We start from the raw sequence: 57,671 nt of genomic DNA, 5'->3' as shown, positions 1-57,671 counted from the left end.
CGTAAAAGCAGATGCATCAAGCGGTGCAAGTGTGATGATCAGTGCAGTCTCATCTCTGAATGCGGAAGCCTCTTCAGGCGGAAGTGTTGATGTTTCCAAAAAGGGTGAGCTGAAGAGCATCAACAAACAGGAAAGCAGCGGCGGAAGTGTAAGCGTTCAATAGACAGATTATTTAAATAAATATTAGATAACCCTTTAACTCTAAAGTTAAGGGGTTGTTTTTTTTATTAAGTGTCAATGAGTTAGATCTTTTTTTTTCTGAATCGTAGTTTTACTACAAATTCAAAGATTTATCAGGAGTCTTGCATTGGGTGTGAAGTTTTTTTTCTAACTTTAGTGATATAAATAAAAAAAACACACTCAAAAATCATGAAAAATAAAACCTCCAATTCTGACAGAATTTCGGAGAATCAAATAGTCGGTATCAATCGTGTCATAAAGCTGGATATTGTTGCAGATGGTAAAATCATCAATGGTTTTAAACATTTCCGTTTACATCAAAGTGCAAAAAGACACCACAGTTTTGAACTGATACTGGCTCACGATTCTTTGGGAGAAGTCCAGAACCATAACCTTGAAGAAGCCCAGCAGTTTCTGGGAAAACGACTGACAGTGGCCTTTAAATACAAAGACCCTGAAAACGAAAGTCCAGAAAGATCATTTGTAGGGGTCGTTACCAAAGTAGCATTCAGTCAGGAAAAAATGAGTCTTGGGAATATTGTACTGAAAGGATATAGCCCGACCATTCTGATGGACTCCGCTCCACATACCCAAAGTTTCGGAGGAAGCCAATCTGTAAATACCTCTATTATTGCTGAGAGAACCATTAAAGAAGCGTTAGGAACTGATGGTTTTGACTTCAGGGTTGATACGCAGAACAAAAGCTACATCAACTACAGTTCTCAGTACTGTGAAACCCATTACAACTATCTTTCAAGACTGGCAGAAGCTTATGGAGAGCAATTTTATTATGATGGAGAAGTATTACACTTTGGAAAGCTTCCACTTCATGAAAAGCCTGTTAAACTTGTTTATGGAAGTAATATTACAGATGTTCAGGTAGAGTTAAAAGCAGTTCACACCAAACCCGAATACTTCGGTTACAATGGCAGCAGCCATACAAAAATGCTGGGTTCCGATGATCAGATTAAACACACCGGAAGCTTATCAGCAAAAGCCTATGAACTGAATAATAATATTTTTAAAACCCGTTCACTGACTCCAACACCTGTTAATGCCAATATGTTTCTGGATGTGGATGATTCCCAGAAAAGTGCAAGAGGAAGTAAAGCCGTAGAGGTTTTTACCGTTTCCGGAAACACTACGGTTCCTTTTCTATACATAGGTTGTGTGGCAGATATAGATATGAGAAATCAGGACACTAATGAGACTTCTCATTTCACAACTTTGATGATGACAGAGGTAAATCATGAAGTGGATGGCAGAGGTTATTATAATGGAAGCTTCGAAGCCATAGCTGAAGGAACCGGTTTTATGCCTAAGCCTGATTTCGTAATCCCTAAAGCAGAACCACAGATCGCAACAGTCATTTCCAATATTGACCCTTTGAATCAGGGAAGAATACAGGTGCAATTTGACTGGCAGCTCAATGATACTACTCATTTTATCCGAATGATGAGTCCGGATGCTGGAGGAACAGATGTTATAAGCCAAAACAGAGGATTTGTGGCTGTTCCAGAAATTGGAGACCAGGTGATGGTAGGTTTTGAATACCACAATCCGGATTTTCCTTTCGCAATGGGCGGAATGTTTCACGGAGGTGTTGGATTGGGCGGAGGGGTAGACAATCGTGTGAAATCTTTACAAACAAGAAGCGGACACCGTTTGGTCTTTACAGAGGATGAAAGTATTTTGCTCACAGACAAAAGCGGAAATGAATTAAGGTTTGATACCGAAGGAAGTAACATCAACATCACCGCTCCCGAAACCATTACCATAAAATCAAAGAATCTGAAATTTGATATTGAAGAAAATATTGAAACCAGAGCAGGAAAAAATATGGACACCAATGTGGGAGAGAATATCAAGATTGTTGCCAGGCAGGAGATCAGCCAGGACAGTGGTAAGAAAACCATCATCAATGCCGGAACCAATACTGAAATATCAGCAAAAGCCCATTTAGACCTGTATGGCAAAGAGAAATTCATAGGGTATACAGACGGACAGACGGAATTTGGAGCAAAAGACAGAATGCATGTGTATGGTGCTAATTCATTATTGACTGCTAAAGATAAGATTGAGTATAAAGCTCCTCAGATGAACAAGCTTCCTGAGAATGGGGCGTTTGAGTATACAAAGGAAAAGCAGATTGTGAGTGTTCAATGGATGGATGCGGAGGTAGAAGAAAATCCAGAAGCAGCATTTTTAGGCGATAAACTTAGTATATTAGTTCAAACAAGAAATTTTGAAGAAGGAGAAACGGTTAATATTGATATTGAAGATGATATTGATGGAGAGATTAAGGAAATTTCTTATTCAGGAGCTGTCGATAAAAATGGCTTAGCTATTTTAAAACAGGAAGTTGAAATTAAGCACGAAGGTAAAAACGAAGAATCTGTTTAACTCATATGTAATTAAATCATGGCAAGAACTCTGACAATAAAAAAAATTAATGGAAATACTAAATTTCAACAAACGATTCCAGTAATTACAGGAGGAATAATTGGTGTAAGTAGAGTTTCAGGAATGAGAATTTTAAACGAAATTCAAAATTCTTTTTATAATTATGAAGACATCAAGAAAATTTTTAAATTAGAAGATAATGGTTTAAAGATGCATATCATAACGAGGGCTGATTTAGAGGCAGCAATCCGAGGTCAAAATGCTGATATTCGATCATTAGCGTATGCATATTATCTTGCGATAAATTCTAGTCATTCACATTATGTGGACATGACCTTCACGTATGAAACGTTAAATACCCGTACCATTACTACACTAGGATTACAGCCTAAGACTAAAGGCTTGCAGGCGGACAATGATTATGGTGGAGGTGTGAACACCATTTATCCAGGTGGTGGAACTTTAACAGTTGTAGTTATGGATTCAAAGGCTGATATTGGAGATTTTACATATGCCCCAAATGGAGTACAATATCCTAGACATTCTACACCAGCAGAATTATTGGCTCACGAATTATTAGGACATGGTTATGGAAGAGTAATTGGAAGTTCAACCTATGGTCACGAAGATGCCGTAAGAATGAGTAATTTATATTGGAGAGCGAGAGGCTATTATAATTTTTTTAGAAATGGTTCTTGGCATGGAACTCAAGTATTATTAAGCAGATCATCAGCCAATCTAATTCCTACACATTTTCAAAAGTAAATATTATGAAGAAAAATATAAGCATATTATTTTTAATCCCTTTTGCATTTTTTTGTTGCTCACAAAAGAAAGAGAATATTGCCATTGCGGATAAAATACCTCAAAATGTGCATGAAAAACATATTAAAAAGGAAATTATCAATGACACTCTTACTGTGAAAATTGATAAAGATATACTCTTGAAATGGAATGTTCGCGAAAATGAATTTGTAAAAGATACCAATTTTTACAAATACTCAAAAAACAATCAGGCATTAAAAAAAATAGCAGAAAGTATCCTGTCAGAAAATGATTTGCATGTGAAAATATGTACTAAGAAAACATCAAATTTAAAGACTGGAGATATTGCATTTCTATATTTATGGAAGAATCAAAAAATATATATATTTAAATGCTTGAAAATACAATTTGATGTTATTAATGAAAATTGTAAAATCCCTGAATATTTATTAGACTATATCGAAAAAAACCGTATGACAGTACATAATAAGGTTATTGAATGTAAAAATTAAATTTTAATGCCCCAACACATCACAAATACCACCCAGCTAACATGTGATAAAGGAACCATTCCAACTCCTATCACAGTAACCAGCCAATCCTTTATGAGTATTGAAGGGAAGCTGCAAGCCACAGAAGAAGACAAACAGCCTAATACGAATATTAAACCATTTGGTTTATGCAGTGTTTTGAGATCCTCTTGCACACCATCACCCGTTAAATGGGATAATACCTCTGATTTTGAAATTGAAGGTAAAAAAGAACTGCTGGACAGCTCTACCTGCCAGTGTTCGGTTGGCGGTAAAATTTCTGTAATACAGTCTGCACAGAATTTTGTGAAAGAATAATTTTTTAGAAATCAGGCTTCGTTTTCCTCGTCGCTTTCTTCATCTACTGACGAGGATCCTTCCCAATTCCGGTTATCGAAATTAAGATTGTCAAAAGCCAGTAATTCCTCTTCCCGCTGAAGGATTTCTTTTGTGGTAAATAATAAAATTTCATCATCATCCTTTGCTTTGGCCAGCCTTCTGATAGAGGCTTTGTCGATGGCCATAAACCTTTGTCCCATGCGTCTTGCCGCATATTTTCTCATCCCGGTTTCATGCAGGACATCCACCGCCATATCTACAGCAGTTCCTAAGGTTTCACGGTAAATATTTTCAATGCCGTTGTTCAGATAATTATAGGCGTCAATTCTGTTTTTTGCCCGTACAAAAATCCTTACTTTCGGATAATGTTCACGCACCAGATCTGCAATAAATTTATTGTCGTCCGGGTCATCGAGACATAAGACTAAAATTTCTGCATCATCAATTCCTGCAGCCCTTAAAATGGGAATTCTTGTCGCATCTCCGTAATATACTTTAAAGCCGTAACTTCTCAATAGTTTCACCCGGTCGGAATCCCTGTCCAGAACCGTTGCCGAAATTTTATTAGCCTTTAAAAGACGGCCTACCGTACTTCCGAAATGCCCGAAACCTACGATAATAATTTTCTTCTGGCTTACATCATTATCCAGAATATTAAAATCGTTGTCTTCATCAGGGATTTCTTTAATGAATTTTGATGTAATGAATTTATCGTTGATGATCAGAAGGATAGGCGTAATACACATCGTAATTGCCGTGACCGCCATCATCTGTGCATTAAGCTCAGGTCCCAGCAGGTAAAGATCCGATGCATAATTGATCAGGACAAAAGCAAATTCTCCCACCTGGGAAAGAGCGAAAGCATAAAATAAACTCTGAGGTGTATCAATCTTAAAAAACTTGCCGATAGCGTACAGCACAATAAATTTAACAGCCAGTACCGCAAAAACAGTTGAAAAAATAAATAGAGGATCCTTCTGAATAATATTAAAATTGATCGTTGAGCCTACACTTACAAAAAAAACGGCAAGAAGAAGTCCCTTAAACGGATTGATCTGCGCCTCCAGTTCATGCCGGAACTCACTGTTGGCAAGCATCACTCCCGCAAGGAAAGCTCCAAGCGCAGGTGAAAGTCCTATGCCGGCCATAAGCTCTGATACCCCAATCACAAGGAATAAAGACGAAGCCGTCAACAGTTCCGTCATTCCGGATTTTGAAACATACCGTAAAAAAGGAACAAATACATATCTTCCCAGAAGAATCAATATGGCAACCCCTAAAATCACTGTCCCGGCCTGCAGCCATTCCGGAAGCTTCTGAATCAGGATCTGAATTTCATTATCATGGTGGCTTGCTTTGTAATTAGCAATCAGAGGCAGGATAGCCAAAATAGGAATCACAGCGATATCCTGGAACAGCAGGGTAGAGAATGATGCTTCTCCCGCCATGGTTTTAAAGTTGTTTTTCTCCTGAAGCGTTTGCAGTACAATAGCGGTAGAAGAGAGGGCAAAACACATTGCAATGGCAATAGCTTTGTCTATGCGCCACCCGGCACTCAGAAACACCAGAAAAAGAAGAGAAATGGAAAGCAGCATCTGGGTAAGCCCCAGTCCCACAATTTTCTTCCGCATTTCCCAGAATTTCCGGGGTTCAAGTTCCAGTCCGACCAAAAAAAGCAGCATAATCACGCCAAACTCGCTGGCATGCATAATGTCATTCACATCTTTTCCGGTAAGCCGCAGAACATACGGGCCGATGATAATTCCGCCCAAAATATACCCGATCACAGAACTGAGTCCGAATTTCCTTGCCAGCGGAACCATAATAATGGCTACACCTAAGAAAAGTAATGTATTCATTGCTAAGCTGGACTCCATAGGTTATTGATTGAGTAGTTCTGTAAATTCTTTTTTATGCAAAATAATATCTTTTTTGCTCAGTTTATTCGCCTCATAAACAATCTTGATATGTTTAATATGGGCTTTGAAAACATTTAAAGAGACGATGAGACCACTCACCAGTTCTTCCACGGTGTATTGGTAAGTTCCGTTTTTGGTGAACGATCTTTCCTTGCCTCCCGTGGTGATCAGAATATAAACTTCTTTTCCTTCCAGAGGATTATGTTCGCCTTCCTTCAGCCAATCCCTGTCGAAAACTTCATCAATCCATAATCTTAATAAAGGAGGCATGCCGAACCAGATGAGCGGGAACTGAAAAACAAAACGGTCATAGTTTTTTAATCTTTTCCTTTCCCTGAATGCGGCAATGTGAAAATCCGGATATTCTTCATAGAGATCTCTGAGCGTATAATGCTGGTGGCGAACATAGAAATTGATAAGCTCTACATTGGAATTGGAGTGCTCTAAATAGGGATGTGCAAAAACTACCAGCGTCTTCTTCATAAACCTGTTTTCAGTAAATATAATGAAAAAATTTTGAATAAAAAACGGGTTTTGAGTGGTTTTGTTAATTTTTTAATATGTAAAGTTGAATTTAATATTGAAATAAGACAAAGAAACAGCTCTATTTTAGCATATTAAATAAAAAATCGGGCAATGAGCCCGATTATATTGAATTTTGTTATCTGTATTTACCATCCGCCGGATGCACCGCCGCCACCGAAGCTTCCTCCGCCGCCAAAGCCGCCGAATCCACCTCCGCCGCCACCGGAACTTCCGCCTCCAAAACCGCCTCCTCCGAAGCTGCCCGGGAAAGGAAAGAATCCACCGGGATAATTTCTGCGTCCTCTTCTGGTGATAATCACATCATCGTCATCATTATTGCCGCCACCGCGTCCTCCGCCTCTGTTTCCAAAGATAATAGCGAGTATAATAAAGATGACAAAGGCAATAATCAGGATCTTAAATGCACTTCCGTTTCCTGATGGTGCTGTAGTTTCCGCAGGTTTAAATTTCCCCTGGACAGCCTCCATGATCGCGGAAGTACCACGGTTGATCCCTTCATACCATAATCCCTGTCTGAAATTAGGTGTGACAATATAATCCAGGATCTGTCCTGCCACGGAAGCGGTAAGGTACTGTTCTACGGCCCGTCCCTGCTGGATAGACATGGTTCTGTCTTCGGTAGCAATCAGGAAAACAACACCGTTATCCACCCCTTTTTTTCCGATTCCCCACTTCTCACCGAACATAGTAGCCAGAAAATTCACATCGTCTCCTTTGGTAGAGGAAATAATAATGACTTCAATTTCCGTGGAAGTGGAATCTGCAAATTTGATCAGCTTATTGTTCAGTTCATCTTTTTCCTGCTGGCTGAGCAGGCCTGCTTCATCAAATACCGGATACAGAACCGCCGGTTTTTGCGGAACGGTATATTGTGCTGATACAAGAGTGTACAAGCAGAAGAGTAAGAATGAAAATATTATTTTAAGAGAACGTAATCTCATTAGACAGCTGGTTGGGATTTTTTCCCTCTACAGGAAAATATTTTTTTAATTCAAGACCGGTTTCCAGGATGCCGCTTTTTAAAGCTTTATAATAATTCCCCTTGGCAAATTCAGCGGTAATGTAGTCGTGCAGGTGATCCCAGTACGACTGGTGTACCTTATCGTGAATTCCTATATCACCAATAATGGTAAGGTATTTCTGTTCGAAATTCACATGAAAAAGCACGGCATTTCTATCGGCAGTCTTATTCATACAGAGTTCTTTGAAAACCTCAAATGCAGTCTGCGCATTTTCTGTTTCCGTATTCGAGTCAATGTGTATTCTGATCTCGCCCGTAGAATGTTCTTCCGCCGACTGTATCGCTTCCACCAGGGAAGTGATCTGCTGATTTGTCAGGAAACGGTTCATTATTTAAATACTTCAGGCGCTTTTTCTGCACCGGCTTCAGCCTTGAAGAAAGGTTTTTCTTTAAAGTTGGTGAAATTCGCCAGAATATTATTCGGGAATGTTTTGATCGTTGTATTGTAATCTTTGGCAGCATCATTATAATACACCGTTTCGGTTCTGATGCTGTTTTCAATTGCTGTAAATTCTCTCTGGAAGTTAATGTACTGCTGATCCGCTTTCAAATTAGGATAAGATTCCACTACAGCCATTAATCTGCTTAATGCTCCGGATAATTCGCCCTGTGCAGCCTGGAATTTAGCCAGATCAGCTTCCGTCATGTTCGTAGGGTCAATGTTAATGGAAGTAGCTTTGGAACGTGCTTCCACAACTTTTGTCAGGGTTTCCTGCTCAAATTTTGAATACGATTTCACTGTTCTTTCCAGATTTGGGATCAGGTTGGCTCTTTTCTGATATACAGTCTCTATATTAGACCATTTGGAATTCACATTCTGTTCTTTAGAAACAAAATTGTTGTATCCGTTTTTTCCCCAGAAGAATAGTACACCTACAATGATAAGAAGTGCAATACCGATAGTTCCTGCGCTTAGGCAGCCTTTATTTTTCATAGTTTATTTTTTTTAATTTTTTGTGCTAATCAAATATACAAATTATGTGCTAATTTTGTAAAAAATTATTAGAATGACAACAATAGTGGTGGCAATGGGAGAGAAAAACGAAATCGGTTTTGAAAATAAACTGCTGTGGCATCTTCCCAAAGATCTGAAACACTTTAAAGATATTACTTCCGGACATCCCGTGATTATGGGGAGAAAAACCTATGAAAGCATTGGAAAAGCTTTGCCGAACCGCACCAATATTGTTATTTCCAGAAAGAAAGACTGGTTTGAAGAAGGCATCCTGATTGTAGGTAGCATTAAGGAAGCTGTAAAATTTGCAAAAAAAATAGATGAAGAAGTCTTCATCATCGGGGGCGGAAATATCTACGAACAGACCATGGAGATCGTTGATAAACTGGAGGTGACTCTGGTAAAAGCAGACCTTGAAGCCGATACATTTTTTCCAAAAATCAATGAGAAAATCTGGAAAAAAACGAATGAGATCTGCCATGAAAAAGATGAAAAAAATCAATACGATTTTTGTTTTCAGACGTTTGAAAGGATCAAGAGCGAATAGTTGTGAAAATCTAGCTTCCAACCTCTAGCTTCTAACCTCTAAATTTTCTATCTTTGCACTTCTAAAATTGAATAATGAATAAGTACATAAAAATTGTAATTGCAGCAGTTCTTATCCTTTTAGGACTATACATGATGATTTTTACAAGAAATCTGGGCTGGGGGATCGTTATTTTCCTTCTGGCAGCACTGCCTATTTTACTTTTCTTCAAAAATGAATACATTCTTCTTGCCTTCTGGCAGCTGAGAAAACAGAATATGGAAAAAGCGGCACAATGGTTAACCAGTATCACCAATTACCAGGCGCAGCTTCACAAATCCCAATATGGATATTTCCATTATTTATTGGGACTGACACAAGCTCAGGAACATCCAGCCAAGGTGGAGCCTTTGATGAGAAAAGCTTTGGAATATGGCCTGAACATGAAACATGACCGTGCAATGGCTACCCTGAATCTTGCCGCAGCAGCTATTTCTAAAGGGAGAAAACAGGAAGGACAGAAACTTCTGGAGGAAGCTAAGAGATTAGACAGCGCAGGAATGATGACAGACCAGATCAAAATGATGAAGGACCAGCTGAAAATGCCATCCATGCAGAAGCACATGCACAACCCGAATATGAGACAGAGAGGAAAATTCTTCTAAGAAAAATATACGAAACGACAAAAGCACCTGAATTCGGGTGCTTTTTTTGTATTGAGATTTAAGGTAGAATCAAGATTTTAGATGTCAGATTTTAGACATGAATTATGATGTTTCGGGATGCGCGGTTTCGTGGTCAAAGCCGTCAACCAGTAACCTGTACCTCGCAACTGACAACCCGCAACAGAGCATTACATTTCCGAGTTCTGATCATATCCATAAAATTTAGGCATCTGCCAGTGGTATTTTACGGCAAGCGTTCTGATGGCAACAATCAGTAGAATAGTGAAAATCTGTATGAACGTATAGGAAAGCGGAATAAACTTGGTCATCAGGAGAAATGCAGATCCTCCGACGATACATGCTGTGGCATAGATTTCCTTTCTGAAGATCAGTGGAATCCGGTTGAGCAAAATATCCCGGATAATTCCTCCAAAACAGCCGGTGATGGTTCCCAGGGCAATACAGATCAGCGGATGAATGTCAGCATTCAGCCCTTTCTGAACACCAATTATGGTAAATAATCCCAATCCGAAGCTGTCAAAAATAAAAAGGGTTACTTTAAAATTCTTTTCAATGGACTTGAAAACCATGGCGAAAATACTTGTTCCCAGGATCAGGGCACAGGTTAAAAGGTCATGCATCCAGAAAACAGGAATATCCAGCAGGAGATCCCTTACTGTTCCTCCTCCCACAGAAGTCACGAACGCAATAATCAGTACCCCGAAAGGATCAAGGCGTTTCTGCATAGCCGCAAAACTTCCCGACATCGCGAAGGAAATGGTTCCGAGAACTTCTATGGCAAAATTGAACTGTTCGTGCATAGTTTTTATGAGTAATAGGTAATGGGCAATGAGTAATAAAAATTATGCCATTTAAATTTGGGATAATTTAAACTTATATTTGGTCATGACCTTTACAAGTTCTTCACATTCAGATTTTAATTCAATCATCTTTTCAGGACTGAGATATTCCAGTGCTTCAATGATCTCAAGCCAGAGTTGGGTTTCATCAATTTCTTCCACAACAATGCAGAGTTTAGCAAATTTTTCTTTTTCTGATCTTGCTCTTGAAACAGCTCTGTAATTGGCTGCCACTGAAGTAGAAGACCGGATAATTTGCTTTCTTATAACCGAAAGAGCATCTGAATAAGGTAATGATAAGAGGGATTGGATCACAAGAATAGAAAAGTTTTTAGTTCTTTCCCGAAATACCTGATTATAATCCATAGCCCCAAGATTACTCATTACCTATTACTCATTACTTATCTTTCTACCCTCACCGAGTCCGGAACCAGCAGTTCGTATTCTCCGCCGTGGTTGATGATCTCTCTTACAATGCTGCTGCTGATGAAAGATTTTCCGGATGAGGTTAACAGGAATACGGTTTCCAGTTTTTTGTGGGCCAGGGTTCTGTTGGTATGGGCAATGGCTTTTTCAAATTCGAAATCGGCCGGGTTTCTTAAGCCTCTGATAATGTACTGGGCATTTTTTTCGAAACAGTAATCTACGGTTAATCCTTCAAAATAATCCACTTCTACATTGGGAAATTCTGCGACGGAATTTTGAATGAATTCCATTCTTTTTTCCAGTGGAAACATATATTTTTTCTGGGAATTCTGCCCGATGGCGATAATCAGTTTGTCAAAAAGCGGAGCCGCTCTTTCAATAATATCATAATGTCCCAGGGTAATAGGATCAAAGGATCCGGGGAAAACAGCAATTTTCATGTTTTACGTGTTATGATGAGTTATGGGTTGTGAGGTTCGTGTTTGGGGTTGTGAGATTAGGGGATGTGAGATTCGCGTTTCGGGGTAATATCCACCGGGTTTTTCTTCGATCTCCTATCTTCAAACTTCCCTCTGTAACAACTAACTTCTAACCTCTAATTTCTAACTTCTATTATTATTTATTCAACGCTTTTTCTACTTCGTTTCCGCAAAGGTCTGTAATGGATATTCCATAAATTTTAGCCTGCTGCGGAAGAATGCTGGCTGGGGAGAATCCGGGGTTGGTATTCATTTCAAGCATGTAAGGAATGCCGTCCATCAGGATGAATTCACTTCTTGAAAAACCGCTCATACCAAGGGAGTTATATGCTCTTTTTGAAATTTCTTCCACTCTGATTCTGGTAGCATCATCAATTCTTGCGGGTGTAATTTCTTCTGAAGCACCTTCATATTTAGCCTCATAATCGAAGAATTCATTGGTAGGTACAATTTCTGTAATTCCCAGAACGATGGTTTCGCCTTTATAATCTATAACGCCAACGGAAACTTCCATCCCGTCCAGGAAACTTTCGATCAGGATTTCATCATCTTCTTTGAAAGCGATTTCCGTAGCAGCAAGTAATTCCGATTTTTCCTTCACTTTTGAAATTCCAAGGGAAGAACCGGACTGGTTGGGTTTAACGAAAACCGGAAGCCCAAGACTTTCTACAATTTCATCTGTATTGATGGCTTCTCCTTTTCTTAAATAAATACTTTTAGCAGAAGGAATCCCATATTTGGAAAGTACGGCCAGGGTGTCTTTTTTATTGAAGGTTAAAGCACTCTGGTAGAAATCACATCCTGTATATTTCTGTCCTATGGCATCCCAGTAGGCCTGAAGGATTCCGTTTTCACCGGGAGTTCCGTGGATAATGTTGAAACAGGCATCGAATTTCAGTTGTTCATTATTATCTAATGTGACTGAAAAATCCCCGCGGTTGATTTCATATTTTTTGTCGTTGTCTCCTAAAAAATACCATTCATCTTTAAGGATAACCACTTTATGTACATCATATAGATTTCTGTCCAGAGAATCGTAGATCAACTGACCGCTTTTTAAGGAAACCACATATTCATCTGAATAGCCTCCCATGACAACGGCAACACTTTTTTTGCTCATAACCATTATAGTATCAATTAAGGCAAATTTAATCATTTTATGTAATGCAATAAGGGAAATTCAGAAATTTTAAAATTGAAAATGAATTGTGTTAAATAAAAGGACATTTAAAATTATTAGCTATATTTGCCGTTATAATTAAAGTATTTTTAAGTATGCTTAAATCACTTTTCAATTGGAAAGTTTTACTGAATTTAGTAGTCGCCATCGGTGTTTTTGTGGGGTTGGTGTGGCTTACTTTCCGCTGGCTGGAATATCATACCAATCATGGTCAGGAGATTCCTGTGCCCAATGTTATTAATAAATCCGTTTACGATGCCGTAAAAATATTGGAAGATACAGGGCTGGAATATGAAGTGGACAGTGCAGAATACAATCCTAAATATAAGCCTTTCCAGGTTTTAAAGATGCATCCGATATCCAGTTCCCGTGTAAAGCCGGGATCGCTGGTAAGAATTGTTGTGAACCCTAGAACATGGGCTCCTATTACCGTTCCTGATGTGATCAACAGATATTCAGGACTGGCTTTCCAGAGACTGGACCAGGTGGGGCTGAAGATCAATGACACCATTTATGAACCGAGTATCCAGAAAGATGCTCTTCTGAGAATATTATATAAAGGGAATGCGGTGAACCCGGGATCACGCCTTCCTAGATTCTCCGTGATCGATGTGGTGGTAGGTTCAGGACCTATGAGGAATATCTCTATTCCTAGTGTGGTAGGACTTTCTGTAAAAGAAGCGAGAGCAGTTATTGCAAAAAGTATGTTCGAAGTAGGACTGGTAGAACACGAGGACGGCAGTAAAGACGAATCTGATATTATTTATTATCAGGATCCGGCTTCCGGAGACGTAAGAGACCAGGGAATGCAGATCGACCTTTGGGCGAGTAAGAGAACGCCTGCCGAGCTCAGAGCTAAGGTAGAACAGCTGAACTCTATTTACCGTATGAAAGTAGATACTTCACTGCCTCCGGTACATTATGACGAAGTTCCGGTTCATCAGGAGCCAAGCTTTGATCCGCCGCCAGCAGTACCTGTACCTAAAAAAGAAGTTCCGAAATCTGAACCGGTGAAAACGGAGCAGCCTAAAACCAGTGCCGCTACAGGAGCAAAACCTGCAGGAACCACTGCTGAAAAACCGAAATCCGCTGCAACAGGCAGCCAGGGTTCGGGAACGGGCAGTAAACCTGCTGCCGGAAATACGGCACAGCAGCCGGCTCAAAAGCCAAAGGCTAAAAAAGTAGTAGTAGAATAATAACGGTTTATTATATAAAATATAGGCTTCAACTGCAAAATGTTGGGGCCTTTTGTGTAAAAAAATAAAACAATGGCAGAAGATAACGAGGATTTTTTAGATGAAGAATTATTAGAGTCCGATAGTCTCGGGAATATCGATATTGATGATGAAAATAAAGGATTGTACGAACATCTTAATATCACCGTCGATAAAAACCAGGAGCCGTTAAGAATTGACAAGTTCTTACAGATATACAGACAGAATTCTTCAAGGAATAAAATTTCGCAGACGTGCAGAGCGGGAAATGTAGTGGTAAACGGAACTCCGGTAAAGCAGAATTACCGTGTAAAACCCGGCGACCAGATTTCGGTGCTTCTTGCGCATCCGCCGAGACAGAACGTGATCATTCCTCAGGATATTCCGGTGAATATTATTTATGAAGATGATGATCTTGTGGTTGTGGATAAAGAACCGGGAATGGTGGTGCATCCGGGACACGGAAACTGGGATAAAACGCTGGTGAATGCACTGGCTTTCCATTTTGAAAAGAACGGCGAAAAATCTGATCTGGACAGGGTAGGACTTGTTCACAGAATTGATAAAGACACTTCCGGACTGCTGGTGATCGCAAAAAATGAATATGCACTGAGCTTTTTAGCGAAACAGTTTTTTAACAGAACCACCAAAAGATTATATTGGGCTTTTGTCTGGGGAAATCCTCAGGAAGACGAGGGAAGCATCAGAGGACATATCGGAAGACATCCTAAAAACAGGATGCAGATGTCCGTTTATGAAGACGGAAGCCACGGAAAGCATGCCGTAACCCATTATAAAGTGCTGGAACGCTTCAAATATATGACCTGGGTGGAATGTAAACTTGAAACGGGAAGAACACACCAGATCCGTGCGCATTTCAAACATATCGGGCATACTTTATTTAATGACGAAAGATATGAAGGCCATACGCCGCTTAGAGGAGTGAATCTTCCTAAGTATAAGCAGTTTATAAAAAATGTTTTTGAAATTCTTCCAAGACATGCACTCCATGCTCATACTTTAGGGTTTATACACCCCACTACGAAAAAGGAATTGTATTTTGAGAGCCCAATGCCGAAAGATATGGCGGATGCTGTAAAAAAATGGAGAAATTATTTAGAAAACTAAAAATATATTGAGAATTTTTTTATATTTGTTGAATTGAAATCAAGATTTGTTATGAGAAAACTATATGCTATCGTATGTTTAGCTCTTTTGTCAAATGCATACAAAGCACAAGAATCACTACCATACTATCAGCAATATCTTTTGGATGGTGAATTCCTGTTCAACCCAGCTCAGTACGGAAAGACCGATTACGTGCAGCTTAATGCTAATTACCACAAGCAATTTGACAAGTTTAGCGATTCTCCAAATACGCAGTCTATAGGAATCAACGGGAACATCTTCGACAGAGTAGGAGCAGGGCTTTCTATTTTCAGAGATAGTAACGGGCCTATTTCTGCAGGAGGAATCACGGCAGGAGCGTCATACTTTATTCCACTAAGTAGTGAAGGAGAAAGAAAAGACCAATTCTCTTTTGGTACCAGTGTTTCATTTTATAATATGAACTTCGACTATACTTCAGTGAATGTTGAAGATGGTTACGATCCACTATTGATCGGTAAAGAAGGGAATATTTTTATGGCTTATGCCAACTTCGGTGCGGCAGCTACCTATAGAAATATTTTTGCAGGAGTATCGGTAAACGATATCGCACTAAGCAATGATAAGGCTATCGTAAACGGAATTGAGCCTTCACCAATTAAATTCTTCTTAAACTTAGGATATGACTGGCATTTTGCTGACAATATCTTTGTAACGCCATCCGCGTTAATTAACCTGAATACGAATTCAACAAGAATGATCGACTATAACTTAATGGCGACTTTCTTTAATGATATCAACTCATTCTCTGCCGGGGTAAGCTACAGAACGGTACAGAACAGATTCGACAGCCAGCAGCTACAGGTAGCACCGGTTGTTAAAGTAAGATTTAATAAATTCATGATCGGAGCTACATACAACATCGGAATGTCTGATATCCAGACGTATGGTGGAAACAGCTTCATGATCAGCTTAGGGTATAATTTCGATAACTTTATTAATCATAGAGGATATAGATATTAATCTGATATAATTTAAATAAATTTGAGCTCTGAAATTTTCAGGGCTTTTTTTATGATATATATTCACATTCCATTCTGCAAACAGAAATGCAGCTACTGCAATTTTCACTTTTCCACATCTTTGAATTTTAAAGATGAAATGATCAGTGCCATGAAGACCGAAATAAGGCTGCGAAAAGACGAACTGCAGAACAAAAATTTAAAGTCCCTGTATTTTGGAGGCGGAACCCCGTCTATTCTTTCTGCCGATGAAATCCGTTCTATAATTGATGAAGTGCTGAAGTATTTCAGTTTTGATCACGATATTGAGGTCACTTTAGAAGCTAATCCCGATGATCTGGATAAAAATTTTCTAAAACAGCTTGCTGATTCTCCGGTTAACAGGCTTTCTATCGGAACCCAGAGTTTTTTTGAAGAAGATCTGAAAATGATGAACCGTGCCCATAATGCTTCCGAAGCAGAAAGTTCCATTAAAAGAGCTCAGGATTTTGGATTTGAAAACTTAAGCATAGACCTGATTTACGGTTCGCCAACCTCGAATCTGGAGATCTGGAAAGAGAATTTAAACAAGACGATCGCTTTGGAAGTTCCTCATATTTCATCGTACGCATTGACTGTTGAGCCGAAAACAGCTTTGGAAAACTGGATCTCGAAAGGGAAAATAGCCAGTCCGAAAGAAGAAGAGCAGAATAAAGAATTTTATTACCTGTCGGATTTCCTGAAAGACAACGGATTTGAGCATTACGAAGTCTCCAATTTTGCTAAACCAGGCTTCTATTCAAGACATAATTCGGCCTATTGGAAATACAAAGAGTATCTGGGAATAGGTCCTTCTGCCCATTCTTACAATGGTTTTGATGTCAGAAGCTGGAATGTGGCCAACAATCAGCAGTATATTAAAAAACTTCACAGCGGAATTCTTGCCAAAGAAGAAGAAATCCTGTCTCAGCAAGACCAGTTCAATGAAATGATTATGATTGGCCTCAGGACAATCTGGGGAGTAGATCTCAATAGCCTGAACCAGAAATTCTCCGGCAAAATTCTGGAACATTTTCATCAGGAAATAAAATCCAAAATTGAAGAAGGAATTTTAGTAACTGAAGATAACCATTTGAAAATCCCGGAAAAGCATTGGTTTATGGCGGATGGAATTGCTTCAGATCTGTTTATTGTGTAAATCAATGATCATGCTTCGACTCCGCTCAGCATGACTTTGCTAATACCAGTTGTCATAATGTACGGAATCATTGTCACGTGTCATGCTGAGCGGAGTCGAAGCATGATAGAAATAAAGTGTAAAATCAGGACTCCAGAAATCTAAAAATCTTCGTATTTTTGTATAAAATTTCAGCTCACTTGAAAACTAAAAAGCAAGATTATTCACATCTTTCACAAAGCCAGCCTATCGGTATTTTCGACAGCGGGGTGGGAGGACTTACCGTAGCCAAAGAGATCAAAAGACTTCTTCCTCATGAAGACCTGATTTATTTTGGTGATACCAAGCACCTTCCTTACGGTGAAAAATCGAAGGATGCGATCATCGAATATTCTACCAAGATCACCAATTTCCTGCTTCAGCAGAACTGCAAAGCTATTGTGATTGCCTGCAATACGGCTACAGCAAATGCTTTGAATGAGGTGATGCAGTCTGTAAACGGGAAAGTTCCTGTCATTGATGTAATTAATCCCGTGGCTGAAAAAGTGGCGTATGAGATTCATAACAATGTAGGAGTTATTGCAACAAAAGCAACGGTCAATTCCGGGCTGTACAAAAAAAGCATCAGGAAGCAGAATAAATGGATTAAAGTGGATGAGCTTGCCACACCTTTATTGGTTCCCGCCATTGAAGAAGGATTCAAAAATCACCCGATCACCCATGCGATCATCTATAATTATTTAAGCAACAATAAGCTTAAAAATATTGAAACCCTGATCCTCGGATGTACCCATTATCCCCTGCTGATCGATGAAATCAAACAGTATTACGGAAACAGGGTCCGGGTAATTGATTCCCCGAATATTGTAGCCAACCATCTGAAGATCATCCTGGATAAGTATCATCTGCTGAATGAAAACAATCCAAAACCAAGCTATCATTTCTATCTTTCGGATCTTACGAAAAACTTTGAGAAGATCTCTAAGAAATTCTTCGGAAAGACGATAGATTTAGAACTGAAAGTATTATAATACAAAAAAGCTGTTTCACCCGAAACAGCTTTTATTTTTAGCAGAAATCATTCGTTTTTAGGGTTCTACGATTACCATTTCACTTTTAAGTCTTCTTTTCGGAGTATTTGTCGGATGGTTGTTGTCATTTTCAGCTCTTTCTCCGATAGCAACCGCGAAAAGAGTTTCATAGGAATCGTTTTTCAGGATTCCGTCATATTTTTCCGTTTCAATTCCTTCCATTGGAGTAGAATCGATTCCCATTGCGGCACACGCAGAAAGCAGAACACCCAGCGAAAGATAAACCTGATGTCCCATCCATGAACGGATCGCGGCTTCATCATTGGGTTTTACCATGGTTCTGTAGTAATTGACTGATCCTTCAGGAAGGTTTTCCTCAATTTGTTTTTCAAAATCTTCCGGGTTTTTCAGCACCTGAAATACGATAACATGGCTGCTGTCCAATACTTTTTCTTTGTTAAAGTAAGAAGCTTCCGCCAGCTGTTCCTTCAGTTCAGGCTTGCTCACGAAAATAAAATTCCATGGCTGGCTGTTGATCGAAGAGGGACTTAAATTAAGGATCTCTTTTAATTCTGCAATCTGTTCTGCACTGATTTTTCCTTGAGGGTTATACTTTTTTACCGTATACCTTCTTTTCATTTGTTCTAGAAAGTTCATATTTTTATACTATCATTTTTATAGTAGCAAAATTAATGTAAGTTTATTACCTTTGCAATAACGGTTAAAAATGATAGTATAAAATGTATACAATAGATAACAAAGAATATCCCTGCTGTACCAGCGTAACGATGAAATTTATAGGAGGGAAATGGAAGGCCGTCATTTTATTTCATCTGACGGATGGCCCGAAAAGATACAATGAGCTCAGGAAGCTGATTCCTACCATCACAGAAAGAACGTTAAGCCTGCAGCTGAAACAGCTTGAAGAAGATCATATTATCAACAGGAAAGTATACACGGAAAAACCGCCTCTGATGGTGGATTACACACTGACGGATTTCGGGAAAACACTTTTACCGGTGATAGAAGCGATAACACAGTGGGGTAGGTCGGCGCCGGATCTTTCCATAAAAAAAATAATCAGGAATTAAATTTCCTGATTATCTTCTTTATTCGGTTCGAAAAAACTGAAACTTACATTTCCGTATTTTCGGGTTTCTGTTAAATTCGGGTGTTCAAGCTTCATTCTGCTCTGATGTTCCACGATTAAAACGCCGTTGGATTTAACGAATTTATTGTTTAAAACCAAGGACAGAAGCTCGTAGTATTTCTTCTCTTCCATTTCAAAAGGAGCATCGGAAAATACAATTTCAAAGCTTTTCTTGTTTCTGAATTTTTTAAGCCAGTCAAAAACATCACCTCTCTGAACATTGATCTGCAGAGACATATCAAGTTCTGAAGCCGTAGAGTTGATAAAGCCTGTATGCTTTGGATTCAGTTCAACAGAAGTCACATCCCGGCATCCTCTGGAAGCAAATTCAAATGTGATAGAACCGATGCCTGCAAAAAGATCAAGCACAGAAACAGACTGCATATCGTATTTGTTTTCCAGGATACTGAACAGCGCTTCCTTCGCATAATCCGTGGTAGGCCTTACATCAAAATTCTTTGGAGCGGCTATTTTTTTGGCTTTCCATTTGCCTGAAATTATTCTGAACATATTGATTAGGATTTAGGTAATAGGTTTTAGGGAGTAGGGAAACGCACTAAGGCTAAGCCCTCATTCCTGATTCCTAGTCCCTTTTAATTAAGTATAAAATTTTTATTAGGAACATTGTCAAAAACAATTCTCATATTCTTGACGAATTTCTGAAGTTCCGAAATGAAAGTCTCGTTTTCTGTGGTTTCACCATATGCGTAAAAATTCGTTTCATTGATTCCAAAACCTATTTTACTCAGCGTAAACATCACGAAATAAAGAAAATCTACTTCAGAATTCACATCCAGATTATTGTATAGAATGACCTTCTTGTTATCGATGGCAAAAAATTCACATTGGTTATGATACAGATTGATGTGAATTTCCTTCGTATTCTTATTGTTGATTGAATTTAAGAACTTCTCACCTGAGAAATTAAAATGAACCGGAACTGCCAGTTCCTTTATTTTCTTATAAAAGTTTTTAGGAAACGTATAATAAAACTGCACCCCGAATTTTTTATTCACAGAAAGCATCAGTTCTTCCTTTTCCTTGTCCGCAGGAGCATTGAATGCAATCAGTTCAAAGCCTGCATCGTGCTCTGAAAAACCTTCCGGCATCAGGGTAAAATGGTTCAGTGCAGAAATCACGTGGATCTCTTCAAACCTCTGCTTCAGAAGAACTTCATCAAGTTTGTCCTCAATCAGGTTCTCCGGTGTTTCTTCGGTAACGAAATAAGACTTTTCCTCCAGAATGTTTTTATTCTTCACAATCTGATAGATTAATCCGTCTTTGGTAAAAAGTAAATTAAGTACGTTCATATTTCAATTGATGCAAATTTAGTGAAATTCTATCATAACGGCACCGGATTGATGGTGAAGTATTTCCTTATTATAAAAATCAAGATCTCTCTGGCTTTCCAAAACATCCATAACCATTCTCTGCAGCGTTCCGTCACCAATTCCGTGAACAATTTCCAGTCTCTTTAGATAGTGTTTTCTGCAAAAATCGAGAACCTCCGTTAATTTTGCTTTTTGAATGAAAAGTCTTTCAAAACTATCATAATCACTGGGATTTTTCACCAGATTCTCAAAGTGAAGATCCAGCACCATATGGTTTTTCTGATGCTTTTTTGAAATAACTTTTTGGGGTTCTGCCTTTTTTACCACCCGGATATTTTCATAAAGATCAGCATTTTTAGGAACCAGTTTTTCTTTAGGATACTGATACGTAAAACCGTATTCGTCCTTAAAAACAACAATATTACCATTCACAGAAGTGATCATTCCGCTTAAATCTTCATCTACTACAGAAACTTTGTCCCCGATTTTCATGTATTATGCTCTTCTTTATAATTTAAAATTAATTTTTCGGTCCCAGTTCAATGATTTCCAGATCCTTGATTTCTTCACCTTCCACTACGAAACGCATCATCGTTCTCGTTTTATGCCACCCCTGTTTTCCACAGGCTCCGGGATTCAGATGCAGAAGATTATTTTTTTTGTCAAACATGGCTTTCAAAATATGGGAATGCCCTGAAATAAAGAGCTTGGGAGCTTTTTCAGAAATCTCCTTATTCGTAAGCGGTGTGTATTTTCCCGGATATCCGCCGATATGAATCATCAGAACCTCAAGATCCTCACAGAAAAAACGGTTCACTTCCGGAAACTCAGCCCGGATTTTGGCGTTGTCTATATTTCCGTAAACCCCTTTTAAAGGCTTTATTTTTTCCAGTTCTTCAATTACTTCCATGCTTCCGAAGTCACCGCAATGCCAGATTTCATCGGCCTGACGGGCATATTCTAAAATGCGGTCATCTATATAAGAATGAGAATCGGAAAGAAGAAGGATTTTTGTCATTAAGATCTGAAATTTGTGCAAAGTTAGGAAGATTTTATGTTCTATTAGGAATCAGTTTATTTAAATAACCTGAGTTCGGGATAAGAAGTTAAGATTAAACGACTGGAAGCGGGAAGCTAGAGGCTGGAAGTTATTATTGGACAATAATATTAAATTACTGCCTTTAAATTTGTTGAAGCGGATTCAAAAAATTAATAAAACCGCGGTGCATTGCTGCCTTTGGACTTCAATAACTTCCCTCTTCCGGCTTCTAACTTCCTTACCCTCTTATAAAAACGAAAATGTCTTATCCCGAACTCAGGTTAAATAGACAAAGTTTTTGCGGGAGAATTCGTCATGACCTAATATTTACTAAATTTGAGAAAATTAAAAATAAATGAAGCAGAAATTTTCTCTTTTAGTTTTTCTTGTAGCAGTGGGACTTTTCAATGCCCAGGTTGAAGAAAAGAAATTGGATGAGCTGATCCAGAATACTTTGAAAACCTTTGATGTTCCCGGAATGTCAGTAGGGATCATAAAAGACGGAAAAGTATTGTATTCCAAAGGTTTCGGACAGCGTTCACTGGCCACCAAACAGCCGATGGATGATAACACGCTCGTAGGAATAGCATCCAATTCCAAAGGTTTTACCTGTACTGCCCTGGCCATTTTAGCCGATGAAGGAAAACTGAACTGGGACGATAAAGTTTCAAAATATATCCCTGAATTTCAGATGTATGATCCGTACGTTTCCCAAAATGTAACGATTAAAGATCTTGTGACTCACAGAGCTGGATTAGGCCTTGGACAGGGAGATCTTATGTTTTTTCCTGAAGGCGGGAATCTTACGGTTAATGATATTGTCCACAATGTGAGATATCTGAAGCCGGAAAATCCTTTCAGAATCAAACTGGATTATAACAATATCATGTTCATCGTGGCCGGAGAAGTGATCCACAGGGTTTCCGGATTGAGCTGGGCAGAATTTATTGAGCAGCGAATTATGAAGCCGGTGGGTATGACTTCCAGTTTTGGAAGCTACAACAGGGCAAAAGCAGTAGCCAACAAGATCGATGCGCACGCTCCTGTAGACGGAAAAGCGATCGCCGTTCCTCACGACTGGAATGAAACAGGGAATGCAGCAGGCGGAATTATGAGTAATATTAAGGATATGACGATCTGGGCGGACTGCCTTTTAAATAATTTCACAACGAAAGATGGGAAAAAGCTGGTTTCAGATAAAAATGTACAGCAATTGTGGAGTTTACAGATCCCTGACAGGGTAGCTGCGAAAAATCCTTATGATACCAGTTTTTATGGCTATGGTTTAGGATGGTTTCTGAGCGATGTTAAAGGACATAAGCAGATTCAGCATACCGGAGGATTGATTGGAACGGTTACTCAGTTTACACTGATCCCGGATCTGAAATTAGGAATTGTAGTTTTGACGAACCAGCAGTCGGGAGCGGCTTTCAATACCATCACGAATACTGTAAAAGATTCCTATCTGGGTGTGGAAGACAGAAACTGGCTGAAAACGTATGGGGAAAGAATGTCAAAAGTAAATGTTGATTTCGAGAACCAGAAAAAAGAAGCTTACAAAAAATCCGAAGCTTTTAAGAAAGAAAAAATCCTTCAGCCTAAAGCAGAGCAGTTTGTTGGAAAATACAATGACCAATGGTTTGGAGATGTTGAAATTTCTCAGCAGGGCAGCACATACAGAATCCTTTGCAAAAACTCTCCAAGACTGAAAGGTGAACTTCTCCCTTATTCCAATAATTCATTTATTATCAAATGGGACGACAGAAGCTACGATGCTGATGCCTACATTATTTTTAATTATGATGAAAACGGAAAAGCAGAATCCGCGAAATTAAAACCAATTTCAGACATTACTGATTTCAGCTTTGATTTTGAAGATCTGGATCTGAAGAGAAAGTAAATGGCTAAAGATGCTGAGAAAGCAGATTTATGAATAACAGACAAAAGATATGTTCTTTTAATAATTAATAAAGAATGTCACAATATTCAATAGGAACGAGCTTTAGCCCGTTCTTTTTTTTAACCAATTTCAAAAGGCTTCAGCCAAAACCTAAAAGAAGGATTCCAACACCTGCTGAAACCCTTCTTTTTTAATCAATATTTTTAATCTTAATCAGCCTTAGCCTTAGCCTCAACCTTAGCCTTAATCTTCTATTCCTTAATAAACTTCTTAATAACATCCCCGATCTGAATAATATAAGCTCCCTTTTCCAGACGGCTTACATTAATAGAATCCCGTTCCAATGTTCCGGAAAGTACAAGATTTCCAATCATTCCGAAGATTTTATAATCTTTTGAAGGGGCATTGCGAACATTCAATACATCTTTTGCCGGATTTGGATAAATAGCGGTAGTGTTCTTTTGGTTTTTATAATCTGAAACTGAAAGAGCTGCTAAATCCGCTTTTAATAAAGAACCTGCAAAAAAATCTGTAACGTACATTGTGTTACCACTTACTGTCAGTCCGGAAGGATATTCAAATCCGCTGGAAACAAGACCGCCCGATACAACGGGATTGGCTGCTGTATAATCAAGTTTGGAAACTTTAGCTGCTCCGGCTTCACAGATGAATAATTCTTTCCCATACGAAGTAAGCCCTGACGGATAGCTTAATCCCTGTGCTATGATCTCCGGTGCGTTCGAACTGTTCATATCAAATTTTGAAACCCTGCCCTCAAATCTTTCCGTAAAATAAATAACATTGTTGATGATTTCAAGTTCAAATGGAGACTCTGCAGAAGTTACATCAACCAGTTGAGGAGTAGTTTGAGTTACATCTATTTTAGCGATCTTATTATCTCCTTCAAGAGCCATATACAGATCATTTCCTACGAATTCAAGTCCTAGAGGGCTGCTTATCCCTGATAATACAATTTCCCGGTTTGGATTGGCTGAACTAAGATCAACTTTAGAAAGGCGGTTTCCTCCAAACTCTGAAATATACAGAACATTGTCTTTTAAGGCTAGTCCATACGGTCTGTTAACACCGGTTATTACATCAACCGGAGGAGATGTCGGGTCATCTATATTCACTTTGATCACCTTATCTTCATAGTAAAGGCCAATATACATCGTGTTGCCATCAATAACCATTGGATTGGGTGTGTTCAGATTCTCAATATATACATTCGCAGTGGCCTGTGCGTTTAATTGAGTTCCCGCTAAAAGAAGAACAAAGAGGAATAAATAAAGCTGTCTTTTCATTTTATTTTTATTTAGAATAATTAAATTTTAAACAAAAATACTTTATTAAAAATAAAATTTACGAGGTTGTGACAAAAGTCATGCAGCCAGGAAATGGAGTTTTCTATCATAAAATGCAGAAGTATAAATGAATCCGGATATTTATCACGGACCTAAAATCTTCAAATTCTGAATGACTCGTAGTTGAATACACTACCATATTCAATAGGAACGGGCTTTAGCCCGTTCTTACCAATAAAAATTCAGATTCGGCATTAGCCCAAACCTGTTTAAGATATTTTTGGAAAAGATTATTTTAACAGATTAAGATCCTGCTCGGTACGTGAAAGCTCAACGTTTAAATGCTGCTTTCCAAAGAATTGTTTCAGATCCTGAAGGCGTTTCTGAGGATCATACGGTAAACTAGAATTTAATTTTCGCTGGCAGAGTGAACAGGCCCGCGCAAAGTGAAAATCGGTCTCCGGAAGTGAATTGCTGCCATTCATCACACAATTCGCATTTAAACAGTGGCTGATTCCGAACATATGGCCAATTTCATGAGAACTTACTTTTATCAGCCTTTCAAGACTTTGATTAAAATTCGAATCAGATAGATATCCGTCAGAAAATCTGTAGATGGAAGTTACGCCCACGCCATCTTCATAAGACGCCTGCCCGAAAACATAATTCCATTCAGGTTTTGGAAAAAGATCTTTTTCTGTAATTCCCATTAACACTACGGCATCCTTAGGCTTTCGTTTCATCAGAACACTGTCCAGAACATACCCTGCCAGAATCTGTTCCTGCCCGTCTTTGAAAATTCTTCTTACATTTTTTGGAAAAATGGTATTGGGCAAATCCGGAAGAATTTTGGTTTCCAGCTGGAAAAAACGGCTCAGATATTCCCGGTTCAGTTCTATTTCCTTTCTTTGAAGTTCATTGAATTCTCCTATAGGCTGGAGATAAATAATATTTTTTCCCGGTTTGGGTTTTACTTTTTTTAACTTCTGAAAATCTTCAAAAGTCTGAAATTTTTCGTCGTGGGAATATCTCCAGCCACCGGGTTTAGCTTTTGGAAGCTGAACATCGTTGATAGCAATGGTTTCAATATAAGATTTCTCCTTTTTACGGCACGAAAAAAGGAGTAGGGTGGTGGCGAGTAGAAAAAAGATAACATTATATTTTCCCGGGTTCATAAAAGAACAGAAGCTTTTTCTTGGCACCGTCGAACTCAGACCATGAATTACAGTCGATTTCGAAGCCGGCTACTCCGCAGGTCGGGAAATGAAAAATATCTTCAGAAATAGAATTCGCAAAATTGGAAATTCCGTTATTATGTGAGAAAAGAGCTACAGATCCCACACTGTCATCCAGATCGTAGATTACAGATTCAAAATTCCTTTCTGAAGGATTATACAGTTTATCTTCCGTGGAAACATTAAGCTGATAAGCCTGGTTAAAAATCTTACAGGTATTCAGGGCACGTACTGCCGGGCTGGAAACAAACTGATCAATAGAAATATTATTGCTTTTCATAAATCTGGACATGTTCATAGCATCCTTCAGTCCCTTGTCTGCCAAAGGTCTGTCGAAGTCGTCCGTTTCTTCCGGCCAGTCACTCTTCGCATGTCTTACGAGGATGAGTTTCTTCATATTTTCGTTTTTTGGAAGATTAAAATTATAAAAAAAATAATGGAATAAAACATCATTTCCATAAAAAAACTGCGTTATGAATAAAATCATTAAATTTTACTAAATTTGCACACTTATGGGACAGATCCTTGCAATAGACTATGGAAAGGCACGTTGTGGTATCGCTGCAACGGATGATATGCAGATTATTGCCAGCGGCCTGGACACTGTGGAAACACGGTTTTTGATGGAATTTCTGAAGAAATATTTCACCGAAAATAAAGTGGATGATGTGGTAGTAGGACTTCCTACAGATTTGAAAGGAAATATTTCTGAAGTGGAGACGGATATTTTAAAATTCATTGAAGAATTTCAGAAAGAATTTTCAGGGATTACGGTCCACCGTTTAGATGAAAGATTTACCTCTAAAATGGCTTCTTTTTTTATTTCCCAAAGCGGAAAAAGTAAGAAAAAAAGACAGGAAAAGGGGTTAATAGATAAAGTAAGTGCAACGATTATTTTGCAGAATTTTTTAGAACAAAGAATACGATGATTTTACCGATAAGAGCTTTTGGAGATCCCGTTTTAAGGAAAGTGGGAAAAGAGATAGAAAAAGATTATCCCGGTTTACAGGAACTTATAGATAATATGTTCGAAACGATGTACAGTGCAAACGGTATAGGACTGGCTGCACCTCAGATCGGGCTGGATCTGCGTCTGTTCGTGATTGATGTGACTCCTCTTGCGGAGGACGAAGATTATGAGGATATCAAAGATGAACTGGCTGAGTTTAAGAAAGTTTTCATTAATGCAAAGATTCTTGAAGAATCCGGTGAAGAGTGGAAATTCAATGAAGGATGTCTTTCTATTCCGGATGTACGAGAAGATGTGAAAAGAAAAGGAACGATTCTTATTGAATATTATGACGAAAATTTTGTGAAACATACAGAAACTTTTTCCGATATTAGAGCCCGCGTAATTCAGCATGAATATGATCATATTGAAGGCGTACTGTTTACCGACCATTTAAGCGCTTTGAAGAAAAAGCTTGTTAAAGGTAAACTGACAAAGATTTCTCATGGCGATGTAAGCATCGGCTACAAAATGAGATTTCCAAAATAATTGAATAAAGGATTAAAAAAATAAAATAATACACCGCAAAAGGCTCCGTGCCGATTGCAGAATTTACAAAAAATAAAATTATGCTGTTAGAAAAAATAATTTCAATTTCCGGAAAGCCAGGACTTTTCAAATTAGTTTCTCAATTAAGAAACGGTTTTATCATTGAAGATGTTACTACAAAGAAAAAAGTAAGCATCGGAAACTCCAGTCAGGTGAGTTTACTGGATAATATCGCTATGTTTACGTTTGATAAAGAAGTTCCTTTGTTCGAAGTTTTTGAAAATATTGCTAAGAATAATGAGTATAAAGAAGCTATTTCTCACAAATCTTCAGATGATGTGTTGAAAGATTTTATGACGACTTCTCTTCCAAACTATGATACAGAAAGAGTATACGCTTCAGATATCAAGAAACTGGCTCAGTGGTATAACATCCTTCAGAAAGCAGGATATGTTACGCCTGAAAGCTTCGTAAAAGCAGAACCTGAAACTTTGGATGGTGCACAGGAAGAAGTAAGCCTTGAAAAAGAAGCTCCTAAAAAAGCAGCTCCAAAAGCAGAAAAGCCTGCCGCTCCAAAAGTAAAAGCTACTTCTGCAGCAAAAGCAGCTCCAAAAAGTACACATACTAAGAAAGGATAATTCTTCCTGAATTTAAAATATAAAACCTTGTCAGAAATGATGAGGTTTTTTTGTTGCTATATCTGTCATTGCGAGGAACGAAGTGACGAAGCAATCTCAAAAGAAATCTTGTTAAAAAATCAGATTGCTTCCTAAAAGTTTGCAATGACTTACCTACTCATTCACACACCTAAAGAATAGCTGAAAATCTTTGATTTTCTTGCGTCTTTAAACAGCTTAATGATAAAAAAGTTTTGCGTCCTTGCGAATAAAAACCAAAACCCAATATCAGATGCTATCCATGTCAAGGTTTTAAACCTTGACATGGATTCCTCGAGTACTAAGCAAGCTTCATTTTATTTTTAGCAGAATTTCCAGGTCTTGAACTTTTCTTTGAAGACAAAAGAGCTTAATTAAAGATTTACCCTAAATTTGCACTACTTTGAATTCCCAATTATGAATACCAAACAGGAAAAACTGGAAGCTTTCGGAAGATTACTAGACATTATGGATGATCTCCGTGAAAAATGTCCGTGGGACCAGAAACAGACACTGCAGTCCCTGCGTCATTTGACCCTTGAAGAAACTTATGAACTTTCAGATGCCATCCTGCAGGAAGATTTACAGGAAATCAAAAAAGAGTTGGGTGATGTACTGCTTCACCTGGTTTTTTATGCTAAAATAGGCTCCGAAAAGGAAAGCTTCGATATAGCGGATGTCATTAATTCTTTAAATGAAAAACTGATCTTCCGTCATCCTCATATTTACGGAGGCATAGAAGTGAAAGATGAAGAAGAAGTGAAGCAGAACTGGGAAAAACTGAAACTGAAAGAAGGCAATAAGTCTATTTTGGGCGGTGTCCCGAAAAGCCTTCCAAGCCTTGTAAAAGCTTACAGAATTCAGGATAAAGTAAAAGGCATCGGATTTGAATTCCATGATGCGGAAGATGCATGGAAAAAAGTGGATGAAGAAATCCGGGAATTTCATGAAGAGACGGACTTAGATAAAAAAGAACTTGAACTTGGAGATGTATTTTTCTCCCTGATCAATTATGCAAGGATCTCAGGACTGAATCCGGATTCTGCGTTGGAAAGAACCAATCTGAAATTTATTTCCAGGTTCCAGAAAATGGAAAGGCTGGCGGAAGAATCAGATGTAAAGCTGGCGGATTTGTCTTTGGAGGAGATGGATGTATTGTGGGAGAAGGCAAAACTCATGTCATAAATGAAGGCAGAGCGTCCCGTACACCACAGGTTTCAGTATCTGCTGGAATTTAAAAAGACAGAAAGGAAGTGGCATTTTCCCTTTCTGGCAGCACTTTGTATTGGCAGCTGCCTGTTTATCGGCTATTTCCTCGGAAAACCCAATTACGGAAGTCTGTCGAGTTTGGGAGCGTTGACGATTTTATATTTTACTTCAGCGCCAATCACGCAGCGCATGGTGCATCTGGCGGTTTGTGCGTTCGGGATGGTCTTTTCCTTTACCATCAGTCTGTTTTTCAGCTTTAATGCTTATGCCGCAGGTCTGTCTTTGGGAATTGTCTCTTTTCTGGCCCATTTTATTACCTCGTATTTCAAAGTTCCGCCACCGGGAAATTTTTTCTTTATTATGCTGGCCTCCATGGCAAGCACCTATCAGTTTGATCTGGAAATGATTCCTACACGGGTAGGACTTGTTGCAATGGGAGCGATCTTATCCTGTTCATTGGCTTTTCTGTACTCTGTTTTTATAGAGAAAGGAGAAGTTTTTTCTATTCCCAGAAGGAGAAAATTTAGTAAAAGAAGATATACTAAATTTGTAGAAAGCACCATCATCGGCTTCTTTATGATGCTGACATTAATCGTTGGACATCTGCTGAAATTTGAAAATACCTATTGGATCTCTATCGCAGCCATAGCAATTATACAGGGCCGGAATTTTGAACACGTACGCCAGCGGAATATGCACAGGATCCTCGGAACCTTTATTGGAATAGGTTTTGCATGGCTCATCCTGCTGTTTGATCCTGCCAAAATAGAAATGATCATCATTATTACCGTGCTGCAGTTTATCATAGAATTGCTTATTGTAAGAAATTACGGTTTTGCAGTGGTTTTTATAACCCCATTAACCATTCTTCTGACGGAAACGGGAAGCCTGGTTCATCATAATGTAGAAAATCTGATGCATGCAAGACTTCTGGATACCATTATCGGAAGTTTAATAGGGCTTACGGCCGGTTTTTTTCTGCACCGTCAGCAGATTATTAATAACTTAGAGAAAAATATACGGTACTCGTATTTTCAGTTTAAAAAATTAAAAAAATAGCTATGTTGCGTATTCTTACCTTGTCCGCTTTTCTGTTGTGGAGCTGTAATCCGAAAGCTCAGGATTCCCCTAAAACAGACGATCTGAAAATAGAATTTTCATTACCCAAAAAGCTGAAAGAAGTTTCCGGAATTGTTTTGTCCCAGGATAAAAACACCGTCTGGGCTATAGAAGATCAGGGAAATAAAAATGTGGTATACGGTCTGGATATGCAGGGAAAGCTGGTGACCGATGTTCTGGTGGAAAATGCTGAAAATAATGACTGGGAGGATATTACAAAAGATGCCCAGGGAAATATCTACCTCGGGGATTTTGGAAATAATGACAACATCAGACAGAATCTGGCGATTTTAAAACTGGATTTAAAAGACAGTTTTCAAAAAACGACCAAAGCTGTTCAGACTACAAAATTCCATTATGAAGGGCAGACAGAATTTCCTCCGAAGAAATCAAACTGGCTGTATGATTGTGAGGCTTTTGTAGAGATGAACGGAAATTTCTACCTTTTCACCAAGAACAGAAGCAAAGGTTTTGATGGAACTTTCCTGGTTTTCCAGGTTCCTAATAAAGAAGGGGATTTTGAAGCAAAACTGATTGGAAAATTAAAGCTTGAAGGAAAATACAGCGATGCTGCCATCACTTCTGCTGCCATCAACAGTACCAATGATAAGATTGTTCTGCTTACCCATAAAAATATTCATGTACTTTCAGGATTCGGGGCGGATAATTTCAATACTTCCAAAATTGAAAGAATATCCTTAAACCACAATTCACAGAAGGAAGCGGTCGTTTTTCTTGATGATCAGACCTTGCTGATTGCTGATGAAAAAGACAAAGATACCGGTGGAAATGTATATAGATTTGAATTTAACCCTCAGACAAAATAGCTGAAGGTTAAATCTAAAAATATCTTACGGCGTAAGGTAAGAAATGTGAATATTACCCGCAGATAATCTGAAATTCTGGGTGTATACACATCGTACCCTGAACGTTTCATCCTTATTGAAATAAGTAATGGAGGACAGGTTGTGGTTCACGCCCAGTGTACGCTCGCCATGTCCCGTGGAAATGGAAGCCAATGTGGAGGTAGCCGGAGAAACCCTCTGAATGGAAGACTTCGCTGTTCCTGCCGTATAGCCGTTGCCGTTTAAGCTGAGGTCATACGTGATGTAAGGAACAATATTGTAGTATCCGGGTTTTACTACGGTGAATAATCCTGTCGTTGAATTATACGTAAGATAGGTATTATCCACTTTGTTCGTCACATTGTATACATAGCTTTTTGCGTAGCTGTCATGCGTGCTGATCGGGTTGCTTCCGGTACCGGTATAGCTTCCCGAGCTCGGATTGATGTCCGTTTTATTGCCGACAAATACTACTTTTAAAAAATTCTGGGATTCAATGGTGGTCCAGGATGGTGCATTCCCGTTTCCATTTGACATTAATACTTCTCCGCGGTTTCCGGAGTTTCCTTTCGTCTTTGCGTTGCCACCTACGTTAAGGTCTTTTACCACCTGAAGACTCCCGTTCACATGGAGTGTGTTCTGTGGTGTTGGGGTTTCTATACCCACTTGTGCGTTTACGTTTAAAGACATGACAAATAATGCCATGTATGATAGCGTTTTCTTCATCCAATAGTTTGTTTTGTTGAAATAATTTGAAAACAAATATAGATGGTTTTAAAAACATTGATTTTTTAGCAGATGTACAAACATATTGAACTATGTGTGTATTTGTTTGAAATTCAAAAATATATGATCTGACTTTCCAGATCGTATTTGCTTTATTTGTAGTGATTTATAAATGAAATGAGTCGCCTTTTAAATTTATTTTATAGTAAAAATTGATATAAATCATATAACCACCGGTATATTTTTATACCGGTTTACCACTGATCTTCGTAAAGGTTTTGCTTAAAAAGTCATTCCTACCCCTGCAGAAATTCTGCCACCATCCGAGCCGTAAAAGTAATTCAGTCTTGCGGAGAACATTTCTACAACGCTCATCCAGAAGCCTGCTCCCACGGATTGGTGCCACTTGTCAGAATCTTCATTGTCATTCCACACACGGCCCAGATCATAACCGATCAGAACACCCATATTAGCAGGAACAATATTGTTTCTCACCCTTCCGAAATCCCAGCGGATCTCAGAATTATTGGTAAAGTAAGATTTTCCTGAAAACCTGTCATTTCTGAATGCCCGCATCCCGTTGTTTCCGCCAATGCTTGCTGCCTGGTAGAATTCAAAATTATTGTTGCTGATCCACATTGCATTACTGGAATTGGCAAAAACAAAAACACCTCTTTTGTCAAGCTTATGATCAATGGTTAATGTTCCGTTCAGGGTGAAGAAATTCCTTTCCGTATTGGACGTATTCGTTTTCCAGTCGGCATTCACAAGGAATTCAAGTCCTAAAGTAGGGAAGGCATTGTTATCTAAATTCTTAAAACTGAATGTATAATTGGCTCCCGCAAACTGCTGGCTGTTGAAAACTTCCGGCCGCACATCCGGAGACTGGTCTACGAAGCGGTCTCCTTTGCGCTGAACCTTATTGCTCTCAAAGGTCAGCTGGAACTGATGCTGAAGATTCATCCAGCTTTTTTTAGAGATCGAAGGCGCAAAATTGAACTTAGAGATCCTTGCTCTGTTGTATTCTCTTTCCGTCTCTTCCTTATCGTAGTAACTTTCGTTGGAAAGCCCGAAAAAGTTTTTTGCAAACTTAGGAGTCGTGTAAGCCGCATCAAGGTTAAAGTCCCATCCGCCGATTGCCTTTTTGAAAATACCTTTGTACGCAACGTTAAACCCTGCCGTAGCCGTATAGAAATTAGCTTTCAGGCTGTGTTTCTGCGTATAAGGATCGCGGATGAAATTATTTACCGTGTAATTCGCCAGAACGCCTATGATCACTCCGTCGTCTGGATTGTAATCAGCATTCGGATAGCCTGCAAAGAAGTTATATTTCGGATGTTTGTAATTGTAGGTATTCACATCATAATCATCAGAAATATTTTTTGTTGCCGAACCGTTGTAGGTATTTTTCTGGGATTTAAAATCATAAATCTTTACACTTTTTCCGTCAGCAATATTGTAAACATCATGGTTGTACCCCCCGATGAGCCTGATGCTCATCTTAGGTCTTCCTTCTCCCGAAACCTCATAAATATCATCATCTTCAAGACCGTAGATCCAAAGTTCTTTTGTTTTCGAATCCTCGTAGTTTTTCTCAAAAACAAGCTCAGGGTTTTCTTTGTTTTTATCTAATTTATATTGCTTTACATTCACGGATTTCCCCGTCTTTGTAATCACGAATTTATCCGGATTCACCGTACCTGCCAGAGATACCTTTTCTTGAAGTACATCATAATACTTCGCTGCGTAATCCTGTAGTTTTGTTTTTCTTACTTTTAATTTTCTCTGAATATCAGCTAACGTTTCATCTTTCACTTCTTTCGGAAGATTGGTGAACGCATCGTCAATATCAGCATCCGTAAGATGTTCCTGGATATACTGAGCCTGTGCGATCCATTCTTCCTGAGTAGCGCCTTTTAAAAAGACAAGATCCAGCGGATACGGCTCCATATTCATCCATTTTACATTTTTGATGTCTTCTTTAAACGTTTTCATGTGGCGGATGGCCGGAACATTCATAATAATTCTGAAAGCAGCCCCGTCGTATTTACTGAAGGCCTGATCTCTGTCCTTGGGAATAGGTTTATAGATAACCTTGTCGCCATCCTCGTATTCTGCCCATTTCCACTGGTCGGAATGCCTGTCCCAGTCGCCGATCAGCATATCAAAGATCCTGGCTCTGATATAAGATTCACGGTCTACGGAATATTTATAGTTTTTGGAAAAATTTTTCAGGACATCATCTGTAGACACAATATCTTTTGCGTTGTCCAGCGAAGCCAGCGTTTTAGGATCAGAAGAAAAACGTTCCTCGATCATGTACATTTCATCCCCGTAATTTTCATTGTACTCTCCTAAAGCATATTGCTTTGGAATGTAATATAATTTGGGATTGCTATGGAAAATATTCAGTTTATCAGCCATATTTCCCACGGAGAATGGTGTAAACGGATGATTCGTTGTATAAAAATCCAGAAGGAATTTTTCAGGGAAGGTATTGTTCAGCTCATTACCGAACGTACTTTTCTTGAAAGCCATATTGTTCAGGAAACGGACGGCACTTTTTTTCACCCCGCGCATCACAAATTCCTGTCCGTCTGCCGCTTTCAGCCTTAAACTGTTCGACTGGTTACCGCCACCTTCTCTGAACGGCGTAAACCCACCGTTTAAAGTAGCAAGGTCTGCTGTAGGCGCATCAATAGGGATTCCGTAGTATCTTCTGTAATGCTCACCCCAAAGCCAGCGGTATACAGGTCCTTTTTTCGTAAGCTCCACCGGATAAATACTTGATGTGACATTCCCCGGAAAAGATTTTGGATAATTGTTCACAAATGCATCCGGCTTTGAGATCACCGAAATATGGGTAAGCTTTTTCAGGCTGTTGTCTTTCGTGGAGAAATATTCAACGTCTGTGCTTTGGTCTTTTCTGAGGTTAAGAACGGCAAAACCGCTGCCTCCGTATGAAAAGTCACTTTTTTCCACAATCGTGGAAGGATCAATTTTTGAACCTGCGCCACTTACGATCTGCCTGATATTCCGGTCTTCATGATACTGCAGATTATGATCATGTCCAGAAACAAAAATAATATTCTCTTTATCCTGAACGATACTTTTTAAACGGTTGGCCAGATCAGCATAGTGTTGGTTATTAATGTCTTCCAGACTTGCTCCGGAAGAACTTCTCAGGATATTCACCACGCTGGCAACCACCGGAACCGGGATTTTGCTTTTCAGCGGGTAAAGATGTGCCTTCGCAGAGTTGAAACCTGCATGGGTTCCGCTGCTGATCACCGGATGATGGAGCGCAACAATAATTCTTTTATCCTGGTTTTTAGTAACAAGATCTTTGAATTCTGTGAAAAAATCTTCGCGGGTTTTGATCGTACAGTTTTTATTCACGCCGGGATATTGATCCCAGTTGACGAGTGCCCATTCGGTATCAATCACGATAAGCTTGATGTCTTTCGATAAATTAATATCATCAATTCCGCAGGAATTTTTAGGCAGAAAAGCTTTTTTATCGTTGAAATAGGCTTTCACAAGGTCTTCCTGAGCTTTTAACCCGTCCAGGCCGTTATTCCAGTCATGATTTCCCGGAATGACCAGTGTTTTCCCTTTAAAATTTTTGGTAACCGAAAGCTGGTTTTCGAGCTTTTGTTTGGCCGCTGTGTAATCCTTATCTGATTCCTTTGGCAGTCCGTTGGGATAAATATTATCACCCAGGAAGATCAGCATAGAATTGCTGTCTGCAGAATCCAGTTTGTTTTTGAGTAAATTTAAAGTATTCTGTGCCTGTGGCTCATCTGAATTTCCGGCATCTCCGATCAGAAAAACTTTGAAATCGTTTTCAGATTTTATGTCGGAATTTTGTACTTCAAATAAGTTTTTTCCCTTTTTTACGTTATATGTTGCGCAGGAATACAGAACTCCGGCAGACAATACGGTCCGAAAGGCAATAGAAGTATTTTTTAAATGAGTTTTAAAGGATAAATTCATAAATTTACATTAACAAAAATTCAGGAATGGGCATTTTACACAAAGCTAAAGATTATGTCGAAAACTTATTCAAAGATAAGTTATCTTCTGTATATTTTTATCATAATTTTATTCATACGACTTACACGGTCAATAAGGCCGAGGAGATCATCAGAAATACGCCTGTTTCCAAGGAAGATCAGGAGAAAGTGTTGCTGGCGCTGTGGTTCCATGATACAGGATATATAGAATGTGCCCAGAATCATGAAGAAGAAGGCGTGGCCATCCTTACTGCTTTTCTGAAGCAGGAAAACTTTCCTGAAACTTATATTGAGGACGTTTCCAAACTGATCCTTGCTACAAAAATTACCTACGAACCGCAGAACCTTCTGGAAAAGATTGTAAAGGATGCAGACTGCAGTCATTTTGCCAGCCACGATTATAATGATATTTCGGATGCGCTGAGAAAAGAATGGGAACTTACCAATGTACGATGCTTTTCCAATGAAGAATGGAATGCCGGAAATCTGGATATGCTGAAAAACAGACATCATTATTACACGGATTATGCAAAGGAAAACTGGGAGCCTCTGAAAAACGAAAATATCAGAAAAATAGAAAAAAAATTGGACAAAGACGAGGAAAAGAAAAAGGACAAAAAAGAAAGCTCAGAGACTAAAAAGGAGCCTAAAGATCCTAAATCTGACCGGAGTGTAGATACTTTATTCAGAGTAACGCTGAACAATCATACCCGGTTGAGCGATATTGCGGACAGCAAAGCGAATATTCTGCTTTCTGTAAATGCAATTATTATTTCGGTATGCCTTTCCGTACTGGTTCCAAAGCTGGATACGCCTAAAAATGCACACCTGATCATTCCGAGTTTTGTATTGCTGCTTTCAAGTGTTCTGACCATCATATTTGCGATTTTATCCACCAAACCGAATGTGACCAAAACCCACTTCACGGCTCAGGATATTGCAGACCGAAAGGTGAACCTTCTGTTTTTCGGGAATTTTCACCAGATGATCTTTAATGATTATCATGATGCCATGAAAGACTTGATCAAGGACCGGGATTATATTTATGATTCTATGGTGAAAGATCTTTATTTCCTAGGAAAAGTTCTGGACAGAAAGTACAAGCTTTTATCGGTAACGTATAAGATATTTATGGCCGGAATTATTATTTCCGTGCTTTCTTTCGGATATGCTTTTCTTTCGCTTTAATTTTAAAAAATAGATACAGATGATTGTCCGACAGCGTACCCATTGGCTGAAAATGTTGTTTATATGGAGAGGTTCCGTGCTGAAGAAAATAGTGGTGCAGCTGGCGGTTATTCTGGTGTTTTCTCTGTCAATTTACTTTTTTAAAGGAAAGATTTTCGATTATAAAGTCCATCTTAACCCTACCATTTTTACGCTCATTGGGCTTGCCTTGGCTATTTTCATGGGATTCTGTAATTCCGCGAGCTACGACCGTTTTTGGGAAGGCCGGAAGCTTTGGGGCTCACTCGTCATTGAAACCAGATCTTTTACCAGACAGATTTTATCGCTGGTGAATGATCCGTCGCCAACGGCCAAAGAAGAAAAAGAAAAAATCATTAAGATGGTATCGGCATTCTGCTGGGCCCTGAATAACCAGCTGAGAGATAAACCCGGAACTGAACATTTAGCGGGGCTGCTGTCTCCGGAGCATCTGGAACAGGTGAAGGATAAAAAGTTTATTCCCAGTATTATTCTTGGTTTTATTGCAGACTGGCTGAATGAGCAGCAGCGGAAGGGTAATATTGATACGATCGTTATGACTGCTTTGGATCATCAGCTTAATCAGTTTTCCAATATTTCAGGAGGATGTGAGAGAATTTACAACACACCATTACCTTTTGCATATAGCGTTCTGCTGCATCGTACGGTGTATCTGTACTGCTTCTGGCTGCCTTTCGGGCTGGTGGATTCATTGGGATGGATGATGCCTCTGATCGTTCTTTTGATCAGTTATACATTTATTGCACTGGACGCTATTATTCAGGAGATCGGAGAACCGTTTGGGGAAGAGGAAAATGATCTGGCACTGAACAGCATGTGCAGAACCATTGAATACTCTATCTTCGAGCAGGCCGGAATACCTCAGGGAGAGCTTAAAAAGCCGGATTCTTACTTTATAGATTAGTCTTTTGGAGGGAAGCTGGAAGATATGATAGGAATGTACTTTTTGAAGACAACTGATTTAATGAAATTTTAGAAATATTCCGTAAAAACATCATAGCCATAACGGGCGATCATCAGGGAAACCACCACAAGAAATATTTTTCGGACAAAACCATTCCCTTTTTTCAATGCCATACGGCTGCCGATGAAGCTTCCTGCTACGTTAAAGAAAGCCATCATCAATCCAATCCCCAATATATAGTGTCCCTGTCTGATGAAAACGGTAAGTGCGGATATATTGGTCAGACAGTTGATTACCTTGGCATATGCTGAAGCCATTACAAATTCGAAACCCAGCAAAAAAACAAAGCCCAGGATGAAAAAACTTCCGGTTCCGGGACCGAATATTCCGTCATAGAAACCCACTACTGAGCCAATAAGAGATCCTAAAATCATTTGTCTTAATGGTGTTAAGTTTTTGGTCTGAACAGTTCCGAACTGCTTTTTTTTATAGATGTAAATCATCATGACGATCAGAATCACCAGGATCACAGGTTTTAAGATTTCCGTCCGGATAATGCTGACCACCTGAGCGCCCAGTAAAGAAGCGATGAAAGCAAAGATGGAAACCACAAGCAGCAAAGAATAATTAAAACGTACTTTCCTTGTATACTGGCTGGCAGCAACCGTAGTTCCAGACAACGCCGCTATTTTATTGGTTCCGAAAATAGTAGCCACCTGCAGATTGGGAAAAGCAATAAGAAGTGCCGGAATCTGGATCAGTCCGCCGCCGCCAACCACAGCATCAATAAAGCCGGAAACAAAAGCAATTAAAGATAAAGAAATCAGAAAAAGAAGGGAATATTCAGCGAAAAATGAATAAAGATCCATAGAAAGATAAATGGTTTGAGAATGAATATCAGGTTTATATTTCACTTTCAAAGATAGATAATACTTTCTTCTCAGGATGTATGATTTTGATTAAAATAACCAGTAAAATGATATGATTTAAAATGATGAAACTGACAGAAGAATAAAATGTTACGGCTAGGTTTACACCAACGAAATCCTCAATGCCAGCAATCCCGTAATTCCCTGAAGATCCTCAACTTTCAAAAATTCCACGTCATTCTGGAGAATTCCTTTTTTCTGAAGTTTACTGATGTATTCCAGATATTCTTTCTGGTTTTCCATCCCGAAATATACGATGGTAATCTTTCCCGGACAGGTTATTCTTTCTGAAGAATCTTTTACATGGGCTTTGTCCAGACGTTTTTTTATGATCTCGTAGTATGAATTATAGGCGCCATCTACATCGAAGCGTTTTTCGTCCATGCGGAAACGGATGTCTATTTTTTCATTATAAACAAAGATCAGGGACGCGATATCAAGCTGGATCGGAAGATCTCTTTTAAAGCTCTGAAATTCGCGCTCCATGGTACAGATGGTTTTCAGCTGCCAGTATCTTAATTTGTGGACTTCTTTTGAGGTGTAATGAAGATCCGGAGCAATATTATGGCCGATATAGAGATTGTGCTCCACACCGTCAGATTTAAATCTTTCATAATAATGCGGGAAAATCTGCTGGGCCTTTACCTGGCTTTCATCCAATAAATCGGCAAGCTTCCTGTTCACCAATGTTATAGAATCATCAAGGCTTTTTCTGTTGGCATAAAAAAGATCTGTCTGGGTAAAAACCTGCAGAAAATAATCTTTGATTTTATTCTTTATCTCACGGTCGGTTTTCAGTTCCAGTTTTGCCTGCAGGAAAGGATGGATTTCCTCTCTCAGCAATCTCTGGAAGCGCTGTTCCGTATCCGCTTTGATCTCGTTGTTCAGTTCATTCTCAAAAATGTCCAGTGCCAGAAGATACTTTTCCGAATCGGAATTGATCATGATAAAAATATCGTGAAGGCTTTCCAGCTGCTGGTTGAGGTCTTCCAGCATCAGATTAAACCGTTTGTCGGAAGAAGAACGGATATCCGAGAACCCGAACAGCGGCGTCAGGTTTTTAAAGGAAATCTGCTTCAGCGTGTACATTTTTTTCCCGAGTGAAGCATTGAAATATTTCTCAGCCTCATTCCTGAATTTCCAAACGACACTGTCGTGGATGGAAGTATATTCCCGCTGGATAATGGCTTCTATCTGGTAGTTTTTCTCAAAATTGAACCTGTTCAGGGAGAAGAGGATCATATCGGTAAAAAACTCCATTTTTTTGAGTTTTAATCCATTGAAACTGTTCGCCTGCGGTGAAGTAAATTCCATGATTGCCAGAAGTTCTCCATCTTTCATGATAGGAATGACCATGAAGCTGTTGATATTGTTATCCCTCAAAATACTGAAGGAGGGAAGTTCTTTAATGTCACTATCCAGATTGTTCACATTCGAGATTACAATCGGTCTGGAATTATGATTGATATTACTGAATGTATTCTTCCGGGTTTCTTCATCAAATGCATTAATCCAGAAATCCAGCACATGATGGGTAAAAAGATTTTCGTAAATGGGAAGCCTGCCCAGTTTCTGATCTTTTTTGTCAAACAGCATCAGCCCGAAATTAAGTTCCGGGACCTCGAAATAGGATTTGAAAATTTCCACAAGATTTTCATCCGGGCTCAAATCTTCCGGATCAATCTCGATCATGCTTGATTTAAGGTCAGACAGGGCTACTTCAGATGTACAGTCTACCAGGGAAACAATAGTAAATCCTTTTAAAACCCATGATCTTGAAGGGAAATATTTTTTCCAGAGCTTAAAATCGTCCAGGTTTTCCAGCAGCATGTCCACCACATCATCCGACGGGATTTTTGCATCTTCGCCAGGATAAACTTCTGTAAAATCTGAATTGACCGTAATTTTATAATGCTTCATGATTCCCAGCCTGTTGGGGATATCATAATAAAGAGGCATCGTACTTTTGATATCTCTTTTGAAATAAGCCTGAAGGATGAGACAGCAGCAGAATACATAAAATTCATCGTCCCCGATATTCCTCAGTTCTATTTCAAAGTCCTTTCCGGCATCTTTAAGGATACCTTTAAATCTTTCGGTATAGTTGAATGTAGTCTTGGAAAGCGGAATACTGGCCGCCTTGATTTCATTGTGGGTAAGGCCGGTAGGGAAGAGGTCTGCCAGGATCTGCCTGATGAGGTCTTCGTGTTTTTCGAGAACAGCTTCATCCAGGAATCCGTCTCTCAGCTCAGGAAATTTCTTCGTCCTTTCAATAATAGATTCGGCATAATTGGCCCTGTACTCCAAACGGTCGTTGTAGCGTATATGTTCCAGCACATCCAAATATTTTTTGAATGAGATAAGAACCTGAAATGGAGCGTCTTTTTTGTAAAGATTGGCCAAGAGCTGAAATTTAAAGTAAAGTTATAAAAAAAACGGCACTTTCTAATCGCCTTCAAATTGGTAAAAATGATCTTTCTGAATGACTTTGTTTATTTTTTCCAAACAAAATTCAAAAAAAGATAAAGCATTATCTGTTCCCTCTTTTCTTTTTGAAAAATTCGGCAGTTTTGTGATAAAGATTAGGATAAAATTCTGAAGTTCCGATCTTTAATTCACGGGTTACCGGAAAGAGAAATTTCATTAAAGGGACAGAGAATATAAGGGCGAAAGGGAGAACGAACATTCTGTAATTCTCAGTAGCTTTTTGGTCTTTAGTGACAAAAAATACAACGGCTGCGATGAGCAGAGCTGTAAATACGGTGATGAGGAGTTTTTTCATGGTGATTAATGGTATTCAAATGTAGTGGTTTTCGGGGATTTTATGATACTTGTATAGATTTTTTTGACGCAAATTTTCTTATTAATGCTGGATATTTTGAGGGTGCAAAGTTGAATCAATGTTTGATTGATTTGATTAAGCTGATGTTTTATTTGCGCCTAATCGCTGACGAAATCCGTTCCTTTGCTTTCCTCAAATCAAACTTTTTTTAATGGAAAATCTGTATGGAAAATTTCTCACAGATCACGCTGATTACACAGATTTTTTGCATATCGTATTAGTGTTATCCGTGAATTCATTTGTGAAATTTGTGTTTAAAAAAGCGTTTCATTTTTTAAATGTTTGTAAAAAAAACTGTTCCAGATATCTTTCCATAAAAAAAGCACAACCGGAAAGTTGTGCTTTTATATATTTTATATCGGGATCTTATAATCCGAATTGTCTTGCGAACAGGTCTGGGAAAACACCCAGCAGGATAATAGATGCAATAACGAATACAGCTACAATATTGTACGTAAGCGTTACTTTTTCTGAAGATTTGAATGTAGATTCTTTGAAGAAGAACATCGCAATAATCAGTCTTAAATAGAATGCTATAGAAAGGGCAGAACCTAAAACAGCAATTAATACAAGGAAAGCTGCACCGTTCATCGCTTGGGAGAATAAAGCAAATTTACCCATGAAACCTGCTGTTAACGGAACTCCAGCCATGGAAAGCATCGAGATTGCTGCTGCTGTAGCCAACAGAGGCTCGGTTTTCGCCAATCCTTTGAAAGCTCCGAAAGAAGTTTCTCTTTTTAATTTTTCTACCCAGATCAGACACATGAACACACCTACTGTAGATAACGAGTAAGCAAACAGATAAAATGCCAGGTTATACGTAGAAAGGGTTGTCATTCCGAAGAAAACCAGCCCGATGTATCCTGCGTGGGATACTGAAGAGTAAGCCAGCATTCTTTTCGCATTGGTTTGGGCAAGACCCATCACGTTCGCCAAAAGTAGGGTAATGATTAAGAATACTCCCAATACATTGATCCATTCGTGGGTAACGCCTGCGAAACCTATCGTCATCAGTCTGAATAAAGCAAAGAATCCTGAGATCTTTACGACACTCGCCATAAATGCAGTAATCAGGGATGGTGCTCCGGCATATACATCCGGGCTCCACATGTGGAAAGGAGCAAGAGCCACTTTGAACGCCAGCGCACAAAGGATCAGCAAGACCCCTAAAATGAACATGACATCTTTAGAGTTTTTCACTCCGAAATCCTGAATTTTATATAAATCAAAGCTTCCTGCACTTCCGTAAATAAATGCAATCCCGAACAGTAAGAAACCTGTTGCGAAAGCACCCATCAGGAAATATTTGATTGAAGCTTCGTTTGATCTTAAATCAGTTTTATTGGCACCTGCCATCACGTACAACGGAATGGAAAGGATTTCTACTCCCAGGAACAGAGTTACCAGATTCTGGAATCCGAAAAGTACAATACCTCCCACTAATGCAAAAAGCATCAGGGCGTATAATTCCGACTGGTGGCTTCTGTGATTGCTGAATGCAAAACCACCCAGGAAGAATAACAATAGGGTTGTTACAATAGATATTTTGGTGAATAATGCGGTATTTAATGAATACTCATACATGTGTCTGTACTTTTCGAAGAAAGCACATTCCGGTAAGAAGCTTACATACAAAGCCACGATTAATCCTAAAATCCCAATGTACCTCGCGAATTTTCCCTGTTCGAAAACTCCTGAAAATAACGCAATAACTGCCGTTAGGAAAACAATAATTAAAACACTCATATTATAGATTTGAGATGTGAGATTTTAAAGTTCAAAGTTTAAGGTTCAAGGTTTAAAGTTTAAGGTTTAAAGTTTTGTTGTAGCTGAGTGCTGTTTTCAAATCTTTATTCTTTTCTCTTTATTCTTAACTCTTCTCTCTTTTGTCCTTTCTAATCTCTTAATTTTTTAATTTTTAAATCTTTTAATTTCTTAGCTGGCCATCGCTGTATAAATAAACGTCAGCGAACTGTGCACCATATCGATTACCGGCTGAGGGAAAATACCCAGCAGGATCACGAAAACAGCTAAACTTGCCAATACGGAGAATTCTACACCGGAAAGGTCTTTTGCTGTACTTAAAACAGCTTCGTCTCCTTCTCCAAACATGGCTTTTCCGTAGAATCTCAATAGATAAACCGCACAAAGAATAACTGTAAGACCAGCGATTACTGCTGCCAGTCCGTTGAAATCATATACCGATTTCAGCAAAATAAATTCTCCGATAAATCCATTCGTCAATGGAACTCCCATTGAACCTAATAAAACGATCAGGAACAATACAGCAAATTTAGGAGCCACTTTGGCTAAACCTCCCATTTGTCTGATGTCTCTTGATTTAAATCTCTTATATAAAATATCACAGCAGTAGAATAATCCCACTACGTTGATACCGTGTGCAAAAGTCTGTACCATTGCGCCTTCAGCCCCTTCAATATTGAATGTTCCTCTTAAAGTGATCACTGCGGAAGAGAAAATCCCAGCTACGATTAAACCTACGTGAGAGAAAGAAGAATACGCAATGATTCTCTTCATATCGGTCTGGATGATTGCGATGAGTGCACCGTGAACAATTCCTACGATAGCGAGGATGATAACGATCTGTCCTGAAATTCCTGCAATAGGAAGCGGAGTGATCGGAAGCAGGTAACGGATAACACCATACACCGCCATTTTCAGCATGATCCCTGATAAAAGCATGGATCCCTGAGTAGGAGAGTAGGTATAGGTATCCGGCTGCCACGTATGGAAAGGGAATACCGGTAATTTCACTGCAAATGCAAAGAAGATAAACCAGAATACCACCGTCTGCTGTACTTCATTAAGCTGGGCATTGTATAAATCTGTTAAAGCGAATGATGCAGAGTGGTTGTACACATAGATCAATCCGGCTAACATAAATAATGACCCAACGAATGTATAAACGAAGAATTTCGTAGTGAATTCAAATCTTTTGTTTTCCTGGCCCCAAAGTCCGGCAATGAACCAGATCGGAATCAGGGTTACTTCCCAGAAAATGTAGAACAACAGTCCGTCTAAAGAAGTAAACACGCCCACAAGCCCGAACTGCATCAGCAGGATCAAACCGTAGAATGTATTTCTGTAGCTTACATTTTCGTTAAAAGAAGATAAAATAATGATGGGCGTAAGAATATTGGTCAGCAGTAAAAGCAGCAGACTCATTCCGTCTATCCCGAAATGAAGCGAGCTTTTAATAAACTGTGACCAAGGGTAATTGATCTCGTGCTGCAATACACTGTCTACCGTTGGATTAAAATCAAAATCCGCTACGATATAGAATGTAATAAGCATTTGGATCAAAGCTATTCCCAGTGCCAAATATTTGCTGGATTTATCTTTCCATGCAAAAACTAATCCCGAACCTACAAGAGGTAATAGTAATAATGTTAATAATAAACCAGACATTATTGTAATATAAAGTTAACAATCAGTATAATTCCCACAGCTAAAGACATGATAAGAATATAAGTCTCTACATTTCCGTTCTGGATACGCTTCATGGCTTTTCCGCTGTCTTCAGCGCCTTCGCCCACAAAGTCTACAAAACGGTCTAAGATCCCCTTATCGAACATCTTTCCTCCGCGTCCTAATCCTTCAACAGTTTTTACAATCAATGCATTGTAAAGTTCGTCTACATATAATTTTTTAGCAGAAAGCTTTTCCCATCCGGTATAGCTTTCTTCTGCAAGAGCCATTTTTTTCTTTTTCACGTAGGTATTTTTTACGATAAACCATACGCAGAAGAACATCAATACAGTAGCGCCCAATAGAATCATTTCAGTTCCAAACGGTACTCCTGAAAGGGTAGCTTCCATCTGACTGTAGCTCTGCTCGGTAAGAACAGGCTTCAACCATTCCATTAATTTAGCATAATGACCGTGTCCGATGAAGTGAGGAAGGTTAATGAAACCTCCAAGCACAGAAAGGATAGCCAGAATGATTAACGGAAGGGTCATATTGGACGGGCTTTCGTGTAAATGATGTTTTTGATCTTCCGTACCTCTGAACTCTCCGTGGAACGTCAGGTAATACAGTCTGAACATATACGTTGCAGTCATGGCCGCTAAAACAAATAAGATCACCCAGTAAACAGGGTTTTTAGCGAATGCTGCTACTAAAATTTCGTCTTTTGAGATCATCCCTGATAATAAAGGGAAACCTGATATCGCCAGTGTTCCGATAAGGAAAGTAGCGTGGGTAATAGGGATGTATTTTTTCAGACCTCCCATGAAACGCATATCCTGCTCGTTGCTCATCGCGTGGATTACAGAACCTGCCCCTAAGAATAATAAAGCCTTAAAGAATGCGTGCGTCATTACGTGGAACATTGCTGTAGTATAAGCTCCCAACCCTAAAGCGATGAACATGAATCCAAGCTGTGAAACGGTAGAGTAGGCCAATACTTTTTTGATGTCGTTCTGACGAAGTGCATAGAATCCTGCCAAAGCCGCGGTTAAGAATCCAATCAATAGGATTCCTCCCTGAACGGTAGGAGCCAGAGTAAATAAGAAGTTTGATCTTACCACTAAGTAAATACCCGCCGTTACCATCGTTGCCGCGTGGATTAATGCTGAAACCGGAGTAGGACCTGCCATTGCGTCCGGTAGCCATGTATATAAAGGAACCTGAGCGGATTTACCGGTTGCCCCGATAAACAAACTCGCCGTAATAAAGATAATTACTGTTCCGTCTAATTCAAATTTTGAAGCGTTTTGCGCTACAGTAAGGTAATCTACCGCATTAGTCTGAGCAGCGATCATAAAGATCCCGATCAGTAAGGCAAGGTCACCAATTCTGTTCATGATGAACGCTTTTCTTGCTGCTTTACCGTATTCTTCATTGGTATACCAGAATCCGATCAACAGGTAAGAACAAAGACCTACACCTTCCCATCCGATGAACAGGATCAGGTAGTTGCTTCCCATCACTAAAAGTAACATGGAGAAGATGAAAAGATTCAGATAAGTAAAGAACTTATAGAAACCTTTGTCGTGGCTCATATATCCGATAGAATATAAATGGATCAGGGATCCGATACCTGTAATGATCATCACCATCATTAAAGAAAGCTGATCGATCTGGAATCCGAAATTGATCTGAACGCCGTTTACGGTAAACCACTCAAATGCCTTTACGATAATTGGCTGGCTTTCAGAATCCATTTTCAAGAAAAGACTTACCGCGATACAGAATGATCCGAAAACCATTGCTGTAGCCAGAGAGCCTACAAATATTTTGGGAAGGTTTTTCCCGAATAAACCGTTAATAAGAAACCCTAATAGTGGTAAAAGTACTATTGCATACACTAAATTTTCCATTCCTTATCCTCTTAATTTATTAAATATACTTACATCCACAGAACGGGTATTTCTATACAGCATAGCAATAATTGCCAGACCTACCGCAACTTCAGCGGCGGCTACCACCATAATGAAGAAAACTAAAAGCTGTCCGTCTCCGTTTCCTTTGTACGCTGAAAAAGCAGCCAATAAAAGGTTTACAGAATTCAGCATAAGCTCTACACAGCCCAAAATAACAATAGCGTTTTTTCTCAACAATACTCCCAATACTCCCAGACAGAACAATACTGAAGAAAGCATGATGAAATAGTTAAGAGGGACGCTTTGTATAAATGTATTTACTTCTCCCATAATTTTATAAATCTTTTTTACCGATTAATACCGCACCTACAATACCTGCCAAAATAAGGATGGATGCAAGCTCAAACGGTAAAACATATTGATTAAACAAAAGTCTGCCCAGATTTTTGGTAAGACCCACACCCTTGTCTACATTTTCAACAACAATGTGATTGTCCTGAACGCCTCTGAATACGCCTAAAACTCCAATTAATAAAAGACCGGCTGTAAAAACTCCAACAAATTTTAAAGTATTGTTCTTCTTACTTTCGTCTTGTTTATTAAGGTTAAGCATCATCAGGATATAAAGGAATAATACCATGATGGCTCCTGCGTACACTATGATCTGAATGATTGCAAGGAACTGGGCATTCAGAAGAATGTACATTCCCGCAATTGAAAACATCGTAACAATTAATGACAAAATAGCATAGAGCGGATTTCTTGCAAATACAAAGTATACTGCACTGGCCACTGCTAAAAACGCCACCAAGAAAAATAAAAACTGATCCATTATTTTACCGCATTTTTTTGTTTCTCGGATTGTCTTGTCGTAATGTCAATCCTTTCATTTATTTTTTCAACCAATTTGTCTTTTCCATAGATGAAAGATCCTCTGTTGGTTTCCACATCCACCAATCTGTCTGTAAGATATATCGCAGATTTAGGACAGGCTTCTTCACACATTCCGCAGAAAATACATCTCAGCATATTGATTTCGTATACTGAAGCATATTTTTCTTCTCTGTAAAGCCCTTTTTCCTCCTTCGTTCTCTCTGAAGCCGTCATGGTGATGGCTTCTGCAGGACAGGCTACGGCACAAAGTCCACAGGCTGTACATCTTTCTCTGCCTTCCTCGTCTCTTTTCAGAACGTGCTGACCTCTCCAGATGGTAGTTCTGGGTTTCTGTACTTCCGGATACGAATATACTGCGGGAGCACCTTTTATCACGGTTCTTACAGCATGCTTAAATGTAATCCCCATCCCGGTAAAAATAGCAGGAAGGTAGATTTTTTCAGCAAGGGTCATTTCTTTGTTGGAAACAACTTTTGATCTGTTTGTAAGTTTCATTTAATTATAGATGTTAGATGTTAGACGTTAGATGTTAGAAGATGGAAGCGGGAAATTCTGCCCGGATCACCAAATTATCACATCATCACATCATCTCATTTTCAAATTATTCTAGTTGGCAAATGCTAAAATTACAGCACCTGTTATCAATAGGTTTACTAATGCCATTGGGATCAGAGTTTTCCATCCTAAGTGCATCAGTTGGTCATATCTGAATCTTGGAAGCGTCCATCTGATCCACATAAAGATCAGAATTCCGATTACCGTTTTCGTTAAAAATGCAACGATACTTAAGATTCCTGCTACGTTTTCGCCCCAGTTCTGAGTGACCCATTCAATTCCCGGGTAGTTGTAACCACCGAAGAAAAGAACGACCATGAAAGCATTGGAGATAAACATGTTCACATATTCACCGAACATATACAGTCCTAACTTCATGGAAGAATATTCCGTAGAATATCCTGTTACCAGTTCAGATTCACATTCAGGTAAATCGAAAGGGTGTCTGTTGGTTTCTGCCAAAGCAGCCACGAAGAATACAAGGAAGGCAATCGGTTGGTAGAAAATATTCCAGTTCATACCTGAAATCCAGGGAATAACTCCCCATAATTTTCCAGTGGTCTGACTTTCCGTAATTTCTTTTAAGTCTAAACTTCCTGACATCATGATGATAGAAAGCAAAGCTAATCCCATCGCCAATTCGTAAGAGATCATCTGTGAAGATGCACGGATAGCTCCTAATAATGAATATTTGTTATTCGAAGCCCAACCTCCGATCATGATTCCGTATACACCAATGGAAGCCATTCCGATGATGAAAAGTACTCCAACATCAATATTTGCTACTTGTAAATCATAGGAAACTCCACCAAAATTCAATGTTTTACCCCAAGGAATAACGGCTCCCGTGATCAATGAAATAAACATAACCAAAGCCGGGCCTAATACGAAAAGAAACTTTTCAGCATTGGCAGGGGTAAAATCTTCCTTGAAGAAGAACTTTCCACCGTCAGCAAGAGGCTGCAGCAATCCGAAAGGTCCTGCTCTGTTGGGACCAATTCTATCCTGCATGATAGAGGCAACTTTTCTTTCTGCCCAGGTAGAGTAGGCGGCTATCGTAAGAGACAGCAGGAAAAGCGCTAGTACAAGTATAACTTTAAATGTTAGTAAATCCATTTTTATTTTTAGATGTTAGATATTAGAAGTTAGATGTTAGAAGATAGAGATTAATTATCGTATCATCTAATCATCACATCAACTCATTATCAATTATTTTTCGTCTTTTTCACTGATTTCTTTCGCCATAGGATTGTCTAATACTCTCAGCTCATCCTTAGGTTTTTCGTAGTGGTTCAATGAAATTACCGAGTGTCTGTCGATATGTCTGGGACCTTCAATATTCCAGTCAGATAGTTCTTTTCTTTCGAAACGACAGGTATCGCAGATGAATTCTTCTACTTCTCCCCACTGGTCTTTTCTGGCCGTAACTCTTACAATTTCGTCACCTTTCATCCAAACTACGGCTTTTCCTGAACATTTATCACATTTGCAGGTCGCATTCATTGGCTTTGTGAACCAAACTCTGCTTGCAAATCGGGAAGTTCTGTCAGTTAATGCACCTACCGGACAAACGTCGATTACGTTTCCGATGAAGTCATTATCCAAAGCTTTATTTAAATAGGTTGAAATTTCAGCATGATCTCCTCTGAAAAGAATACCATGCTCTCTTTCACCTGTTAACTGATTGGCTGCCAATACACATCTTGCACAAAGAATACAACGGTTCATATTCAACTTGATATTCGGACCAAGATCGTCTGCTTCGTACGTATTTCTTTCAAATTCAGTTCTGGTCTGAAGGTTTCCGTGCTCATAACCAAGATCCTGAAGGTGGCATTCACCAGCCTGGTCACAAACCGGACAGTCAAGAGGGTGATTCACCAATAAGAATTCGGTAACGGCTTTTCTACCTTCCTGAGCTTTTTCAGAAGAAAGGTTTTTCACTTCCATACCGTCCATTACGTTAGTTCTGCAACTAGCAACTAATTTAGGCATAGGGCGGGGATCTGCTTCGGATCCTTTCGAAACTTCCACTAAGCAAGTTCTACATCTCCCCCCACTGGTTTCCAATTTGCTGTAATAGCACATTGCAGGAGGTACAGATTTTCCACCAATTTGTCTGGCAGCTTCCAAAATAGAAGTCCCAGGCAAAACTTCGGTAGTCTGTCCGTCTATAGTTATTTTGAATTTTTTAACCTCTTCGCTCATATTCTATGCTTTCGCTTATGCTTTTAAGGCGTTAAGCTATATTTTAATTATACTTCTTCGTGTTAAATGTATACCCGATTCCTGCAAGGACCTGTCCGAAAACAAAATCCTGACGTGCTTTATCCGGCTTATTATTCAATGTAGTTTTAATGTCCCACATATTGATATATCCGGCTTTAGCCTCTGCTCTGATCATCCAGTTTTTCCAGAAAACCATATTAAGGCTGGTTCTAAGATCGGTTCCCATACCTGCTACGTGAAAACGGTCGCTTCTTTCATTTCCGAAAAGCTTGATGTTACTTTTAGGAAACATCACCCCGATTCCTGCACCGTAAGACCATACTAAATCTATATTCTTCTTATGAATCAGATTTTTGTATTTCTCAAGACCTAAATTTTCATAATTCAATCCGTCTGTATGCTCGAAAGTAAGGAATTGGGTGTCGGCTAAATTAACCTGTCCGTTCTGTACCATTCCTGCATATTTAGGATCTGAAATTGTGCCTGAAAAATCAACAGTCTGATTTTGCTTCATCACGTATTTCATATGATCTATCCCTAAAACAAGGGCTAAATTATCTTTTATAAAATATCCAATCCTGAAATTGTACTGCGTTACGGTAAACCAGCTTGGATCGAAATAAACGATTCCAAATTTTGTAGGCTTATCTCTTGCCTGTACATTATTCAGTTGAAAATCATATCCATTTCCTGTGAAATGAATGTCAGAATTGCTGAAAGCTCCTCTGTTCCACCCAAAGAACACAAACACCTGACCTTTCTTGCTCAAAGGATTGGGTTTTTGTTTCTTTTCTTTAACTGGAGCTGCCTCCAATGTATATTCTTTGTCTAATGTATCTTGTTTTATCTGCCCGAAAGCAAACCCCGACATCATTAAGCCGACAACCAATAACTTCTTCATCTTTTTAGCTAAGCATTATTTTCAACGGCCGGGATAGGATCTGCATAATTGGCCAATCCATAATTTTGTGTCTGAGATAATTCAGGGTTCTTGATATGCCATTCAAATTCATCTCTGAAATGACGGATCGCTGCGGCAACCGGCCAGGCTGCTGCATCACCCAGCGGACAGATCGTATTTCCTTCGATCTTTCTCTGAATATCCCAAAGAAGGTCAATGTCTTCCATTTTTCCTTCTCCTTTTTCTATTTTCTTTAAAATTTTGTACATCCATCCTGTACCTTCACGGCAAGGCGTACATTGTCCACAGCTTTCGTGATTGTAGAATCTCGCTAAAGTCATGGTATGTTCCACGATACACTGGTCTTCATCCAAAACGATGAAACCACCTGAACCCATCATGGTTCCGGTAGCAAAACCACCGTCTGCCAGTGATTCATAGTTCATGTATCTTGGTTCTCCGTTTACTGTTCTTAATAATAAATTAGCTGGAACAATCGGAACTGAGCTTCCTCCAGGGATACAAGCTTTTAATTTTTTTCCGTCTTTAATTCCACCACAGTATTCATCAGAATAGATGAATTCCTCAACCGTAATGGTCATATCGATTTCGTAAACTCCAGGTTTGTTGATGTTTCCACAAGCCGAAATCAGTTTCGTACCTGTAGATCTTCCCACTCCGATTTTAGCATATTCAGCTCCTCCCATATCAACGATTGGAACGATGGCTGCGATAGATTCAACGTTATTTACAACCGTTGGTCTTTCCCAAAGTCCTTTTACAGCCGGAAATGGTGGTTTTAATCTAGGGTTTCCTCTTTTCCCTTCAAGAGATTCAAGCAATGCTGTTTCTTCACCACAGATATAAGCTCCACCACCTCTCTGAACATAAATTTCGCAATCGAAACCTGTTCCCAAGATGTTTTTACCTAAAAATCCTGCTGCTTTGGCTTCTTCAATGGCTTCTTCCAAAATATCCGGGATCCATGAATATTCTCCACGGATGTAGATATAAGAAACATTGGAACCTAAAACAAAAGATGAGATCAGCATTCCCTCGATCAATAGATGAGGAAGGAATTCCATCAGATATCTGTCCTTGAAAGTTCCAGGCTCAGATTCATCGGCATTCACTACAAGGTGTCTTGGTACGCCTTCCGGTTTTGCCAGAAAGCTCCATTTCATCCCTGTCGGGAATCCAGCTCCACCACGTCCACGAAGTCCTGAAGTTTTTACTTCTTCAAGAATTTCCTCAGGTGTCATTTTCAAGGCTTTTTCAGCTGCGGTGTAACCTCCCTGTTTACGGTAAGTTTCAAAGTAGCGAATGCCTTCTATATGTGCGTCTTTAAGTAAAAGTTTTTTACTCATTGTTATTTGCTTGTTGCAATTGGCTTTTGGCTTCCTGCATTTAATTATTAAAACTTAGTGAATAATTTAAAATCTAAAATTTAGAATTTAAAATATTTATTAGTCTAAAGCCACTTGTCCCTGTCTGCAAAGATCAAGGATTTCGTCCACTTTTTCTATCGTTAAATTTTCATGAAAGAATTTTCCAAGCTGAAGCATGGGTGCGTATCCGCAAGCTCCAAGACATTCAGCAGGCTTTAGGGTAAACATACCGTCTTCGGTAGTCTCTCCGTCCTTTATGTTCAGTTTGGTTCTGATATGGTCAAGGATCTTTTCGCTTCCGCACACCATACAAGGTCCCGTTCTGCATACTTCCAAAACATATTTACCAACCGGCTTCATATTGAACATGGTATAAAAAGTAGCTACTTCATATACTTCAATTGGCTTAATACTTAATAATTCTGCAACATAATCCATCACAGGAACGTCTAACCATCCTCCGAATTCTTTCTGTGCTAAGTGAAGTACAGGAAGAAGAGCAGATTTTTGCCTTCCCTCAGGATATCTTGCGATAATTTTGTGTACCTGTGCTAAACTTTCCGGTTTAAAAGCTATTGTTTCGCTCATTTTATTTTGTTGTAAAATGTACATTGTACAAAGTACAAAGTATTTATTATCTATTTATATTTTCAAGTACATTGTACATCCTACATTGTACTTTTTACATTTTTTATGCGTCTAATTCTCCCGCAATAATATTCATACTACACATGGTAACGATCGCGTCTGAAATTACAGAACCTGTGATCATTTCAGGATAGGCCTGATAGTAGATGAAGCATGGTCTTCTGAAGTGAAGTCTGTAAGGGCTTCTCCCTCCGTCGCTCACCAGATAGAATCCTAATTCTCCGTTTCCTCCTTCTACAGCATGGTAAACTTCTCCTTTAGGCACGTCTGTTTCTCCCATAACGATTTTGAAATGGTAGATCAAAGCTTCCATTTTCTGATATACATCTGCCTTTTCAGGAAGATAGAAATCCGGAACATCCGCGTGGAATGGTCCTTCAGGAAGGTTTTCGTATGCTTGTTTGATAATTTTTAGGGATTCCCAGATTTCCTGCTGACGAACCATGAAACGGTCGTACGTATCACCCGCAGTTCCTACAGGAATGATAAAGTCGAAATCCTCGTAAGAAGAATAAGGCTGTGCAACTCTTACGTCATAATCTACTCCTGCTGCACGTAGGTTCGGACCTGTAAAACCATAGCTTAATGCTCTTTCGGCAGAGATTGCTCCTGCACCAATGGTTCTGTCCATAAAGATTCTGTTTCTTTCCAATAAAGTTCCGAATTCTTTGAATCTTGCCGGGAAAGTTTTTAAGAAATCCTGTAACAGCTCATGGAATTTCGGGGTGAAATCTCTTTCAAATCCTCCGATTCTTCCCATATTCGTCGTCATTCTCGCTCCGCAGATCTGTTCGTACATATCGTAAATACGCTCTCTTTCGATGAACATATAGGTAAGACCTGTAATAGCTCCTGCATCCATTCCGGTTACCCCGTTACAGATCAGGTGATCACCGATTCTTGCCAGCTCCATCAAAATAACACGCATATAATCTACACGCTTTGGAACTTTTACGCCAATCAGCTTTTCTACCGTCATGTGCCAACCCAGGTTGTTGATCGGTGCAGAACAGTAATTCATACGGTCGGTAAGGGTAGTGATCTGAGAATAATTTCTTCTTTCGGAAATTTTTTCAAATGCTCTGTGGATGTATCCTACCGTCTGCTCTGCGTGAAGGATTCTTTCTCCGTCCATCGTTAAGATATTCTGGAAGATCCCGTGGGTAGCAGGGTGGGTAGGTCCTAAATTGAGGGTATACAGCTGCCCGTCAATCTGCTCCTTACTTTCGTATTGGTTAAGTATATTAGATAATGAGTTATCTTTCATAATGATTGCTTTTAGCTATTTGCTTCTGGCTATTGGCTGGCTGCCATTGGCCATTCGCTTTTTATCTTCCGAACATATTATCGTCCTTATCTGTTCTTGTTCCATCTTCCAGACGGTATTCCTTCAGCATGGGATGGTATCCGAGGTCTTCCATATTCAGGATAGGTCTCAGATCAGGATGTCCTTTGAATTTAATTCCGTAGAAATCATAAGTTTCTCTTTCCATCCAGTTGGCTCCTGCAAATAATTCCACTAAAGAATCCACTTCTACATTTTCTCTGGACATAAAGATTTTCAGACGTAATCTGAAATTAGCCATCATATTGTGCAGGTGATACACTACACCAATTTCCTTCTCCGGAAATTCAGGATAATGGATCCCGCAGATATCAGTAAGGAAATTGAATTCCAACGATGAATCTCTCAGATAATGAATGATCTTTTTGATATCTTCCTTCTTCACTTCAATCGTCAGCATTCCATAAGGTTCTGAACTTGAAATAACAGACTCCGGAAATTCTCTTGTGATGGCTTCTAATACAAATTCGTTTGTCATCTCTTAGTTGCTTATGTTGTAAGAATCTAATAATTTCTGATATTCCGGCATATCTCTTCTTCTGATGCTTTCGCTTTCTGAAAGAGCCTGAACCTGCATTACGCCTTCAATGATCTGCTCCGGTCTTGGAGGACATCCCGGAACGTAAACGTCTACCGGAATGATTTTATCGATTCCCTGAAGTACAGAATAAGTATCAAAAATACCACCGCTGGAAGCACATGCTCCCACTGCAACTACCCATTTTGGCTCGGCCATCTGAGTGTAAACTTCTTTTAGGACAGGTCCTAATTTCTTAGATATAGTTCCGCAAACCATCAGCATATCTGCCTGTCTTGGTGAGAAAGAGTTTCTTTCCATACCAAATCTTGAAGCATCATACGTAGGATTCAGGGTTGCCATAAACTCGATACCACAACAAGAGGTTGCAAAAGGTAACGGCCAAAGTGAAAACTTTCTTGCCATCCCGATTACACTGCTCAGTTTCGTTGCGAAAAACCCTTCTCCTTCAAATCCTTCCGGAGCAGGTGCATCTGTTCTTATTACTGGTTTTTTATCTGACATTTTTAGTAAATATTTAAAGATTGAAGTATTTAAAGATTCAAAAATTAAGGATTGCCCTTTTTTAAATTATTTAAATAAATTAAATCTTTTAATGTTAAAATTTATTTATCCCAATCCAAGGCGCCACGCTTCCAGACATAGAAGAATGCCATGAAAAAGATGGCCACGAAGGTAAGTACGGCCAGGAATCCTTCTAATCCGAATTCTCTGAAATTAACCGCATATGGGTAAAAAAATACGATTTCAATATCGAATAGTACGAACAATACCGCAGTTAGGAAGTACTTAATGGAAAACGGTGTTCTGGCGTTTCCTTCCACAGGAACTCCACATTCCCAGCTTTGGTTTTTTACAGAATTTCCTTTTTTCTGTTTCGGTCCCAGAAAATGGGCTCCAAGCAAAGAAACTGCTACAAATGCCACAGCTACACCTGCTTGAATCAGGATTGGAATATAACTTTCAGGTAAATTCATTTTTGCATTATTATCTCAATTTGCAAATTTAGCGAATAAACAAGAAAGCATGAAATTAATAAGCTTAAAAGTGGGATTAAAATAGGGAAAAGTGGTAATTTAGAATGAATAAAAATTAGAGTCCTGCTATTATTTTTTTAGCGGATTTTTCCCCTTTTTTTGTAGCACCCGTTAAAAGGGAAATATTTTATTTCAGACAGGAATAGCAGGTGGTGAACCGTTACTTCTTCATTTTTTTCAGAAGAGCGTAGGCCATGAAAGCGATGTATCCGAAAAGAATACTGGCAAGTACGATATTGGCTACCGTATTCATTCTGTCGTCTTCAATCCTGAAGAAGAAATTATAAGCGATAAATGCTGCGATAAGAACAGCGAAAACTATGAGGTGTGGTTTCATGGGGTTTAGGGTTTCGGGTTGCGTGGTTCGGGTTACGTGGGTACGGGTTTTGAGAAGCGGGTTTTTGAGTTGAAAAGTTTGAGTTATTAATGACAGGTTTAAAATAAGTCACTAATAACCCATTACCCATTACTCATTACTTATATTCAGCGCGTACGTTCTTCTCCTCTTATGATTTACCGGATTGTAGTCCTGCCACA

Annotated in this window: 61 protein-coding genes (2 of these 61 cut by a window edge); 22 read left to right on the top strand and 39 right to left on the bottom strand. The window is 39.1% G+C overall.

What is annotated here, in order from left to right; genetic code table 11:
- The 5 genes from JET18_RS21145 to JET18_RS21125 form a co-directional block, all read left to right on the top strand.
- On the top strand, positions 1-163 hold the 3' portion of the coding sequence (locus JET18_RS21145) for a head GIN domain-containing protein (RefSeq protein WP_202094552.1). It extends 677 nt beyond the left edge of the window; only the last 163 of its 840 coding nucleotides appear in the window; its start codon lies off the left edge, out of view; it ends in the stop codon at positions 161-163.
- A 206-nt stretch (positions 164-369) separates the two neighbouring features.
- Entirely contained in the window at positions 370-2,583 is a 2,214-nt protein-coding gene (locus JET18_RS21140; protein ID WP_202094550.1) for a type VI secretion system Vgr family protein, read from the top strand.
- Between the two features lie 18 nt (positions 2,584-2,601).
- Positions 2,602-3,348 (top strand): hypothetical protein, encoded by a 747-nt coding sequence (locus tag JET18_RS21135; protein WP_202094548.1) that lies wholly within the window; start codon positions 2,602-2,604, stop codon positions 3,346-3,348.
- Between the two features lie 5 nt (positions 3,349-3,353).
- A complete protein-coding gene (locus tag JET18_RS21130; RefSeq protein WP_202094546.1) occupies positions 3,354-3,860 on the top strand; it encodes a hypothetical protein in 507 nt (168 codons plus the stop codon).
- Positions 3,861-3,866: 6 nt separating this feature from the next.
- Positions 3,867-4,196 carry a DUF4280 domain-containing protein gene (locus JET18_RS21125; protein WP_202094544.1) on the top strand — a complete coding sequence of 110 codons (330 nt, stop codon included), beginning with the start codon at positions 3,867-3,869 and terminating at the stop codon, positions 4,194-4,196.
- Positions 4,197-4,207: 11 nt separating this feature from the next.
- Here JET18_RS21125 and JET18_RS21120 read toward each other — a convergent pair whose 3' ends face one another.
- The 5 genes from JET18_RS21120 to JET18_RS21100 form a co-directional block, all read right to left on the bottom strand.
- Positions 4,208-6,094, bottom strand: coding sequence for a monovalent cation:proton antiporter-2 (CPA2) family protein (locus tag JET18_RS21120; protein ID WP_202094542.1), 1,887 nt, complete (start codon positions 6,092-6,094; stop codon positions 4,208-4,210).
- A gap of 3 nt (positions 6,095-6,097) precedes the next feature.
- On the bottom strand, positions 6,098-6,619 hold the full coding sequence (locus JET18_RS21115) for an NAD(P)H-dependent oxidoreductase (RefSeq protein WP_202094539.1): 522 nt from the start codon (positions 6,617-6,619) through the stop codon (positions 6,098-6,100).
- Between the two features lie 188 nt (positions 6,620-6,807).
- The gene (locus tag JET18_RS21110; RefSeq protein WP_202094537.1) at positions 6,808-7,623 is read right to left on the bottom strand and encodes a TPM domain-containing protein; all 816 of its coding nucleotides are present in this window, start codon (positions 7,621-7,623) and stop codon (positions 6,808-6,810) included.
- Positions 7,604-8,032: a TPM domain-containing protein gene (locus JET18_RS21105; protein ID WP_202094535.1), complete on the bottom strand. Its 429-nt coding sequence runs from the start codon at positions 8,030-8,032 to the stop codon at positions 7,604-7,606. The genes JET18_RS21110 and JET18_RS21105 overlap by 20 nt, the downstream gene beginning before the upstream one ends.
- The gene (locus tag JET18_RS21100) at positions 8,032-8,637 is read right to left on the bottom strand and encodes a LemA family protein (protein WP_202094533.1); all 606 of its coding nucleotides are present in this window, start codon (positions 8,635-8,637) and stop codon (positions 8,032-8,034) included. The genes JET18_RS21105 and JET18_RS21100 overlap by 1 nt, the downstream gene beginning before the upstream one ends.
- Positions 8,638-8,710: 73 nt before the next feature.
- Here JET18_RS21100 and JET18_RS21095 point away from each other — a divergent pair, with 73 nt between their 5' ends.
- Positions 8,711-9,205, top strand: a complete 495-nt coding sequence (locus JET18_RS21095; protein ID WP_202094531.1) for a dihydrofolate reductase — start codon at positions 8,711-8,713, stop codon at positions 9,203-9,205.
- Between the two features lie 74 nt (positions 9,206-9,279).
- A complete protein-coding gene (locus tag JET18_RS21090; RefSeq protein WP_202094530.1) occupies positions 9,280-9,849 on the top strand; it encodes a tetratricopeptide repeat protein in 570 nt (189 codons plus the stop codon).
- 188 nt (positions 9,850-10,037) lie between these two features.
- Here the strand turns inward: JET18_RS21090 and JET18_RS21085 are convergent, their stop codons facing one another.
- The 4 genes from JET18_RS21085 to JET18_RS21070 all read right to left on the bottom strand — a co-directional run bounded on the left by JET18_RS21085 (position 10,038) and on the right by JET18_RS21070 (position 12,734).
- Entirely contained in the window at positions 10,038-10,670 is a 633-nt protein-coding gene (locus tag JET18_RS21085; protein WP_202094528.1) for a trimeric intracellular cation channel family protein, read from the bottom strand.
- 51 nt (positions 10,671-10,721) lie between these two features.
- Complete coding sequence (locus JET18_RS21080) at positions 10,722-11,075, bottom strand: four helix bundle protein (RefSeq protein ID WP_202094527.1); 354 nt, start codon at positions 11,073-11,075, stop codon at positions 10,722-10,724.
- Positions 11,076-11,110: 35 nt separating this feature from the next.
- Positions 11,111-11,575, bottom strand: coding sequence for a pantetheine-phosphate adenylyltransferase (gene coaD, locus JET18_RS21075; protein ID WP_027373487.1), 465 nt, complete (start codon positions 11,573-11,575; stop codon positions 11,111-11,113).
- A gap of 175 nt (positions 11,576-11,750) precedes the next feature.
- Positions 11,751-12,734 carry a D-alanine--D-alanine ligase gene (locus JET18_RS21070; protein WP_202094525.1) on the bottom strand — a complete coding sequence of 328 codons (984 nt, stop codon included), beginning with the start codon at positions 12,732-12,734 and terminating at the stop codon, positions 11,751-11,753.
- Positions 12,735-12,889: 155 nt separating this feature from the next.
- Between JET18_RS21070 and JET18_RS21065 the strand changes: the two genes are divergently transcribed.
- From JET18_RS21065 to murI, 5 genes are all read left to right on the top strand, one after another.
- Positions 12,890-13,990 (top strand): PASTA domain-containing protein, encoded by a 1,101-nt coding sequence (locus tag JET18_RS21065; RefSeq protein WP_202094523.1) that lies wholly within the window; start codon positions 12,890-12,892, stop codon positions 13,988-13,990.
- Positions 13,991-14,062: 72 nt separating this feature from the next.
- Positions 14,063-15,136 (top strand): RluA family pseudouridine synthase, encoded by a 1,074-nt coding sequence (locus tag JET18_RS21060; RefSeq protein WP_202094521.1) that lies wholly within the window; start codon positions 14,063-14,065, stop codon positions 15,134-15,136.
- 51 nt (positions 15,137-15,187) lie between these two features.
- Positions 15,188-16,138 (top strand): PorP/SprF family type IX secretion system membrane protein, encoded by a 951-nt coding sequence (locus JET18_RS21055; protein WP_202094519.1) that lies wholly within the window; start codon positions 15,188-15,190, stop codon positions 16,136-16,138.
- Positions 16,139-16,189: 51 nt separating this feature from the next.
- Entirely contained in the window at positions 16,190-17,314 is a 1,125-nt protein-coding gene (gene hemW / locus JET18_RS21050; RefSeq protein ID WP_202094517.1) for a radical SAM family heme chaperone HemW, read from the top strand.
- Positions 17,315-17,493: 179 nt separating this feature from the next.
- A complete protein-coding gene (gene murI, locus JET18_RS21045; RefSeq protein ID WP_202094506.1) occupies positions 17,494-18,324 on the top strand; it encodes a glutamate racemase in 831 nt (276 codons plus the stop codon).
- Positions 18,325-18,381: 57 nt separating this feature from the next.
- Here murI and JET18_RS21040 read toward each other — a convergent pair whose 3' ends face one another.
- Entirely contained in the window at positions 18,382-18,981 is a 600-nt protein-coding gene (locus JET18_RS21040; RefSeq protein ID WP_202094504.1) for a nitroreductase family protein, read from the bottom strand.
- 83 nt (positions 18,982-19,064) lie between these two features.
- Between JET18_RS21040 and JET18_RS21035 the strand changes: the two genes are divergently transcribed.
- Positions 19,065-19,415: a winged helix-turn-helix transcriptional regulator gene (locus tag JET18_RS21035; RefSeq protein WP_202094502.1), complete on the top strand. Its 351-nt coding sequence runs from the start codon at positions 19,065-19,067 to the stop codon at positions 19,413-19,415.
- On the opposite strand, the gene JET18_RS21030 is transcribed toward JET18_RS21035, so the two are convergent.
- The 4 genes from JET18_RS21030 to JET18_RS21015 all read right to left on the bottom strand — a co-directional run bounded on the left by JET18_RS21030 (position 19,412) and on the right by JET18_RS21015 (position 21,823).
- Positions 19,412-19,984 carry an RsmD family RNA methyltransferase gene (locus JET18_RS21030; protein ID WP_202094500.1) on the bottom strand — a complete coding sequence of 191 codons (573 nt, stop codon included), beginning with the start codon at positions 19,982-19,984 and terminating at the stop codon, positions 19,412-19,414. The two genes, JET18_RS21035 and JET18_RS21030, sit on opposite strands and share 4 nt — an antisense overlap.
- 83 nt (positions 19,985-20,067) lie before the next feature.
- On the bottom strand, positions 20,068-20,784 hold the full coding sequence (locus JET18_RS21025) for a DUF3822 family protein (RefSeq protein WP_202094499.1): 717 nt from the start codon (positions 20,782-20,784) through the stop codon (positions 20,068-20,070).
- 18 nt (positions 20,785-20,802) lie between these two features.
- Positions 20,803-21,297 carry a Smr/MutS family protein gene (locus JET18_RS21020; RefSeq protein ID WP_202094498.1) on the bottom strand — a complete coding sequence of 165 codons (495 nt, stop codon included), beginning with the start codon at positions 21,295-21,297 and terminating at the stop codon, positions 20,803-20,805.
- A 28-nt stretch (positions 21,298-21,325) separates the two neighbouring features.
- On the bottom strand, positions 21,326-21,823 hold the full coding sequence (locus JET18_RS21015) for a metallophosphoesterase family protein (protein WP_202094497.1): 498 nt from the start codon (positions 21,821-21,823) through the stop codon (positions 21,326-21,328).
- A gap of 376 nt (positions 21,824-22,199) precedes the next feature.
- On the opposite strand from JET18_RS21015, the gene JET18_RS21010 reads away from it, so the two are divergent.
- Positions 22,200-23,744: a serine hydrolase gene (locus JET18_RS21010; protein WP_202094496.1), complete on the top strand. Its 1,545-nt coding sequence runs from the start codon at positions 22,200-22,202 to the stop codon at positions 23,742-23,744.
- A 251-nt stretch (positions 23,745-23,995) separates the two neighbouring features.
- Here the strand turns inward: JET18_RS21010 and JET18_RS21005 are convergent, their stop codons facing one another.
- From JET18_RS21005 to JET18_RS20995, 3 genes are all read right to left on the bottom strand, one after another.
- On the bottom strand, positions 23,996-25,048 hold the full coding sequence (locus JET18_RS21005; protein ID WP_202094495.1) for a T9SS type A sorting domain-containing protein: 1,053 nt from the start codon (positions 25,046-25,048) through the stop codon (positions 23,996-23,998).
- A gap of 290 nt (positions 25,049-25,338) precedes the next feature.
- On the bottom strand, positions 25,339-26,223 hold the full coding sequence (locus tag JET18_RS21000; RefSeq protein ID WP_202094493.1) for an archaemetzincin: 885 nt from the start codon (positions 26,221-26,223) through the stop codon (positions 25,339-25,341).
- Positions 26,204-26,680: a SixA phosphatase family protein gene (locus JET18_RS20995; RefSeq protein WP_202094492.1), complete on the bottom strand. Its 477-nt coding sequence runs from the start codon at positions 26,678-26,680 to the stop codon at positions 26,204-26,206. The genes JET18_RS21000 and JET18_RS20995 overlap by 20 nt, the downstream gene beginning before the upstream one ends.
- Before the next feature lie 115 nt (positions 26,681-26,795).
- Between JET18_RS20995 and ruvX the strand changes: the two genes are divergently transcribed.
- The 6 genes from ruvX to JET18_RS20965 all read left to right on the top strand — a co-directional run bounded on the left by ruvX (position 26,796) and on the right by JET18_RS20965 (position 31,592).
- Positions 26,796-27,212 carry a Holliday junction resolvase RuvX gene (gene ruvX, locus JET18_RS20990; protein ID WP_202094490.1) on the top strand — a complete coding sequence of 139 codons (417 nt, stop codon included), beginning with the start codon at positions 26,796-26,798 and terminating at the stop codon, positions 27,210-27,212.
- Entirely contained in the window at positions 27,209-27,781 is a 573-nt protein-coding gene (gene def / locus JET18_RS20985; protein WP_202094489.1) for a peptide deformylase, read from the top strand. Before ruvX ends, def begins: the two co-directional genes overlap by 4 nt.
- Before the next feature lie 80 nt (positions 27,782-27,861).
- Positions 27,862-28,419, top strand: a complete 558-nt coding sequence (locus tag JET18_RS20980; protein ID WP_202094487.1) for a DUF5606 family protein — start codon at positions 27,862-27,864, stop codon at positions 28,417-28,419.
- Positions 28,420-28,854: 435 nt separating this feature from the next.
- The gene (gene mazG / locus JET18_RS20975) at positions 28,855-29,622 is read left to right on the top strand and encodes a nucleoside triphosphate pyrophosphohydrolase (RefSeq protein WP_202094485.1); all 768 of its coding nucleotides are present in this window, start codon (positions 28,855-28,857) and stop codon (positions 29,620-29,622) included.
- A complete protein-coding gene (locus JET18_RS20970) occupies positions 29,623-30,705 on the top strand; it encodes an FUSC family protein (protein ID WP_202094484.1) in 1,083 nt (360 codons plus the stop codon).
- Between the two features lie 2 nt (positions 30,706-30,707).
- The gene (locus JET18_RS20965) at positions 30,708-31,592 is read left to right on the top strand and encodes a hypothetical protein (protein ID WP_202094482.1); all 885 of its coding nucleotides are present in this window, start codon (positions 30,708-30,710) and stop codon (positions 31,590-31,592) included.
- 24 nt (positions 31,593-31,616) lie between these two features.
- Here the strand turns inward: JET18_RS20965 and JET18_RS20960 are convergent, their stop codons facing one another.
- Together JET18_RS20960 and JET18_RS20955 are read right to left on the bottom strand one after the other, a co-directional pair.
- Positions 31,617-32,336 carry a hypothetical protein gene (locus JET18_RS20960; RefSeq protein ID WP_202094480.1) on the bottom strand — a complete coding sequence of 240 codons (720 nt, stop codon included), beginning with the start codon at positions 32,334-32,336 and terminating at the stop codon, positions 31,617-31,619.
- A 282-nt stretch (positions 32,337-32,618) separates the two neighbouring features.
- A complete protein-coding gene (locus JET18_RS20955; protein ID WP_202094479.1) occupies positions 32,619-36,332 on the bottom strand; it encodes a metallophosphoesterase in 3,714 nt (1,237 codons plus the stop codon).
- 26 nt (positions 36,333-36,358) lie between these two features.
- On the opposite strand from JET18_RS20955, the gene JET18_RS20950 reads away from it, so the two are divergent.
- Positions 36,359-37,540 carry a Pycsar system effector family protein gene (locus JET18_RS20950; RefSeq protein ID WP_202094478.1) on the top strand — a complete coding sequence of 394 codons (1,182 nt, stop codon included), beginning with the start codon at positions 36,359-36,361 and terminating at the stop codon, positions 37,538-37,540.
- Between the two features lie 19 nt (positions 37,541-37,559).
- On the top strand, positions 37,560-38,483 hold the full coding sequence (locus JET18_RS20945) for a bestrophin family protein (protein WP_202094477.1): 924 nt from the start codon (positions 37,560-37,562) through the stop codon (positions 38,481-38,483).
- Between the two features lie 68 nt (positions 38,484-38,551).
- On the opposite strand, the gene JET18_RS20940 is transcribed toward JET18_RS20945, so the two are convergent.
- The 20 genes from JET18_RS20940 to JET18_RS20845 all read right to left on the bottom strand — a co-directional run.
- Positions 38,552-39,397, bottom strand: coding sequence for a sulfite exporter TauE/SafE family protein (locus JET18_RS20940; RefSeq protein WP_202094476.1), 846 nt, complete (start codon positions 39,395-39,397; stop codon positions 38,552-38,554).
- Between the two features lie 117 nt (positions 39,398-39,514).
- Complete coding sequence (locus tag JET18_RS20935; protein ID WP_202094475.1) at positions 39,515-41,815, bottom strand: GAF domain-containing protein; 2,301 nt, start codon at positions 41,813-41,815, stop codon at positions 39,515-39,517.
- Positions 41,816-41,942: 127 nt separating this feature from the next.
- Positions 41,943-42,194 carry a hypothetical protein gene (locus tag JET18_RS20930; RefSeq protein ID WP_202094473.1) on the bottom strand — a complete coding sequence of 84 codons (252 nt, stop codon included), beginning with the start codon at positions 42,192-42,194 and terminating at the stop codon, positions 41,943-41,945.
- A 426-nt stretch (positions 42,195-42,620) separates the two neighbouring features.
- Positions 42,621-44,000, bottom strand: a complete 1,380-nt coding sequence (locus JET18_RS20925; protein ID WP_202094471.1) for an NADH-quinone oxidoreductase subunit N — start codon at positions 43,998-44,000, stop codon at positions 42,621-42,623.
- 189 nt (positions 44,001-44,189) lie between these two features.
- Positions 44,190-45,683 carry a complex I subunit 4 family protein gene (locus JET18_RS20920; RefSeq protein ID WP_202094469.1) on the bottom strand — a complete coding sequence of 498 codons (1,494 nt, stop codon included), beginning with the start codon at positions 45,681-45,683 and terminating at the stop codon, positions 44,190-44,192.
- Positions 45,683-47,596, bottom strand: coding sequence for an NADH-quinone oxidoreductase subunit L (gene nuoL / locus JET18_RS20915; RefSeq protein ID WP_202094467.1), 1,914 nt, complete (start codon positions 47,594-47,596; stop codon positions 45,683-45,685). The genes JET18_RS20920 and nuoL overlap by 1 nt, the downstream gene beginning before the upstream one ends.
- Before the next feature lie 3 nt (positions 47,597-47,599).
- A complete protein-coding gene (gene nuoK / locus JET18_RS20910; protein WP_034730724.1) occupies positions 47,600-47,929 on the bottom strand; it encodes an NADH-quinone oxidoreductase subunit NuoK in 330 nt (109 codons plus the stop codon).
- Positions 47,930-47,933: 4 nt separating this feature from the next.
- Positions 47,934-48,431 (bottom strand): NADH-quinone oxidoreductase subunit J family protein, encoded by a 498-nt coding sequence (locus JET18_RS20905; RefSeq protein ID WP_034703568.1) that lies wholly within the window; start codon positions 48,429-48,431, stop codon positions 47,934-47,936.
- A complete protein-coding gene (locus JET18_RS20900) occupies positions 48,431-48,988 on the bottom strand; it encodes a NuoI/complex I 23 kDa subunit family protein (protein WP_034703566.1) in 558 nt (185 codons plus the stop codon). Before JET18_RS20900 ends, JET18_RS20905 begins: the two co-directional genes overlap by 1 nt.
- A gap of 111 nt (positions 48,989-49,099) precedes the next feature.
- Positions 49,100-50,164, bottom strand: a complete 1,065-nt coding sequence (nuoH, locus tag JET18_RS20895; protein ID WP_202094465.1) for an NADH-quinone oxidoreductase subunit NuoH — start codon at positions 50,162-50,164, stop codon at positions 49,100-49,102.
- A gap of 93 nt (positions 50,165-50,257) precedes the next feature.
- A complete protein-coding gene (locus tag JET18_RS20890; RefSeq protein WP_202094463.1) occupies positions 50,258-51,256 on the bottom strand; it encodes a 2Fe-2S iron-sulfur cluster-binding protein in 999 nt (332 codons plus the stop codon).
- Between the two features lie 43 nt (positions 51,257-51,299).
- Complete coding sequence (locus JET18_RS20885) at positions 51,300-52,178, bottom strand: hypothetical protein (RefSeq protein ID WP_202094461.1); 879 nt, start codon at positions 52,176-52,178, stop codon at positions 51,300-51,302.
- Between the two features lie 8 nt (positions 52,179-52,186).
- Complete coding sequence (gene nuoF, locus JET18_RS20880) at positions 52,187-53,545, bottom strand: NADH-quinone oxidoreductase subunit NuoF (RefSeq protein ID WP_202094459.1); 1,359 nt, start codon at positions 53,543-53,545, stop codon at positions 52,187-52,189.
- A 99-nt stretch (positions 53,546-53,644) separates the two neighbouring features.
- Positions 53,645-54,154 carry an NADH-quinone oxidoreductase subunit NuoE family protein gene (locus tag JET18_RS20875; protein ID WP_123983030.1) on the bottom strand — a complete coding sequence of 170 codons (510 nt, stop codon included), beginning with the start codon at positions 54,152-54,154 and terminating at the stop codon, positions 53,645-53,647.
- A gap of 103 nt (positions 54,155-54,257) precedes the next feature.
- A complete protein-coding gene (gene nuoD / locus JET18_RS20870) occupies positions 54,258-55,481 on the bottom strand; it encodes an NADH dehydrogenase (quinone) subunit D (RefSeq protein ID WP_202094457.1) in 1,224 nt (407 codons plus the stop codon).
- Between the two features lie 61 nt (positions 55,482-55,542).
- Positions 55,543-56,037, bottom strand: a complete 495-nt coding sequence (locus JET18_RS20865) for an NADH-quinone oxidoreductase subunit C (RefSeq protein WP_202094455.1) — start codon at positions 56,035-56,037, stop codon at positions 55,543-55,545.
- A gap of 3 nt (positions 56,038-56,040) precedes the next feature.
- The gene (locus JET18_RS20860) at positions 56,041-56,601 is read right to left on the bottom strand and encodes an NADH-quinone oxidoreductase subunit B (protein WP_034730699.1); all 561 of its coding nucleotides are present in this window, start codon (positions 56,599-56,601) and stop codon (positions 56,041-56,043) included.
- A gap of 101 nt (positions 56,602-56,702) precedes the next feature.
- Positions 56,703-57,074, bottom strand: coding sequence for an NADH-quinone oxidoreductase subunit A (locus JET18_RS20855; protein WP_202094454.1), 372 nt, complete (start codon positions 57,072-57,074; stop codon positions 56,703-56,705).
- 220 nt (positions 57,075-57,294) lie between these two features.
- Positions 57,295-57,471, bottom strand: a complete 177-nt coding sequence (locus tag JET18_RS20850; protein ID WP_202094453.1) for a hypothetical protein — start codon at positions 57,469-57,471, stop codon at positions 57,295-57,297.
- Between the two features lie 129 nt (positions 57,472-57,600).
- Positions 57,601-57,671: the end of a GTP cyclohydrolase gene (locus JET18_RS20845; RefSeq protein WP_202094451.1), read on the bottom strand. The gene runs 1,063 nt beyond the window's last position; 71 of the gene's 1,134 nt are visible here — the last part of the coding sequence; its start codon lies beyond the right edge, outside the window; it ends in the stop codon at positions 57,601-57,603.

Source organism: Chryseobacterium endalhagicum (genome assembly GCF_016745235.1).
Lineage (GTDB): Bacteria > Bacteroidota > Bacteroidia > Flavobacteriales > Weeksellaceae > Chryseobacterium > Chryseobacterium endalhagicum.
This window is presented reverse-complemented; position numbering and strand designations above follow the sequence as displayed.

Excerpts from the sequence above, each read along its gene's own strand:
- JET18_RS21080 (WP_202094527.1), bottom strand. The coding sequence starts at position 11,075 with ATGGATTATAATCAGGTATTTCGGGAAAGAACTAAAAACTTTTCTATT.
- JET18_RS21130 (WP_202094546.1), top strand. The coding sequence starts at position 3,354 with ATGAAGAAAAATATAAGCATATTATTTTTAATCCCTTTTGCATTTTTT.
- JET18_RS21020 (WP_202094498.1), bottom strand. The coding sequence starts at position 21,297 with ATGAAAATCGGGGACAAAGTTTCTGTAGTAGATGAAGATTTAAGCGGA.
- JET18_RS20960 (WP_202094480.1), bottom strand. The coding sequence starts at position 32,336 with ATGAAGAAAACGCTATCATACATGGCATTATTTGTCATGTCTTTAAAC.
- coaD (WP_027373487.1), bottom strand. The coding sequence starts at position 11,575 with ATGAAAATTGCTGTTTTCCCCGGATCCTTTGATCCTATTACCCTGGGA.
- JET18_RS21095 (WP_202094531.1), top strand. The coding sequence starts at position 8,711 with ATGACAACAATAGTGGTGGCAATGGGAGAGAAAAACGAAATCGGTTTT.
- hemW (WP_202094517.1), top strand. The coding sequence starts at position 16,190 with ATGATATATATTCACATTCCATTCTGCAAACAGAAATGCAGCTACTGC.
- JET18_RS20930 (WP_202094473.1), bottom strand. The coding sequence starts at position 42,194 with ATGAAAAAACTCCTCATCACCGTATTTACAGCTCTGCTCATCGCAGCC.
- nuoD (WP_202094457.1), bottom strand. The coding sequence starts at position 55,481 with ATGAAAGATAACTCATTATCTAATATACTTAACCAATACGAAAGTAAG.
- nuoF (WP_202094459.1), bottom strand. The coding sequence starts at position 53,545 with ATGAGTAAAAAACTTTTACTTAAAGACGCACATATAGAAGGCATTCGC.
- nuoL (WP_202094467.1), bottom strand. The coding sequence starts at position 47,596 with ATGGAAAATTTAGTGTATGCAATAGTACTTTTACCACTATTAGGGTTT.
- JET18_RS20955 (WP_202094479.1), bottom strand. The coding sequence starts at position 36,332 with ATGAATTTATCCTTTAAAACTCATTTAAAAAATACTTCTATTGCCTTT.
- JET18_RS21110 (WP_202094537.1), bottom strand. The coding sequence starts at position 7,623 with ATGAGATTACGTTCTCTTAAAATAATATTTTCATTCTTACTCTTCTGC.
- JET18_RS20970 (WP_202094484.1), top strand. The coding sequence starts at position 29,623 with ATGAAGGCAGAGCGTCCCGTACACCACAGGTTTCAGTATCTGCTGGAA.
- mazG (WP_202094485.1), top strand. The coding sequence starts at position 28,855 with ATGAATACCAAACAGGAAAAACTGGAAGCTTTCGGAAGATTACTAGAC.
- JET18_RS20900 (WP_034703566.1), bottom strand. The coding sequence starts at position 48,988 with ATGAAACTTACAAACAGATCAAAAGTTGTTTCCAACAAAGAAATGACC.
- JET18_RS21060 (WP_202094521.1), top strand. The coding sequence starts at position 14,063 with ATGGCAGAAGATAACGAGGATTTTTTAGATGAAGAATTATTAGAGTCC.
- ruvX (WP_202094490.1), top strand. The coding sequence starts at position 26,796 with ATGGGACAGATCCTTGCAATAGACTATGGAAAGGCACGTTGTGGTATC.
- JET18_RS21025 (WP_202094499.1), bottom strand. The coding sequence starts at position 20,784 with ATGAACGTACTTAATTTACTTTTTACCAAAGACGGATTAATCTATCAG.
- JET18_RS20850 (WP_202094453.1), bottom strand. The coding sequence starts at position 57,471 with ATGAAACCACACCTCATAGTTTTCGCTGTTCTTATCGCAGCATTTATC.
- JET18_RS21030 (WP_202094500.1), bottom strand. The coding sequence starts at position 19,984 with ATGTTCAGAATAATTTCAGGCAAATGGAAAGCCAAAAAAATAGCCGCT.
- JET18_RS20860 (WP_034730699.1), bottom strand. The coding sequence starts at position 56,601 with ATGTCAGATAAAAAACCAGTAATAAGAACAGATGCACCTGCTCCGGAA.
- JET18_RS21140 (WP_202094550.1), top strand. The coding sequence starts at position 370 with ATGAAAAATAAAACCTCCAATTCTGACAGAATTTCGGAGAATCAAATA.
- JET18_RS21115 (WP_202094539.1), bottom strand. The coding sequence starts at position 6,619 with ATGAAGAAGACGCTGGTAGTTTTTGCACATCCCTATTTAGAGCACTCC.
- JET18_RS21085 (WP_202094528.1), bottom strand. The coding sequence starts at position 10,670 with ATGCACGAACAGTTCAATTTTGCCATAGAAGTTCTCGGAACCATTTCC.
- JET18_RS20885 (WP_202094461.1), bottom strand. The coding sequence starts at position 52,178 with ATGAAGAAGTTATTGGTTGTCGGCTTAATGATGTCGGGGTTTGCTTTC.
- def (WP_202094489.1), top strand. The coding sequence starts at position 27,209 with ATGATTTTACCGATAAGAGCTTTTGGAGATCCCGTTTTAAGGAAAGTG.
- JET18_RS21005 (WP_202094495.1), bottom strand. The coding sequence starts at position 25,048 with ATGAAAAGACAGCTTTATTTATTCCTCTTTGTTCTTCTTTTAGCGGGA.
- JET18_RS21065 (WP_202094523.1), top strand. The coding sequence starts at position 12,890 with ATGCTTAAATCACTTTTCAATTGGAAAGTTTTACTGAATTTAGTAGTC.
- JET18_RS21035 (WP_202094502.1), top strand. The coding sequence starts at position 19,065 with ATGTATACAATAGATAACAAAGAATATCCCTGCTGTACCAGCGTAACG.
- JET18_RS21055 (WP_202094519.1), top strand. The coding sequence starts at position 15,188 with ATGAGAAAACTATATGCTATCGTATGTTTAGCTCTTTTGTCAAATGCA.
- JET18_RS20920 (WP_202094469.1), bottom strand. The coding sequence starts at position 45,683 with ATGTCTGGTTTATTATTAACATTATTACTATTACCTCTTGTAGGTTCG.
- JET18_RS20945 (WP_202094477.1), top strand. The coding sequence starts at position 37,560 with ATGATTGTCCGACAGCGTACCCATTGGCTGAAAATGTTGTTTATATGG.
- JET18_RS20925 (WP_202094471.1), bottom strand. The coding sequence starts at position 44,000 with ATGAGTGTTTTAATTATTGTTTTCCTAACGGCAGTTATTGCGTTATTT.
- JET18_RS20950 (WP_202094478.1), top strand. The coding sequence starts at position 36,359 with ATGGGCATTTTACACAAAGCTAAAGATTATGTCGAAAACTTATTCAAA.
- JET18_RS21015 (WP_202094497.1), bottom strand. The coding sequence starts at position 21,823 with ATGACAAAAATCCTTCTTCTTTCCGATTCTCATTCTTATATAGATGAC.
- JET18_RS20890 (WP_202094463.1), bottom strand. The coding sequence starts at position 51,256 with ATGAGCGAAGAGGTTAAAAAATTCAAAATAACTATAGACGGACAGACT.
- JET18_RS20905 (WP_034703568.1), bottom strand. The coding sequence starts at position 48,431 with ATGGATCAGTTTTTATTTTTCTTGGTGGCGTTTTTAGCAGTGGCCAGT.
- JET18_RS20965 (WP_202094482.1), top strand. The coding sequence starts at position 30,708 with ATGTTGCGTATTCTTACCTTGTCCGCTTTTCTGTTGTGGAGCTGTAAT.
- JET18_RS21135 (WP_202094548.1), top strand. The coding sequence starts at position 2,602 with ATGGCAAGAACTCTGACAATAAAAAAAATTAATGGAAATACTAAATTT.
- nuoK (WP_034730724.1), bottom strand. The coding sequence starts at position 47,929 with ATGGGAGAAGTAAATACATTTATACAAAGCGTCCCTCTTAACTATTTC.
- JET18_RS21125 (WP_202094544.1), top strand. The coding sequence starts at position 3,867 with ATGCCCCAACACATCACAAATACCACCCAGCTAACATGTGATAAAGGA.
- JET18_RS20875 (WP_123983030.1), bottom strand. The coding sequence starts at position 54,154 with ATGAGCGAAACAATAGCTTTTAAACCGGAAAGTTTAGCACAGGTACAC.
- JET18_RS21000 (WP_202094493.1), bottom strand. The coding sequence starts at position 26,223 with ATGAACCCGGGAAAATATAATGTTATCTTTTTTCTACTCGCCACCACC.
- nuoH (WP_202094465.1), bottom strand. The coding sequence starts at position 50,164 with ATGGATTTACTAACATTTAAAGTTATACTTGTACTAGCGCTTTTCCTG.
- JET18_RS20995 (WP_202094492.1), bottom strand. The coding sequence starts at position 26,680 with ATGAAGAAACTCATCCTCGTAAGACATGCGAAGAGTGACTGGCCGGAA.
- JET18_RS20865 (WP_202094455.1), bottom strand. The coding sequence starts at position 56,037 with ATGACAAACGAATTTGTATTAGAAGCCATCACAAGAGAATTTCCGGAG.
- JET18_RS21120 (WP_202094542.1), bottom strand. The coding sequence starts at position 6,094 with ATGGAGTCCAGCTTAGCAATGAATACATTACTTTTCTTAGGTGTAGCC.
- JET18_RS21105 (WP_202094535.1), bottom strand. The coding sequence starts at position 8,032 with ATGAACCGTTTCCTGACAAATCAGCAGATCACTTCCCTGGTGGAAGCG.
- JET18_RS21090 (WP_202094530.1), top strand. The coding sequence starts at position 9,280 with ATGAATAAGTACATAAAAATTGTAATTGCAGCAGTTCTTATCCTTTTA.
- JET18_RS21040 (WP_202094504.1), bottom strand. The coding sequence starts at position 18,981 with ATGAACTTTCTAGAACAAATGAAAAGAAGGTATACGGTAAAAAAGTAT.
- JET18_RS21010 (WP_202094496.1), top strand. The coding sequence starts at position 22,200 with ATGAAGCAGAAATTTTCTCTTTTAGTTTTTCTTGTAGCAGTGGGACTT.
- JET18_RS21070 (WP_202094525.1), bottom strand. The coding sequence starts at position 12,734 with ATGAGCAAAAAAAGTGTTGCCGTTGTCATGGGAGGCTATTCAGATGAA.
- JET18_RS20855 (WP_202094454.1), bottom strand. The coding sequence starts at position 57,074 with ATGAATTTACCTGAAAGTTATATTCCAATCCTGATTCAAGCAGGTGTA.
- JET18_RS20980 (WP_202094487.1), top strand. The coding sequence starts at position 27,862 with ATGCTGTTAGAAAAAATAATTTCAATTTCCGGAAAGCCAGGACTTTTC.
- JET18_RS21100 (WP_202094533.1), bottom strand. The coding sequence starts at position 8,637 with ATGAAAAATAAAGGCTGCCTAAGCGCAGGAACTATCGGTATTGCACTT.